Annotated in this window: 57 protein-coding genes and 1 riboswitch (1 of these 58 cut by a window edge); of the genes, 24 read left to right on the top strand and 33 right to left on the bottom strand. The window is 67.6% G+C overall.

Annotated features, from left to right (window positions below; genetic code table 11):
• Positions 1-153, top strand: partial view of an NAD(P)/FAD-dependent oxidoreductase gene (locus A5699_RS21385; RefSeq protein WP_067773523.1) — the 3' portion only. It extends 1,221 nt beyond the left edge of the window; 153 of the gene's 1,374 nt are visible here — the last part of the coding sequence; its start codon lies beyond the left edge, outside the window; it ends in the stop codon at positions 151-153.
• Here A5699_RS21385 and A5699_RS21380 read toward each other — a convergent pair.
• The 8 genes from A5699_RS21380 to A5699_RS21345 form a co-directional block, all read right to left on the bottom strand.
• Positions 150-797 carry an urease accessory protein UreD gene (locus A5699_RS21380; RefSeq protein ID WP_067773520.1) on the bottom strand — a complete coding sequence of 216 codons (648 nt, stop codon included), beginning with the start codon at positions 795-797 and terminating at the stop codon, positions 150-152. The two genes, A5699_RS21385 and A5699_RS21380, sit on opposite strands and share 4 nt — an antisense overlap.
• The gene (gene ureG, locus A5699_RS21375) at positions 797-1,483 is read right to left on the bottom strand and encodes an urease accessory protein UreG (RefSeq protein ID WP_067773517.1); all 687 of its coding nucleotides are present in this window, start codon (positions 1,481-1,483) and stop codon (positions 797-799) included. Before ureG ends, A5699_RS21380 begins: the two co-directional genes overlap by 1 nt.
• A 22-nt stretch (positions 1,484-1,505) precedes the next feature.
• Positions 1,506-2,141 carry an urease accessory protein UreF gene (locus A5699_RS21370; protein WP_067773514.1) on the bottom strand — a complete coding sequence of 212 codons (636 nt, stop codon included), beginning with the start codon at positions 2,139-2,141 and terminating at the stop codon, positions 1,506-1,508.
• Positions 2,142-3,863, bottom strand: a complete 1,722-nt coding sequence (locus tag A5699_RS21365) for an urease subunit alpha (RefSeq protein WP_067773511.1) — start codon at positions 3,861-3,863, stop codon at positions 2,142-2,144.
• Positions 3,860-4,174, bottom strand: coding sequence for an urease subunit beta (locus A5699_RS21360; protein WP_067773508.1), 315 nt, complete (start codon positions 4,172-4,174; stop codon positions 3,860-3,862). The genes A5699_RS21365 and A5699_RS21360 overlap by 4 nt, the downstream gene beginning before the upstream one ends.
• A complete protein-coding gene (locus A5699_RS21355; RefSeq protein ID WP_067773506.1) occupies positions 4,171-4,473 on the bottom strand; it encodes an urease subunit gamma in 303 nt (100 codons plus the stop codon). Before A5699_RS21355 ends, A5699_RS21360 begins: the two co-directional genes overlap by 4 nt.
• A gap of 70 nt (positions 4,474-4,543) precedes the next feature.
• Complete coding sequence (locus tag A5699_RS21350; RefSeq protein ID WP_067773503.1) at positions 4,544-4,945, bottom strand: PaaI family thioesterase; 402 nt, start codon at positions 4,943-4,945, stop codon at positions 4,544-4,546.
• A gap of 156 nt (positions 4,946-5,101) precedes the next feature.
• On the bottom strand, positions 5,102-5,872 hold the full coding sequence (locus tag A5699_RS21345; RefSeq protein WP_067773500.1) for an iron reductase: 771 nt from the start codon (positions 5,870-5,872) through the stop codon (positions 5,102-5,104).
• Between the two features lie 224 nt (positions 5,873-6,096).
• Here A5699_RS21345 and A5699_RS21340 point away from each other — a divergent pair, with 224 nt between their 5' ends.
• The 9 genes from A5699_RS21340 (at position 6,097) to A5699_RS21300 (ending at position 18,529) form a co-directional block, all read left to right on the top strand.
• A complete protein-coding gene (locus A5699_RS21340) occupies positions 6,097-6,513 on the top strand; it encodes a BlaI/MecI/CopY family transcriptional regulator (protein ID WP_067773498.1) in 417 nt (138 codons plus the stop codon).
• 14 nt (positions 6,514-6,527) lie between these two features.
• Positions 6,528-7,499 (top strand): M56 family metallopeptidase, encoded by a 972-nt coding sequence (locus A5699_RS21335; RefSeq protein WP_067773495.1) that lies wholly within the window; start codon positions 6,528-6,530, stop codon positions 7,497-7,499.
• A gap of 51 nt (positions 7,500-7,550) precedes the next feature.
• Positions 7,551-9,017 carry an NADP-dependent phosphogluconate dehydrogenase gene (gene gndA / locus A5699_RS21330; protein WP_067773492.1) on the top strand — a complete coding sequence of 489 codons (1,467 nt, stop codon included), beginning with the start codon at positions 7,551-7,553 and terminating at the stop codon, positions 9,015-9,017.
• Positions 9,018-9,040: 23 nt separating this feature from the next.
• Positions 9,041-10,477, top strand: a complete 1,437-nt coding sequence (locus tag A5699_RS21325) for a GuaB1 family IMP dehydrogenase-related protein (protein ID WP_067773489.1) — start codon at positions 9,041-9,043, stop codon at positions 10,475-10,477.
• 234 nt (positions 10,478-10,711) lie between these two features.
• Positions 10,712-12,079 carry a hemolysin family protein gene (locus A5699_RS21320; protein WP_067773486.1) on the top strand — a complete coding sequence of 456 codons (1,368 nt, stop codon included), beginning with the start codon at positions 10,712-10,714 and terminating at the stop codon, positions 12,077-12,079.
• The gene (locus tag A5699_RS21315) at positions 12,072-13,163 is read left to right on the top strand and encodes a hemolysin family protein (RefSeq protein ID WP_067773483.1); all 1,092 of its coding nucleotides are present in this window, start codon (positions 12,072-12,074) and stop codon (positions 13,161-13,163) included. Before A5699_RS21320 ends, A5699_RS21315 begins: the two co-directional genes overlap by 8 nt.
• Positions 13,156-14,049, top strand: coding sequence for a 3-methyladenine DNA glycosylase (locus tag A5699_RS21310; protein WP_231965786.1), 894 nt, complete (start codon positions 13,156-13,158; stop codon positions 14,047-14,049). The genes A5699_RS21315 and A5699_RS21310 overlap by 8 nt, the downstream gene beginning before the upstream one ends.
• Before the next feature lie 78 nt (positions 14,050-14,127).
• The gene (locus tag A5699_RS21305) at positions 14,128-16,302 is read left to right on the top strand and encodes a malate synthase G (protein WP_067773477.1); all 2,175 of its coding nucleotides are present in this window, start codon (positions 14,128-14,130) and stop codon (positions 16,300-16,302) included.
• Between the two features lie 55 nt (positions 16,303-16,357).
• On the top strand, positions 16,358-18,529 hold the full coding sequence (locus tag A5699_RS21300; RefSeq protein ID WP_067773475.1) for a substrate-binding domain-containing protein: 2,172 nt from the start codon (positions 16,358-16,360) through the stop codon (positions 18,527-18,529).
• Between the two features lie 193 nt (positions 18,530-18,722).
• Here A5699_RS21300 and gcvP read toward each other — a convergent pair whose 3' ends face one another.
• The 11 genes from gcvP to secA2 form a co-directional block, all read right to left on the bottom strand.
• Positions 18,723-21,557, bottom strand: coding sequence for an aminomethyl-transferring glycine dehydrogenase (gene gcvP, locus A5699_RS21295; protein WP_067773472.1), 2,835 nt, complete (start codon positions 21,555-21,557; stop codon positions 18,723-18,725).
• A 156-nt stretch (positions 21,558-21,713) separates the two neighbouring features.
• Positions 21,714-21,812, bottom strand: a riboswitch (glycine riboswitch).
• A 25-nt stretch (positions 21,813-21,837) separates the two neighbouring features.
• The gene (locus A5699_RS21290) at positions 21,838-22,458 is read right to left on the bottom strand and encodes a MerR family transcriptional regulator (protein ID WP_067773469.1); all 621 of its coding nucleotides are present in this window, start codon (positions 22,456-22,458) and stop codon (positions 21,838-21,840) included.
• Between the two features lie 239 nt (positions 22,459-22,697).
• On the bottom strand, positions 22,698-23,192 hold the full coding sequence (locus tag A5699_RS21285; RefSeq protein ID WP_067773467.1) for a bifunctional nuclease family protein: 495 nt from the start codon (positions 23,190-23,192) through the stop codon (positions 22,698-22,700).
• 121 nt (positions 23,193-23,313) lie between these two features.
• Positions 23,314-24,066 carry a MerR family transcriptional regulator gene (locus A5699_RS21280; RefSeq protein ID WP_067773464.1) on the bottom strand — a complete coding sequence of 251 codons (753 nt, stop codon included), beginning with the start codon at positions 24,064-24,066 and terminating at the stop codon, positions 23,314-23,316.
• Between the two features lie 3 nt (positions 24,067-24,069).
• Entirely contained in the window at positions 24,070-24,552 is a 483-nt protein-coding gene (gene garA, locus A5699_RS21275) for a glycogen accumulation regulator GarA (RefSeq protein ID WP_067773461.1), read from the bottom strand.
• 190 nt (positions 24,553-24,742) lie between these two features.
• Positions 24,743-25,138 carry a glycine cleavage system protein GcvH gene (gene gcvH, locus A5699_RS21270; RefSeq protein WP_067773458.1) on the bottom strand — a complete coding sequence of 132 codons (396 nt, stop codon included), beginning with the start codon at positions 25,136-25,138 and terminating at the stop codon, positions 24,743-24,745.
• A gap of 44 nt (positions 25,139-25,182) precedes the next feature.
• On the bottom strand, positions 25,183-25,935 hold the full coding sequence (locus tag A5699_RS21265) for a DUF881 domain-containing protein (RefSeq protein ID WP_067773559.1): 753 nt from the start codon (positions 25,933-25,935) through the stop codon (positions 25,183-25,185).
• A 145-nt stretch (positions 25,936-26,080) separates the two neighbouring features.
• Positions 26,081-26,413: a small basic family protein gene (locus tag A5699_RS21260; protein WP_067773455.1), complete on the bottom strand. Its 333-nt coding sequence runs from the start codon at positions 26,411-26,413 to the stop codon at positions 26,081-26,083.
• 28 nt (positions 26,414-26,441) lie between these two features.
• Positions 26,442-27,341 carry a DUF881 domain-containing protein gene (locus A5699_RS21255; RefSeq protein ID WP_067773452.1) on the bottom strand — a complete coding sequence of 300 codons (900 nt, stop codon included), beginning with the start codon at positions 27,339-27,341 and terminating at the stop codon, positions 26,442-26,444.
• Entirely contained in the window at positions 27,338-27,946 is a 609-nt protein-coding gene (locus A5699_RS21250; RefSeq protein ID WP_067773449.1) for a CDP-alcohol phosphatidyltransferase family protein, read from the bottom strand. Before A5699_RS21250 ends, A5699_RS21255 begins: the two co-directional genes overlap by 4 nt.
• Before the next feature lie 9 nt (positions 27,947-27,955).
• Entirely contained in the window at positions 27,956-30,301 is a 2,346-nt protein-coding gene (secA2, locus tag A5699_RS21245) for an accessory Sec system translocase SecA2 (protein ID WP_067773446.1), read from the bottom strand.
• Positions 30,302-30,422: 121 nt separating this feature from the next.
• Here secA2 and A5699_RS21240 point away from each other — a divergent pair, with 121 nt between their 5' ends.
• On the top strand, positions 30,423-32,351 hold the full coding sequence (locus A5699_RS21240) for an ABC transporter ATP-binding protein/permease (RefSeq protein ID WP_067773443.1): 1,929 nt from the start codon (positions 30,423-30,425) through the stop codon (positions 32,349-32,351).
• Positions 32,352-32,379: 28 nt separating this feature from the next.
• Positions 32,380-34,284 carry an ABC transporter ATP-binding protein/permease gene (locus A5699_RS21235; protein WP_067773440.1) on the top strand — a complete coding sequence of 635 codons (1,905 nt, stop codon included), beginning with the start codon at positions 32,380-32,382 and terminating at the stop codon, positions 34,282-34,284.
• Here the strand turns inward: A5699_RS21235 and A5699_RS21230 are convergent.
• From A5699_RS21230 to A5699_RS21205, 6 genes are all read right to left on the bottom strand, one after another.
• On the bottom strand, positions 34,281-35,765 hold the full coding sequence (locus A5699_RS21230) for an FAD-binding protein (RefSeq protein ID WP_067773553.1): 1,485 nt from the start codon (positions 35,763-35,765) through the stop codon (positions 34,281-34,283). The genes A5699_RS21235 and A5699_RS21230 overlap by 4 nt on opposite strands.
• Before the next feature lie 5 nt (positions 35,766-35,770).
• Positions 35,771-36,265: a VOC family protein gene (locus A5699_RS21225; protein WP_067773556.1), complete on the bottom strand. Its 495-nt coding sequence runs from the start codon at positions 36,263-36,265 to the stop codon at positions 35,771-35,773.
• A gap of 66 nt (positions 36,266-36,331) precedes the next feature.
• On the bottom strand, positions 36,332-37,006 hold the full coding sequence (locus A5699_RS21220) for a hypothetical protein (protein WP_067773437.1): 675 nt from the start codon (positions 37,004-37,006) through the stop codon (positions 36,332-36,334).
• Between the two features lie 194 nt (positions 37,007-37,200).
• Complete coding sequence (locus A5699_RS21215) at positions 37,201-37,815, bottom strand: LysM peptidoglycan-binding domain-containing protein (RefSeq protein ID WP_067773433.1); 615 nt, start codon at positions 37,813-37,815, stop codon at positions 37,201-37,203.
• A 269-nt stretch (positions 37,816-38,084) separates the two neighbouring features.
• Positions 38,085-38,996, bottom strand: a complete 912-nt coding sequence (locus A5699_RS21210) for a sterol desaturase family protein (RefSeq protein ID WP_067773430.1) — start codon at positions 38,994-38,996, stop codon at positions 38,085-38,087.
• Between the two features lie 38 nt (positions 38,997-39,034).
• Positions 39,035-40,606 (bottom strand): carboxylesterase/lipase family protein, encoded by a 1,572-nt coding sequence (locus A5699_RS21205; RefSeq protein WP_067773427.1) that lies wholly within the window; start codon positions 40,604-40,606, stop codon positions 39,035-39,037.
• 72 nt (positions 40,607-40,678) lie between these two features.
• On the opposite strand from A5699_RS21205, the gene A5699_RS21200 reads away from it, so the two are divergent.
• Both A5699_RS21200 and A5699_RS21195 read left to right on the top strand, forming a co-directional pair.
• Positions 40,679-41,014 carry a multidrug efflux SMR transporter gene (locus A5699_RS21200; protein WP_067773425.1) on the top strand — a complete coding sequence of 112 codons (336 nt, stop codon included), beginning with the start codon at positions 40,679-40,681 and terminating at the stop codon, positions 41,012-41,014.
• The gene (locus A5699_RS21195; RefSeq protein ID WP_067773422.1) at positions 41,014-41,337 is read left to right on the top strand and encodes a multidrug efflux SMR transporter; all 324 of its coding nucleotides are present in this window, start codon (positions 41,014-41,016) and stop codon (positions 41,335-41,337) included. Before A5699_RS21200 ends, A5699_RS21195 begins: the two co-directional genes overlap by 1 nt.
• Here the strand turns inward: A5699_RS21195 and A5699_RS21190 are convergent.
• The gene (locus A5699_RS21190) at positions 41,287-42,540 is read right to left on the bottom strand and encodes an MFS transporter (RefSeq protein WP_067773419.1); all 1,254 of its coding nucleotides are present in this window, start codon (positions 42,538-42,540) and stop codon (positions 41,287-41,289) included. The two genes, A5699_RS21195 and A5699_RS21190, sit on opposite strands and share 51 nt — an antisense overlap.
• 63 nt (positions 42,541-42,603) lie before the next feature.
• Here A5699_RS21190 and malQ point away from each other — a divergent pair, with 63 nt between their 5' ends.
• From malQ to A5699_RS21170, 4 genes are all read left to right on the top strand, one after another.
• The gene (gene malQ / locus A5699_RS21185) at positions 42,604-44,745 is read left to right on the top strand and encodes a 4-alpha-glucanotransferase (protein ID WP_067773550.1); all 2,142 of its coding nucleotides are present in this window, start codon (positions 42,604-42,606) and stop codon (positions 44,743-44,745) included.
• A 79-nt stretch (positions 44,746-44,824) separates the two neighbouring features.
• Positions 44,825-45,235: a hypothetical protein gene (locus tag A5699_RS21180; protein WP_067773416.1), complete on the top strand. Its 411-nt coding sequence runs from the start codon at positions 44,825-44,827 to the stop codon at positions 45,233-45,235.
• A gap of 97 nt (positions 45,236-45,332) precedes the next feature.
• On the top strand, positions 45,333-46,232 hold the full coding sequence (locus A5699_RS21175; RefSeq protein ID WP_067773413.1) for a metal-dependent hydrolase: 900 nt from the start codon (positions 45,333-45,335) through the stop codon (positions 46,230-46,232).
• Between the two features lie 11 nt (positions 46,233-46,243).
• A complete protein-coding gene (locus tag A5699_RS21170) occupies positions 46,244-47,350 on the top strand; it encodes a PDR/VanB family oxidoreductase (protein WP_067773547.1) in 1,107 nt (368 codons plus the stop codon).
• A 4-nt stretch (positions 47,351-47,354) separates the two neighbouring features.
• On the opposite strand, the gene A5699_RS21165 is transcribed toward A5699_RS21170, so the two are convergent.
• Positions 47,355-47,852, bottom strand: a complete 498-nt coding sequence (locus A5699_RS21165; RefSeq protein ID WP_067773545.1) for an NUDIX domain-containing protein — start codon at positions 47,850-47,852, stop codon at positions 47,355-47,357.
• A gap of 277 nt (positions 47,853-48,129) precedes the next feature.
• On the opposite strand from A5699_RS21165, the gene A5699_RS21160 reads away from it, so the two are divergent.
• Both A5699_RS21160 and A5699_RS21155 read left to right on the top strand, forming a co-directional pair.
• The gene (locus A5699_RS21160) at positions 48,130-48,429 is read left to right on the top strand and encodes a hypothetical protein (protein WP_067773410.1); all 300 of its coding nucleotides are present in this window, start codon (positions 48,130-48,132) and stop codon (positions 48,427-48,429) included.
• A gap of 101 nt (positions 48,430-48,530) precedes the next feature.
• A complete protein-coding gene (locus A5699_RS21155; protein WP_067773542.1) occupies positions 48,531-49,301 on the top strand; it encodes an SGNH/GDSL hydrolase family protein in 771 nt (256 codons plus the stop codon).
• A gap of 12 nt (positions 49,302-49,313) precedes the next feature.
• Here A5699_RS21155 and A5699_RS21150 read toward each other — a convergent pair whose 3' ends face one another.
• Positions 49,314-49,877, bottom strand: coding sequence for a hypothetical protein (locus A5699_RS21150; protein WP_067773407.1), 564 nt, complete (start codon positions 49,875-49,877; stop codon positions 49,314-49,316).
• Between the two features lie 60 nt (positions 49,878-49,937).
• Entirely contained in the window at positions 49,938-50,738 is an 801-nt protein-coding gene (locus A5699_RS21145) for a ketosteroid isomerase family protein (RefSeq protein ID WP_067773404.1), read from the bottom strand.
• Positions 50,739-50,825: 87 nt separating this feature from the next.
• On the opposite strand from A5699_RS21145, the gene A5699_RS21140 reads away from it, so the two are divergent.
• The 3 genes from A5699_RS21140 (at position 50,826) to A5699_RS21130 (ending at position 53,453) form a co-directional block, all read left to right on the top strand.
• The gene (locus A5699_RS21140) at positions 50,826-51,212 is read left to right on the top strand and encodes a hypothetical protein (protein ID WP_067773401.1); all 387 of its coding nucleotides are present in this window, start codon (positions 50,826-50,828) and stop codon (positions 51,210-51,212) included.
• A gap of 54 nt (positions 51,213-51,266) precedes the next feature.
• A complete protein-coding gene (locus A5699_RS21135) occupies positions 51,267-51,704 on the top strand; it encodes a hypothetical protein (protein ID WP_067773398.1) in 438 nt (145 codons plus the stop codon).
• 84 nt (positions 51,705-51,788) lie between these two features.
• A complete protein-coding gene (locus A5699_RS21130) occupies positions 51,789-53,453 on the top strand; it encodes an acyl-CoA synthetase (protein ID WP_067773539.1) in 1,665 nt (554 codons plus the stop codon).
• Positions 53,454-53,506: 53 nt separating this feature from the next.
• Here the strand turns inward: A5699_RS21130 and A5699_RS21125 are convergent, their stop codons facing one another.
• From A5699_RS21125 to A5699_RS21115, 3 genes are read right to left on the bottom strand one after another with little or no spacing between them, the layout of a single operon-like run.
• Positions 53,507-53,974: an SRPBCC family protein gene (locus A5699_RS21125; RefSeq protein ID WP_067773395.1), complete on the bottom strand. Its 468-nt coding sequence runs from the start codon at positions 53,972-53,974 to the stop codon at positions 53,507-53,509.
• Positions 53,975-53,979: 5 nt separating this feature from the next.
• Entirely contained in the window at positions 53,980-55,164 is a 1,185-nt protein-coding gene (locus A5699_RS21120) for a cytochrome P450 (protein WP_067773392.1), read from the bottom strand.
• Positions 55,161-55,997 (bottom strand): mycofactocin-coupled SDR family oxidoreductase, encoded by an 837-nt coding sequence (locus tag A5699_RS21115; RefSeq protein ID WP_067773389.1) that lies wholly within the window; start codon positions 55,995-55,997, stop codon positions 55,161-55,163. The genes A5699_RS21120 and A5699_RS21115 overlap by 4 nt, the downstream gene beginning before the upstream one ends.
• Positions 55,998-56,086: 89 nt before the next feature.
• Between A5699_RS21115 and A5699_RS21110 the strand changes: the two genes are divergently transcribed.
• On the top strand, positions 56,087-56,680 hold the full coding sequence (locus A5699_RS21110) for a TetR/AcrR family transcriptional regulator (protein ID WP_076241546.1): 594 nt from the start codon (positions 56,087-56,089) through the stop codon (positions 56,678-56,680).
• Here the strand turns inward: A5699_RS21110 and A5699_RS30335 are convergent.
• Positions 56,638-57,018: a hypothetical protein gene (locus tag A5699_RS30335; protein ID WP_369806745.1), complete on the bottom strand. Its 381-nt coding sequence runs from the start codon at positions 57,016-57,018 to the stop codon at positions 56,638-56,640. The two genes, A5699_RS21110 and A5699_RS30335, sit on opposite strands and share 43 nt — an antisense overlap.
• Between the last annotated feature and the right edge of the window lie 43 nt (positions 57,019-57,061).

Raw genomic sequence — 57,061 nt, 5'->3', positions numbered from 1 at the left:
ATCGTCACGCTGTTGTCGTGGACGGTGACGTTCCTGAGCACCAAGCGCGGTCAGCTCACCATCACCGAGCAGCAGGCCTACGCGCGCACCAGGATCGAGGAGCTCGAGGAGATCGCGGCCTCCGTACAGGAAACCGAGAGAGCGGCGTCCTAGCCGTTTGTGGTCTCTGGTGGCAGCCGGTCACCCTGCCAGGTGGCCAGGCTGCCCCCACGAGCCAGCTCCAATACCGTTCCGGCCGTCTCGAATGAGGTTGCGGGGTAACGCAGCTCGCTGATGCAGGCGCGCGGCGCGGCGATCGCGTCGTCCCCCACGGCGCCACAGCCCAGCTCGATGCGATGACGCAACAGCGGCACCGACTCCACGTCGGCATGCAACGCACCCGACCAGAAGCCCACGCGCTCACCGGTTCTGCCGATCTGGATGCGCTCACGAATGCGCACGTGCGCGGATTCGGTGAGCTGCAGCCGCGTCGCGCTGCGGTGCACCGAATTACCGGCCACCACCGTCGGCTCCGGATCGAGATCCAACTGCCCTGCCACGTCGAGCTCCCAACCCGCTGTCGATTCACGCGTGTGGGCACCCGGCAGTGCCATCGTGGCCGCGACCGTGCGAATCCGCAGGCGGGCACCGGCTTCCACCACCACGCGCACCGTGACGGTGTCACCGCCCAGCGGCGTGGCGGCGGTGGAGACGAGGTGGACGGTGTCGGGCCCGGTACGGCGGCCGGCCAACCCGCCGGTGGCCTCGATTCGCGGTATCCGCCCCGGTGTGGCCACGATGACGACGGTGGAGTCCATCATGTCGAGGAGGCCTGGACAACCTTCAGCTGTTCGCGCACCCAGTCCAGCACGGGCCCCGACGACGGGTCCTCGGTGAGAGAGATGAGCGCCGTCGGCCGGTCCGCGCGCACCTTGGCCGCGTCGCGACGCATGACGTCCAGATTCGCACCGACGAGTGGGGCCAGATCAGTCTTGTTGACCACCAACAGATCCGAGAACGTCACCCCCGGGCCGCCCTTGCGCGGCACCTTGTCGCCGCCGGCGACGTCGATGACGAAGATCTGCACGTCGATCAGACCCGATGAGAATGTCGCGGTGAGGTTGTCGCCACCGGATTCGACGAGGATCAGATCAAGTCTCGGGTTCACCTCGATAAGGTCTTCGATCGCATCGAGGTTGGCGGTGATGTCGTCGCGGATCGCGGTGTGCGGGCAGCCTCCGGTCTGCACCGCGGCGATCCGCTCGTCCGGAAGCACCGCGTGCCTGCGCAGGAAGTCGGCGTCCTCGGTGGTGTAGATGTCGTTGGTCAACACCGCCAGCGACAGTTCGTCGCGCAACTGCCGGCACAACGCCGCCACCAGTGCCGTCTTGCCGGAACCGACCGGACCGCCGACACCGATGCGCAGCGGTTCGCCGGGCCGGCGGACCCGCTTGGGCCGGTCGGTGTGGGCGTGAGGTTGACCATCGAGGAAATGTGGTGGCATGGCAGTCCTTTCAGCTCATGGATCAGGAAAAGAAGAGCGGTCGCTCGCGACGCGCATGCTGCTGGGCCAGCACGTCGAGCAGCGGATCCGAGAGATCGGCCAGTCCGGTCATGGCCTCGGTGGCCACCGCGTCACACCAGCCCGACAGCTCGAAGGTGAGTGCCGCGACATCGGCCGGGTCGAGCGCGAGCAATCGCTGTGCGGCCGTGGCCGACCCCGTCATCGTGGTGTAGACCACCGACAGCGCGGTCTGCTGCGGATCCAGTTGTGCCGCCGCCCCGACCGCGCCGGCCGCGACCGCCAGATGGGGCCGCCGGCCCAGGGCGTCCCACCGGGGCCCCGGCCAGACCCGACGCGCCAGCCGGGCCAAGCCCCGACCCTGTGCCCGGGACGCGTCGCGAGCAGCCGGAGCCGGTGTGCGGGCATCGGTTTCGGCGTTCGCGGCGACGGGATCCAGCACACCGGTGTGAACCGCGACGGCCACCGACGCGGTCACCAAGCCGCTGGTGCGGACGCGCCGGAGCAGGAAGGCACGCAATGTCGGGAGGTCGACAAGCAGACCGCCGGTCACCGCCTCCTCGACGCCGCCGGAGTGGACGTGGCCGCCGGTGGGCAACCGCGAGTCGGCGAGGGTCAGCAGGGTCGTCAGGCTGCTCATCTAGAACAGGAAATATCGTTGGGCCATGGGCAGTTCGGCGGCCGGTTGTTCCTGCCACACCTGGCCGTCGATGCGCACGGTGAAGGTGTCCGGCTCGACCTCGATGTCGGGAAGTGCGTCGTTGAGCGGCATGTCCGCCTTACCGATCCGCCGGACGTTCTTGACGCCCACCAACTTTCGGCGGATGTCGAGCCGATCGGCCAAGCCGTCCTCGAGTGCCTGCGGTGCGACGAAGTGCACCGACGTGGCCGCGGCTGCAGCGGGCGTGGCGCCGAACATGGGCCGCGGGAGCACCGGCTGCGGGGTGGGGATCGAGGCGTTGGCGTCGCCCATCGCGGCCCAGGCGATCATCCCGCCCTTGAGCACCGCGTGCGGTCGCACTCCGAAAAACGCCGGCTCCCAGAGCACCAGGTCGGCGAGCTTGCCCACCTCGACCGAACCGATCTCGCTGTCGAGGCCGTGCACCACGGCTGGGCAGATGGTGTATTTCGCGATGTACCGGCGGATTCGGTTGTTGTCTGCCGGGCCGTCCCCTTCGAGCGCGCCACGCCTGCGCTTCATCACATGCGCGGTCTGCCAGGTCCGCAACACCACTTCACCGATCCGGCCCATGGCCTGAGAGTCGCTGCCGATCATCGAGATGGCTCCGATGTCGTGCAGCAGATCCTCGGCGGCGATCGTCGACGGCCGGATCCGGCTCTCGGCGAAGGCGAGATCCTCGGGCACACTCGGGTTGAGGTGGTGGCACACCATGAGCATGTCGAGGTGCTCGTCGAGGGTGTTGACCGTGTGGGGGCGAGTCGGATTGGTCGAGCTGGGCAACACGTTCGGATGCGAGGCGACGGTGATGATGTCGGGCGCGTGCCCGCCGCCGGCGCCCTCGGTGTGATACGCGTGGATACCGCGACCCTTGATCGCGGCCAGGGTGTCTTCGACGAATCCCGCCTCGTTGAGCGTGTCGGTGTGGACGTTGACCTGCACCCCGGCGGCTTCGGCCACCGTGAGGCAGGCATCGATCGCCGCGGGCGTGGTGCCCCAGTCCTCGTGGAGCTTGAATCCTGCTGCGCCACCACGCAACTGCTCCCACAAGGCGGCGGGGTTCACCGTATTTCCTTTGCCCAGCAGCGCGACGTTGAGTGGCCAGGAGTCCAGCGCCTCCAGCATCCGGGCCAGGTGCCAGGCGCCCGGGGTGACCGTGGTGGCCTTACTCCCCTCCGCCGGGCCGGTCCCCCCGGCGACGATCGTGGTGACGCCGCCGCCGAGCGCCTCTTCCATGATCTGCGGACAGATCAGGTGCACGTGACAGTCGATCGCACCTGCGGTCAGGATGCGGCCGTTGCCGCCGATGACCTCGGTCGACGGACCGACGACCAGCGCAGGGTGCACGCCGGTCATGATGTCGGGGTTACCGGCCTTCCCGATTCCCACGATGCGGCCGTCACGGATCCCGATGTCGGCCTTGATGATTCCCCAGTGGTCGATGATGACGGCACCGGTGATGACGGTGTCCGGTGCGCCGTCGGCCCGAGTGGCACGAGCCTGCCCCATCGACTCGCGCAGCACCTTGCCTCCACCGAACACCGCCTCGTTGCCGGCCAGATCCGGTCCGCCGCTGCGGTCCTCGGTGATCTCGACGAACAAGTCGGTGTCGGCCAGCCGGATCCGGTCGCCGGCGGTCGGTCCGAACAGCGCGGCGTATCGCGCTCTGGTCAGTTCGGTCACAGGTCCTCCAACCGGCCCGGCGGGTTCAGGCTGATGCCGTGCACCTCGCGGCTCCCGCCGAGTGGTACCAACGAAACCCGCTGGGCGACACCGGGTTCGAAGCGGACGGCGGTACCGGCGGGGATGTCGAGGCGGTGTCCACGGGCGGCGGTCCGGTCGAAGTCCAGCGCGGTGTTGGCCTGCGGGAGGTGTACGTGGCTGCCCACCTGCACCGGCCGGTCGCCGGTGTTGACGATGTCCAGGATCAACCGGCGCGCACCGGCATTGAGCGCGATGACGCCCTCGCCGAAAACGATCTCACCGGGGATCATGCGATCGGGTGGTGGACGGTGACCAGCTTCGTGCCGTCGGGAAAGGTCGCCTCGACCTGCACGTCGTCGAGCATCTCGGGGACCCCCTCCATCACCTGCTCGCGGGTCAGCACGTCACGACCGCTGACCATCAGCTCGGCCACGGTGCGACCGTCACGAGCTCCCTCCAGCAGGTGATCGGTGATCACCGCGACGGCCTCGGGATGGTTGAGCCGCAGACCGCGAGCCTGCCGGCGCCGCGCCAGTTCGGCGGCATAGGAAATGAGTAGGCGCTCCTGCTCATGCGGGGTCAAACGCATAGTGGGCGATACTGCCATGGCGCGCACGGTCCGGCAGCGCTCAACTATTCGGCTCGATCGTTCGGCGCGATCATTCAGCGACGTTCTGCAACCGCACCTGACCGCGAGCCACCGTCTTGCCGTTCTCGTCGGTGATCGTGATGAGCCACAGCTGTTGACGCCGCCCCCGGTGGATGGGCTCGGACACCGCCGTCACCGTCCCCGAACCGATCGCCCGCAGGAAATCGGTGTTGTTGTTGACCCCGACCACGGTGCCGCCGCCGTTCTCCGACAACCAGATGTGGCCGGAGACGCTCGCCAGGCTTTCCACGATCGCGCAGTAGACCCCGCCGTGCACGATGCCCCAGGGCTGGAGCAACTTTTCAGTGATGGTCAGCTGCGCGCGACCGCCGTCCGGGGTGAGTTCGAGGTAGGTCAGGCCCAGTTCGGTGTCGAATCCCTTTTCCAGCCCCTCGGGCGTATCAGTGGTCACAGTCCTCGTGTCTACACGGCGGGGTGGAGAAAAGATGCGGGCGGGTCCCGCGTGTGAAACGCGGGACCCGCCCTCGAGCGGACCGGGGGTCTCTGCAGCCCTCAGGACTCCGGCGCGGTCCGTTGGTCTCGTGCCTCCATACTAGGCAAGGCTATCCTAATTAAGCAAGACCTTCCCGGCACGGACGCAGCCGCGGACCGGAAGGCCGAAGCCGACCAGGGCGTCGAGCACCGCCTGGCTGCGCCGCATGCTCACCACTTCGCTGGATCCCGCCAGCATCGGGACCTGGGTGGCCGCACCGACCACTGCTGCGCCCACCATGTGCCACATCGCAGCGATCGAGACCGCGCCGCCACTGATCTCCACCAGCCGAGTGAACAACGGCTCCAGCGCACGATGGCTGCGGTGCGCGACCCAGGTGGTCAACGCCGCCTCACTGGGCAACGCGACGATCCCGTCATGTGTGGCACTCGCGTAGCGGACAGCCCGGCCGGACAAGTCCGGATCCTCCGGCAGCCCGCGCAGGGTCGGGTCGACGACGCCGACCCAGTCGATCGCGCCTTCGGAGTCGACGTGGACCCAGAGGTTCTCCAGGCCGGTGTCCCAGGCCCGGCCCTCCAGCGCCAGCAGCGGTATCACTCGCCCGATCACCACGTGGGTCAACGTGGCGGCCAACTGCTGGGCGACGGCAGCCCGATTGGCGGTCTCGGCCATCGCCGCATCGAACATCGCCTGCAAGCGATTCGCCGTCAACGCCTCGGTCAGCGGCCACCACCGGCGGCGCGACAGATCGCCCACGACAGCCACGCCGTAGACCCGCGGACATTCCGGATACAGCTCACGCAGACGCCGGCTCGATTCATGCAGCGGCAGCGTCCGCTCGATGGCCATACCCGCGATCAGCGGATCTTCGATCAAGACCGTCATGCCACCTCCGAAGGCTCCAGTTTCACTTAGGTTAGCCTTACTATAGTCACGGGCAGCACGAGGGCTACCCCGTGTGATTGGTTTCACAAGCGGTCCGGCAACGGCCGCTGACCTTGATCTAAACCGTCGGCGGCGACGCTTACCGGCTTGCTGCCAAAGACATACGACGCGCGGTAGTAAACCCGTAGTACGCTGGCTTTACTGCTCAGGAGAGTGAACGGAACATGGCCAAATTGACGCGTCTAGGGGAGCTTGAGCGCGAGGTGATGGATCACCTGTGGTCCGCCCCCGAACCCCAAACAGTGCGCCAAGTCCACGAGGCGCTGGCCGCCCGCCGCGACTTGGCCTACACGACGATCATGACCGTGCTGCAACGACTGGCGAAGAAGAATCTGGTCGTGCAGCACCGCGATGATCGTGCGCACCGTTACGCGCCGACACACGGTCGCGACGAGCTCGTCGCCGGCCTGATGGTCGATGCCCTCGACCAGGCCGCGGATTCCGGCAGCCGCCAGGCCGCGCTGGTCCATTTCGTGGAGAGAGTCGGCGCCGACGAAGCCCGGGCTCTGCGGCGAGCGCTGGCCGAGCTGGAGAGCAAGCACCAACTGTCTCCACCGGCTGGCAATTCGGGCACCGCCTGAGAGACACTTACGGCGTGTCCGCGCTGGCCTTCACCCTCCTGGCGCTGGCGCTGGTAGGACCAGTGCCGGCGGTGCTGGCGCGCGCAACTTGGCCACTGCGCGCCCCACGCGCGGCGATCGTGCTGTGGCAATCGGTTGCGCTGGCCGCGGTCCTCTCGGCCTTCTCGGCCGGCATCGCCATCGCCAGCCGGCTGTTCGTGCCCGGTCCCGACGGCCGGCCCACCGCCACGATCACCAGTGAGATCGAGGCGCTCGGTTGGCCACTGTGGCTCGTCTACGTCGTCGTGTTCACCCTCACCCTGCTCATCGGCGCCCGGTTGTGTGTAGCGGTGGTCCAGGTGGCCGTGGCCACGCGGCGACGACGCGCCCATCACCGCATGATGGTCGATCTGCTCAGCAAGTCACGCCAGGCGGTGCAGTCACACCTCTGCACGGCACACCGCCCGTTGGCCGGTGGCGGACTGCGCATCCTCGACGTCGCACAGCCCCTGGCGTACTGCCTGCCCGGGGTGCGCAGCCGGGTCGTGCTCAGCGAAGGCACGCTCACCGCGTTGTCCGACAACGAGCTCGCGGCCATCCTGACCCACGAGCGGGCCCACCTGCGTGCCCGCCACGACCTGGTCCTGGAGATGTTCACCGCGGTCCACGCCGCGTTCCCGCGCTTTGTCCGCAGCGCCAACGCCCTGGATGCGGTCCGGCTGTTGATCGAGTTGCTGGCCGACGACGCCGCGGTCCGGACTGCCGGCCCCACTCCCCTGGCCCGGGCACTGGTCGCCTGCGCCGGCGGGCGCACCCCCTCGGGCGCGCTGGCCGCGAGCGGGCCGACCACCGTGATCCGGGTGCGACGCCTCGGCGGCAAGCCCAATAGCGTGGCATTGGCGGCCACCGCCTATCTGGCCGCCGCCGCTGTTCTGGTGGTCCCCACGGTCGCCGTCGCGGTTCCCTGGCTCACCGAGCTTCACCGCCTGTTCTCCGGGCTGGGATAACACCCGGTCCGACAGGCGTTCTGACACAACAAAACAACGAAAGGCTGCTGCATGACTTCGTCGAGGACCCCGTCGAGCACCACCGGCACTGCACAGATCGGGGTTACCGGCCTGGCGGTGATGGGTTCCAACATCGCCCGCAACTTCGCCCGGCACGGCTACACCGTCGCCCTGCACAACCGATCGATCGCCAAGACCGACGCCCTGCTGGCGGAGCACGGTTCGGAAGGCAAGTTCGTCCGCAGCGAGACCATCGCGGAATTCCTTGACGCGCTGGAGAAACCGCGTCGGGTCCTGATCATGGTCAAGGCCGGCGATCCGACGGACGCGGTGATCAACGAGCTCGCCGACGCCATGGAGCCCGGCGACATCATCATCGACGGCGGCAACTCCCTCTACACCGACACCATCCGGCGCGAGAAGGCCATTCGCGAGCGCGGGCTGCATTTCGTCGGCGCCGGCATCTCCGGTGGTGAAGAGGGTGCCCTCAACGGCCCGTCGATCATGCCCGGCGGGCCGGCCGAGTCGTACAAGAGCCTCGGCCCGCTGCTCGAGGAGATCTCGGCGCACGTCGACGGCGTGCCGTGCTGCACCCACATCGGCCCGGACGGTTCCGGCCATTTCGTGAAGATGGTGCACAACGGCATCGAGTACTCCGACATGCAGCTGATCGGTGAGGCCTACCAGTTGCTGCGCGACGGGCTGGGCAAGTCCGCCCCCGAGATCGCCGACGTGTTCGCCGAGTGGAACTCCGGCGAGCTGGACAGCTACCTCGTGGAGATCACCGCCGAGGTGCTGCGCCAGGTCGACACCAAGACCGGCAAGCCCCTGGTCGACGTGATCGTGGACGAGGCCGAGCAGAAGGGCACCGGGCGCTGGACGGTGAAGTCCGCCCTGGATCTGGGGGTGCCCGTCACCGGCATCGCCGAGGCGGTGTTCGCCCGGGCGCTGTCGGGCTCGGTGCCGCAGCGCAAGGCCACCGTCGGGCTGGCCTCGGGCCAGCTCGGCGAGAAGCCTTCCGACAGCTCGCAATTCATCGAGGACGTGCGCCAGGCCTTGTACGCCTCCAAGATCGTCGCCTACGCCCAGGGCTTCAACCAGATCCAGGCGGGCAGCGCGGAGTACGGCTGGAACATCACCCCGGGTGATCTGGCCACGATCTGGCGCGGCGGGTGCATCATCCGGGCCAAGTTCCTCAACCGGATCAAGGACGCCTTCGACGCGGAGCCGGATCTGGCCACCCTGCTCGCCGCACCGTATTTCCGTAGTGCGGTCGAATCGGCGATCGACAGCTGGCGTCGTGTGGTGAGCACCGCCACCGCACTCGGCATCCCGATCCCCGGCTTCTCCTCGGCACTGTCGTACTACGACGCGTTGCGCACCGAACGGCTGCCCGCGGCGCTGACCCAGGGCCTGCGTGATTTCTTCGGTGCCCACACCTACGAGCGCACCGACGCCGAGCGGGGTCAGAAGTTCCACACCCTCTGGAGCGGGGACCGCAGCGAAGTCACTGCCTGAGTAGTTCTGGGTAGATTCGGGGCGTGAGGTTTTTGAACGGGCACACCCCGCCGTACGACCTGACCTACAACGACGTCTTCGTCGTTCCCGGGCGCTCCGACGTGGCCTCGCGGTTCGACGTCGACCTGTCCACCGTCGACGGATCCGGCACCACCATTCCGGTGGTGGTGGCGAACATGACGGCGGTGGCGGGCCGGCGCATGGCCGAGACGGTCGCCCGGCGCGGCGGCATCGTGGTGCTGCCCCAGGACCTGCCGAGTTCCGTGGTGGCCGACACCGTGCAGTTCGTCAAGAGCCGCGATCTGGTCGCCGACACCCCGGTGACGCTGAGCCCCGACGATTCGGTGTCCGACGCGGCGGCGTTGCTGCACAAACGGGCGCATGGGGCCGCGGTGGTGGTGTTCGAAGGACGCCCGATCGGGCTGGTCACCGAGGCCGCCTGCGCCGGGGTGGACCGGTTCGCCCGGATTCGCGACGTCGCCGTGTCCGACTTCGTCACCGCGCCGGTCGGCACCGATCCGCGCGAGGTGTTCGACCTGCTCGAGCACGCACCGATCGACCTCGCGGTGCTGACCACCCCGGACGGGACGCTGGCCGGGGTGTTGACCCGGACCGCAGCGGTGCGCACCGGGATCTACCGTCCCGCCGTCGACGCGAACGGACGGCTGCGCATCGCCGCGGCCGTCGGTATCAACGGCGACGTCGGCGCGAAGGCCCGGGCCCTGGCCGAGGCCGGAGTCGATCTGCTGGTCATCGACACCGCCCACGGCCACCAGGCCAAGATGCTCGACGCCATCAAATCGGTGACCGCGTTGGACCTCGGTCTGCCGCTGGCGGCCGGAAACGTGGTGTCGGCCGAAGGCACGCGTGACCTGATCGAGGCCGGCGCCTCGATCGTCAAGGTCGGGGTGGGACCGGGCGCGATGTGTACGACCAGGATGATGACCGGCGTGGGCCGGCCACAGTTCTCCGCCGTCGTCGAATGTGCCGCTGCAGCAAGGGAACTCGGTGCGCACGTGTGGGCAGACGGAGGGGTGCGGCATCCGCGTGACGTGGCGCTGGCCCTGGCCGCCGGCGCCGCCAACGTGATGATCGGTTCCTGGTTTGCCGGCACCTACGAGTCCCCCGGCGACCTGCTGTACGACCGCCAGGAGCGGCCGTACAAGGAGAGCTACGGCATGGCCTCCAAGCGTGCGGTGGCCGCCCGCACGGCCGGCGACAGCCCATTCGACCGGGCTCGTAAGGCCCTGTTCGAGGAGGGCATCTCCTCCTCCCGGATGGCTCTCGACCCGGCCCGTGGCGGGGTCGAGGACCTGCTCGACCACATCACCTCGGGCGTCCGCAGCACGTGCACCTACGTCGGCGCGGTCAACCTCGCCGAACTCCACGAGAACGTGGTGCTCGGGGTGCAGTCGGCCGCCGGCTTCGCCGAGGGCCACCCCCTGCCGACGGGCTGGTAATCCAGCGAGTCGCGATACTATTGGGGTCCTGTATATCGAGTGGACGATCGCATACTGCCCGGTCGTCCGCTGTGTCAGATCGAACGAAAGGGTTCACGTGCCGCAGGCACCCACCGAGGCCTCCGGTTCTGAACCGGCCTTCGGGGCGGAACACCAGTCACTTCTGAGCGCCGACGACGACCCTTCTCCTAGTCGGCCGGGCCATCGGCCCGGCGTCTGCTTGGTGAGGATCTGATGGGCGGCTCGACGGACCTGGTGCTGTCCTTGTTGTCGATCCTCGCGATCGTGGTGTTGACCCTGGGCACCGCGGTGTTCGTGGCGGCCGAGTTCTCCCTGACCGCACTGGAGCGCAGCACGGTCGAGGCCAACGCCCGCACCGGCGACCGTCGCGACCAGCTGGTCCGTCGGGCGCACCGCACACTGTCGTTCCAGCTGTCGGGCGCCCAGGTGGGTATCTCGATCACCACGCTGGCCACCGGTTATCTGGCCGAACCCGTCGTCGGAGAGTTGATCCGGCCCGGTCTGGACGCCATCGGCGTGCCATCCAGGTTCGCCGGCGGCCTGTCGCTGTTCCTGGCGGTCCTCATCGCGACGTCGCTGTCGATGGTGTTCGGCGAGCTCGTGCCCAAGAACCTGGCCGTGGCCCGGCCGGTCCCGACGGCCCGGGCGGCAGCACCGTTGCAGGTGCTCTTCTCGATGCTGTTCACCCCGGTGATCCGGATGACCAACGGCACCGCCAACTGGATCCTGCGCCGACTCGGCATCGAGCCCGCCGAGGAACTGCGCTCGGCGCGCTCGGCTCAGGAGCTGGCCTCGCTGGTGCGCAACTCGGCCCGTAGCGGATCCCTCGACCCCTCCACGGCGTTGCTGGTGCACCGCTCGCTGCAGTTCGGCGAGCGCACCGCCGAGGAGCTGATGACGCCGCGATCCAAGATCGAGGTCCTCGACGCCGGTGATTCGGTCGCCGATCTGATGGAGGCCGCGATCCGGACCGGCTATTCGCGCTTTCCGATCGTCGAGGGCGACCTCGACGAGACCATCGGCGTGGTGCACGTCAAGCAGGTGTTCGCGATCCCGCGCGACGAACGCAGCCGCACGCGGCTGGCCGGACTGGCCCTGCCGGTGGCCACCGTGCCCTCCACCCTCGACGGTGACGCCGTGATGACCCAGATCCGGGCCAACGGCCTGCAGACCGCACTCGTGGTCGACGAATACGGCGGCACGGCGGGCATGGTGACGGTCGAGGACCTGATCGAGGAGATCGTCGGCGATGTGCGCGACGAGCACGACGACGCCACCCCCGACGTGGTCCCCGCCGGCGCCGGCTGGCAGGTGTCCGGCTTGCTGCGCATCGACGAGGTCGCGGCCGGCACCGGATTCCGTGCGCCCGAGGGCGAATACGAGACGATCGGCGGGTTGGTCCTCCAGGAGCTGGGCCACATACCGGAGAACTGCGAGGCCGTGGAGCTCACCGCGTTCGATCCCGATGGCGATCCCGACCGGCCGGTGCGATGGCTGGCCACCGTGGTGCGCATGGACGGTCGTCGCATCGATCTGCTCGAGCTCACGCGCCTCGACGGCCGGGAGGACAGCCATGGGTGACATTCTGGGCGTGCTGTTGACCGTGCTGCTCCTGGCGGCGAACGCGTTCTTCGTGGCGGCGGAGTTCGCGCTGATCTCGGCTCGCCGGGACCGGTTGCAGGCCCTGGCCGAACAGGGGAAGCGCAGCGCCGTCACCGTGATCCGGGCCGGCGAGCACCTGTCGCTGATGCTGGCCGGCTCCCAACTTGGCATCACGATCTGCTCGATCCTGCTGGGCCGGGTGGGCGAGCCGGCTGTCGCCCACCTGCTGGAGATGCCGTTCGGGTTGCTCGGGGTCGCCGACGCCGTCCTGCACACCGTCTCGTTCATCGTGGCGCTGGCCGTCGTGGTGATCCTGCATGTGTTGCTCGGCGAGATGGTGCCGAAGAACATCGCGATCGCCGGGCCCGAGACCGCCGCGATGCTGCTGGTTCCGCCGTACCTGGTGTACATCCGCGCCGCCCGGCCGTTCATCGCGTTCTACAACTGGTGCGCCAACGCCACGCTGCGGGCCTTCCGCGTCGAACCGAAGGATGAACTGGAATCGGCCGTGTCGACGGTCGAACTCTCGGAGATGATCGCCGAGTCGGTGTCCGAAGGGCTGCTCGACACCGAGGAGCACGGCCGGTTGACCCGGGCCCTGCAGATTCGCAGCCGCACGGTCAGTGACGTGGCGATGCCGTTGGACGACATCCACGCCATCCCGGTCGCGGCCGAGGGCAGCGGTCCGACGGTCGGCGCGGTGGAGCAGGCCCTGACCGAGACCGGTTACTCCCGCTTCCCGGTGACCGACACGTCCGGGACCGCCATCGGTTATCTGCACATCAAGGACGTGTTGCCGCAGCTCAACGATCCCGATGCGGTGGTGGACGTGGCGATGGTGCGTCCGCTGCCGCGGGTGCCCGCCTCGTTGCCGCTGCCCGACGCGCTGTCCCGGATGCGGCGCAGCAACAGTCACCTGGCCCTGGTGATCGCCGACGGCACCGCCGCCGAGAACCCGGACGGCGCCGATCCGGTCGGCGGCACCGTCACCGCCATGGTGGCGCTGGAGGATCTGGTCGAAGACCTGGTCGGCACGGTGCGTGACGGTACGCACCGTGTCTGAGCTGACGCTCTCGGCGATCGAACGGGTTCTCGACGAACCTGACTGGACCGCTGCCGAGGAGCGTCACCGCGACCGCGTCGAGCGCTTCGTGGCGCCGCACCGGCGCCGGCAGGAGCGCGGCGAGGCGCACCCGGTGTGGGACTTCCTGTTCACCTACTACAGCCTGCGGCCGCGCCAGTTGCGACGCTGGCATCCCGGCTTCGGCGCGGTGTTGGGCGGACCGGCCGCGCGGCGCTATCTCAGCGTCGGCGGTTACACCGAACACGCCCGCGGGGTCACCGTCGGGCATGACTATTTGGTCACACGCGCGGCGACCGTACGGTTCGTGGCACGCCTGATGCGCGCCACCGCTTCGCGGACACCGCGGATGAACTGTTTCGGCCTCCACGAATGGGCCATGGTGTACCGCTCGCCCGAGATCCGCCACGGCCAGGTGCCGTTGCGCCTCGGTGCCGCCGGAACTGATGCGGTGGTCGAGTCGATGCCGTTGCGGTGCAGCCATTTCGACGCCTACCGCTTTTTCACCGAAGCCGCCGCGGGCCGCAACGACCGAGCGCTGAGCCGGGAGCAGCAGATCGACACCGAGCAGCCGGGCTGCATCCATGCCGCCATGGACTGCTACAAGTGGGCCTACAAATTGGGCCCGCTGGTGTCCTCGGATCTGGTGATGGACGCGCTCGAACTGGCCGCCGACGCGCGGGCGTTGGATATGTGTGCCAGCCCATACGACTTGAGGCGCTATGGTTTCGAGCCGATCGCCATCGAAACACCGGCCGGGCGTGCCGAATACGTCAGGGCGCAACAACGCATCACCGAACGTGCGGCTCCCTTGCGGATCACGCTGGCTAACCAGTGTGAGCTGTTGCTCACCGGGCTGGACGGCTGAAAGGCCGACGTTACCAATGGGTAAGCTGGATAAACGGCAGGCGCCGCACGGCGCCTGGAGCCGAGGGAGGAAACGCGCATGACCAATCGCGTGACTGTCGGAAACCTGCGCGTGGCACAGGTGCTGCACGACTTCATCACCAACGAGGCACTGCCGGGCACCGGCGTCGACCCGGACAGTTTCTGGTCCGGCGTGGACAAGGTCGTCGCTGACCTCACCCCCAAGAACCAGGACTTGCTGGCCCGTCGCGACGAGCTGCAGGCCCAGATCGACAAGTGGCACCGCTCGCACGTGCTCGAGCCGGTGGACCCCGAGGCCTACAAGCAGTTCCTCACCGACATCGGTTACCTGCTGCCCGAGCCGGCCGACTTCACCGTCACCACCTCCGGCGTGGACGACGAGATCACCTCGACCGCGGGCCCGCAGCTGGTGGTGCCGATCCTCAACGCCCGCTTCGCGCTGAACGCCGCCAACGCCCGGTGGGGCTCGCTGTACGACGCGCTGTACGGCACCGACGTCATCAGCGAAGAGGACGGTGCTGAGAAGGGCACGGGTTACAACAAGACCCGCGGCGACAAGGTGATCGCGTACGCCCGCAAGTTCCTCGACGAGGCCGTGCCGCTGGCCGAGGGTTCGTGGGCCGACATCACCGAGGTCAAGATCGAAGACGGCGTGTTGTCCCCGGCCCTGGCCAACCCCGAACAGTTCGTCGGCTACACCGGCACGCTCGGTGAGCCGCAGTGGTCGGTGCTCCTGGTGAACCACGGTCTGCACATCGAGATCCTCATCGACCCCGACTCCCCCATCGGCTCCACCGACGCCGCGGGCATCAAGGACGTGGTGCTGGAATCCGCGATCACCACGATCATGGACTTCGAGGACTCCGTGGCCGCCGTCGACGCCGACGACAAGGTGCTGGGCTACCGCAACTGGCTGGGCCTGAACCGCGGGGATCTCGCCGAGGAGGTCAGCAAGGGCGGTAAGACCTTCACCCGCGTGCTCAACCCGGACCGCACCTTCACTCGGCCGGACGGCGAGGGCGAGCTCACCCTGCCCGGCCGTAGCCTGCTGTTCGTCCGCAACGTGGGCCACCTGATGACCAACGACGCGATCGTGGACGCCGAAGGTAACGAGATCCCCGAGGGCATCCAAGACGCGCTGTTCACCGGTCTGATCGCCATGCACGGCCTCAAGACCGGTGACGACAACGGCCCCCTGCAGAACAGCCGGACCGGCTCGGTCTACATCGTCAAGCCCAAGATGCACGGGCCCGAAGAGGTCGCGTTCACCTGCGAGCTGTTCAGCCGCGTCGAGGATGTCCTGGGCCTGCCGCAGGCGACGCTCAAGGTCGGCATCATGGACGAGGAGCGCCGCACCACGGTCAACCTCAAGGCCGCCATCCTGGCCGCGTCCGACCGCGTGGTGTTCATCAACACCGGCTTCCTGGACCGCACCGGCGACGAGATCCACACCTCGATGGAGGCCGGCCCGATGATCCGCAAGGGCGCCATGAAGGCCCAGCCGTGGATCAAGGCCTACGAGGACAACAACGTCGACGTCGGCCTGGCCACCGGTCTGGCCGGCAAGGCGCAGATCGGCAAGGGCATGTGGGCCATGACCGATCTGATGGCCGACATGGTCGAGCAGAAGATCGGCCAGCCCAAGGCCGGTGCCACCACCGCGTGGGTGCCGTCGCCGACCGCAGCCACCCTGCACGCCATGCACTACCACCAGGTGGACGTCGAGGCCGTGCAGAAGGAGCTGGCCGGCAAGACCCGCAGCACGATCGAGGAATTGCTGACGATCCCGCTCGCCGACTCGTCGCTGACCTGGTCGCCTGAGGAGATCCACGAAGAGGTCGACAACAACTGCCAGTCGATCCTGGGCTACGTGGTCCGCTGGATCGACGCCGGTGTCGGTTGTTCGAAGGTGCCCGACATCCACGACGTCGCGCTGATGGAAGACCGTGCCACGCTTCGGATCTCCAGCCAGCTGCTGGCGAACTGGCTGCGCCACGGCGTCATCACCGAAGAAGACGTCAAGGCCAGCCTGCGCCGGATGGCCGCGGTCGTCGACGAGCAGAACGCCGGCGACCCCGCGTACCTGCCGATGGCTCCGGATCCGGAGGCCAGTATCGCCTTCGGTGCGGCGCAGGAGTTGATCCTGTCGGGCGCTGCGCAGCCCAACGGCTACACCGAGCCGATCCTGCACCGGCGTCGCCGCGAGTTCAAAGCGAGCACCGCCGGGAAGTGATTAGACTTCGGCGGGTCCGGATGACTAGACGGCGCGAGACGTACAGGGGTTAGGAATGGGCAGGCACAGCATTCCCGACCCCGAGGATGCGGCCGAAGAGCCCGACCACGGGCGCATCGGCGACTTCCGGTACTCCGGCGACTACCAACAACCGGGCCACGAGCCGTCTCGACACGCCGATCACGGTTACCGAGACGAGCCCGAGTACCGTCCACCCCGTTACGCAGACGGTGACGACGACTACGAATCCGATTACCACGACTCGGAGTACGCCGACTACGACGAAGCGGACTACGCCGAAGACGACGAGTACGCCGCCGGTTATCGCGACGAGTATGCGTCCGGCTATCACGACGAGTACGCCGAAGATCTTGACGCGGACTACGCCGACGACGAGCCGACCACGCAGTTCGGTGCGGTCTCCGATGCCCCGCCCCCGCCCGCTCCGCCGCCGTCCGGTCGGCAGCACGGCGGGGACTGGGATGGCGGCGAATGGACCGGCAGCCACCGGGCGGTACAGACCGGCCGGCGCGGCGTCAGCGTCGGCGTGATCGTCGCGCTGGTCACCGTGGTGGCCGTGGTCGGTGCGATGATCCTGTGGAAGTTCTTCGGGGATGTCCTGGCCGACCGCAGTGACGCCGCCGCCGCCCGTTGCGTCGACGGGGAGCTCGGGATCGCGGTGATCGCCGACCCCACCATCTCGACGTACGTCGAAAGCCTGGCCAACAGCTACAACGAATCGGTCAGCCCCGTCGGCGACCGGTGCGTCAAGGTCCGCGTGCAGTCCGCCGAATCCGACCGGGTGGTCAGCGGTTTCGCCAACGCCTGGCCGAGCGAACTCGGTGACCGGCCGGCCCTGTGGATCCCGGCCAGCAGTATCGCCGAGGCGCGGCTGGAGGCCACCGCGGGCGCCAAGACCGTCAGTGACAGCCGGTCCCTGGTCACCTCCCCGGTGCTTCTCGCGGTCCGACCGCAGCTCAAGGATGCGTTGGCACAACAGAGTTGGGCCACCCTGCCGCAGCTGCAGAGCTCCCCGGCCGCGATGAACGCGCTCAAACTGCCCGGCTGGGGCACCCTCAAACTCGCGCTGCCGACACGCAGCAACGGCGATGCCGCCTATCTGGCCGCCGAGGCCGTGGCCGCGGCCACCGCACCCTCAGGCGCGCCCCCCACCTCTGGCATGAGCGGTGTCAACAGCTTGTTGGGCGGACAACCCAAGCTCGACAACACCGAGTTGGGCACGGCGCTGGACGCGTTGATCGATGCGTCCGACCCGGCCACCGCACCGGTACACGCGGTCGCCACCACCGAACAGCAACTGTTCCAGCGGGGTAGCACGCTCGACGACGCCAAGTCCACGTTGGCCGGCTGGGTGCCGCCCGGCCCCACCGCCACCGCCGACTATCCCGCGGTGCTGCTGGCCGGTGACTGGCTGGAGAACGAGCAGGTGACCGCGGCCAGCGAGTTCGCCCGTTTCCTGCGCAAGCCGGAACAGCTCGCCGAGCTGGCCAAGGCCGGGTTCCGGGCCGAGGGGACGACGCCGCCGTCCAGCGACGTCACCGACTTCTCGGAACTGGCCGCGCCGCTGTCGGTCGGTGACAACACCATGCGGGTGACGCTGGCCAACGCCACGGCCACGCCGTCGGAGAGCCGCGCGGTCACCATCATGCTCGACCAGTCGATGCCGACCGAAGAGGGCGGCAAGTCACGGTTGGCCAACGTCGTGGCCGTGCTCGACAGCCGACTCAAGGCCCTGCCGGACACCTCGGCAGTGGGATTGTGGACCTTCGACGGCACCGAGGGCCGGTCCGAAGTCTCGATGGGGCCGCTGGCCGAGCCGGTGAGTGGGCAACGTCGTTCCGATGCACTGATTTCTACGCTGGATGAGCAGTCGGCGTCCGGTGGTGGGGCGGTGTCGTTCACCACGCTGCGGCTGGTCTACAACGAGGCACTGGCCAAATACCGTGAGGGCCAGGCCAACTCCATCCTGGTGATCACCACCGGACCACACACCGACCAGAGCCTTGACGGCGCGGGCCTGCAGGAGTTCATCCGCGGCGCGTTCGACCCGGCAAAGCCGGTGGCGGTCAACGTGATCGACTTCGGCGGGGGTTCGGACCGGGCCACCTGGGAAGCTGTGGCACAGGCCAGCAGCGGCACCTATCAACACGTAACCAGCTCGGCCTCACCCGAATTGGCCACCGCCGTCAACACCCTGCTCGGCTGAGCCGGTCGCTTGGGCTGAGCCGGTCGCTTGGGCTGAGCCGGTCGCTTGGGCTGAGCCCGCCGCGCCGTTTTCTACCTCAGGGTCGTTCGGAACGACTTAGCACGACCCTGAGGTAGAAATCGACGAGCGAACGCGCTACGCGAACGCTCCAGCTGTTGGGCGCGCTATGCGAACGCTCCAGCCCTTGGGCGCGCTACGCGAACGCCTCGACCGGCGGGCACGAGCACACCAGGTTCCGATCACCGTAAGCCCCGTCGATACGGCGCACCGGCGGCCAGACCTTGGGCCGGAAGCCCTTACCCAACGGGTAGGCCGCCTGCTCACGGGTGTACGGGTGATCCCAGTCGGCGACCAACAGACACTCGGCGGTGTGCGGGGCACCGCGCAGCGGGTTGTCATCCACAGACCACAGTCCGGCCGCGACTTTTTCGATCTCGCCACGGATCGCGATCATCGCGTCGCAGAAGGCGTCGACCTCGGCCAGACTCTCGCTCTCGGTGGGCTCCACCATCAACGTGCCGGCCACCGGGAAACTCATGGTGGGTGCGTGGAAGCCATAGTCCGCCAAGCGTTTTGCCACGTCGTCGACGGTGACACCGGTGCTCTTGGTGATCGCGCGCAGGTCGAGGATGCACTCGTGGGCCACCATGCCGTTCTCGCCGGTGTAGAGCACCGGGTAGTACTCATCGAGCCGGCGGGCCACATAGTTTGCCGAGGCAATCGCGGTCAGAGTGGCTGCACGCAGCCCCTTGGCCCCCATCATGCGGATGTAGGCCCAGGTGATCGGCAGGATCGACGCGGACCCATACGGTGCGGCCGAGACGGTGTGCTCGTCGGGCAGCTCGTCGGCGAGCGGATGGCCCGGCAGGAACGGGGCCAAGTGGGCGCGCACCGCGACCGGCCCGACGCCGGGACCACCGCCACCGTGGGGGATGCAGAACGTCTTGTGCAGGTTGAGATGGCTGACATCGCCACCGAACCGGCCGGGCCGGGCCAGACCGACCAGCGCGTTGAGGTTCGCCCCGTCGACGTAAACCTGGCCACCGACGTCGTGCACGGCCGCGCAGATGTCGGCGACGTCGTGCTCGTACACCCCGTGCGTCGACGGGTAGGTGATCATCAGCGCCGCAACCCGATCGGCATGTTCGGCGATCTTGGCGCGCAGGTCGTCGAGGTCGACGTCGCCGTTCTCGCGGCAGGCGACCACCACGACGCGCATCCCGGCCAGCGCGGCCGAGGCCGCATTGGTGCCGTGTGCACTCGACGGGATCAGGCACAGGTCGCGGTCGGTGTCGCCGCGGGACTCGTGGTAGGCCTTGATCGCCAGCAACCCGGCGTACTCGCCCTGAGATCCGGCGTTGGGCTGCAACGAGATCTGGTCATACCCGGTGATGCCGGTGAGCCAGTCCTGGAGGTCGGCGATGAGCTTGCGCAGTCCCGGATTGTCCGAGGCCGGCGCGAACGGATGCTGACGGCCGAACTCCGGCCAGGTGATCGGCTCCATCTCGGCGGCCGCGTTGAGCTTCATCGTGCACGAGCCCAGCGGAATCATGCTGCGGTCCAAGGCAATGTCCTTGTCCGCCAACGACCGCAGGTAGCGCATCATCGCGGTCTCGGTACGGTAGGAGTTGAACGCCGGATGGGTCAGGAATTCCGATGTGCGCGTGGCGATTCCGGTGTTCACCGGATCAGCCGCGGGTGCGACTCCGAACGCCTCCAGCACGGCGGCCACATGCTCGCCGGTGGTGACCTCATCGCACGACACGGACACGTGATCGGCGTCGACCCGCCACAGGTTGATGCCCTTGGTCTTGGCAGCCGCGATCACCTCATCGGCCCGGCCGGGGACTCGGGCCAACACGGTGTCGAAGAAGGTGTCGTGCACCAGGGCGTCGCCCAGACCCGCCGCGATCGCCGCGGCATGATCGTGCACCCGGCGGGCGATCGCAGTCAGCCCGTCGGCGCCGTGGTAACTGGCGTACGTCGCAGCCATCACCGCCAACAGCACCTGCGCGGTACAGATGTTGCTGGTCGCCTTGTCCCGGCGGATGTGCTGCTCGCGGGTCTGCAGAGCCAGGCGGTAGGCCGGCGCACCGTCGGCGTCCACCGACACGCCCACCAATCGGCCCGGCAACTGCCGCGCATGTTTGGCGTGCACTGCCAGATAACCGGCGTGCGGCCCGCCGAATCCCATTGGCACACCGAACCGTTGGGTGGTGCCGAACGCGACATCGGCGCCGATCTCCCCGGGCGGGGTGATCAAGGTCATCGCCAGCAGGTCGGCCCCGACGGCCACCAGGGCGCCCCGATCGTGGGCATCATCGACCAGGCTCGTCCAATCCACGACACGTCCGCTCGCACCCGGCAGCTGCACGATGACCCCGAAGAAGTCGCCCTCGGGAAGCCCCTCGCGAAGGTCGACGGTGACGATCTCGATCCCGAGCGGACGGGCCCGGGTGGCCAGCACCGCGGCGGTCTGCGCGTACACATCGGTGTCGACCACCAGACGGTTGGACTTGGACTTCGTCGCCCGGTGCATCAGCGTCATCGCCTCGGCCGCCGCGGTGCCCTCGTCGAGCATCGAGGCATTCGACACTTCAAGGCCGGTGAGGTCGGACACCATGGTCTGGAAGTTCAGCAGCACCTCGAGGCGGCCCTGGCTGATCTCGGGCTGGTACGGGGTGTAGGCGGTGTACCAGGCCGGGTTCTCCAGGATGTTGCGACGCAACACGGCCGGGGTGAAGGTGTCGAAGTAGCCCTGACCGATCATCGAGATCGCGGTGGTGTTCGAGTCGGCCAGCGCACGCAACTCGGCAAGCGCCTGCTCCTCGGTGGCCGGATCGGGCAGGACCTCCAGCCCCGGGGCCACGCCATCGGAGGCCAGTGCGTCGAGAATGCCGGCGGGCAGCGCCTTGGCGGCGAGCTCGTCGAGAGACGACACACCGATCACGTCGAGCATGGTGGTGACGGCTGCGGCGTCCGGGCCGATGTGGCGATCGGCGAACCGCGGTTGATGCTGGTCGGACACTAGACTCCCTGAGGCGCAGACGTGCGCAGACGCGCAGACGTCGTAGGCGTCCCTCCCCCTCTGTCGTCGACCCGGTCCGGGCGCCTGAGAGATTCAGCCCCTGCGGGCCTTTCCCCATGGGCGGGTGCTCGACGGCACCACTTTCCAGAGGCATCGGGGCCTGGCGCGGTCCTGGGTGCCTGAGAGGTTGACGGAGAGGTATTGCTCCTTCGGCGTCCGTGACTGGCTGTCACGAAGCTCTCCCGCACGAGGGCGATGCGTCGCCTATCTTACCGGGCGGCTAGCCGATCTTGCGGTCGCGACTCTTGCGCCGCGAGGCCAGCTCGTCTTCGGGCGCGGCGATGGACTCGCCACCGTCGGCGCGCTCGCCCGGGAAGTCGGCGATCGCACCGGTCAGCTCGCGCATCGCACCCGACACCGCGATGCCGAACACGCCCTGGCCGCCCTGCAACAGGTCCACGACCTCCTCGGCCGACGTGCATTCGTAGACCGTGGTGCCGTCGGAGAACAGCGTGATGTTGGCCAGGTCCTGCACGCCGCGCTGACGCAGGTGATCGACCGCGACCCGGATGTTGTGCAACGAGATGCCCGTGTCCAGGAGCCGTTTGACGATCTTGAGAACCAGGATGTCCTTGAACGAGTACAGCCGCTGACTGCCCGATCCGGCGGCACCGCGGATGGACGGGACCACCAGGGAGGTGCGGGCCCAGTAGTCCAGCTGCCGATAGGTGATCCCGGCGATCTGGCAGGCGCTCGGACCGCGGTAGCCGACCAGTTCGTCAGGTACCGAGTCATCGGGGAACAACCCACCCTGGACGGCTTCGCCGGACGGCCTGACAGGCGGCTCCGCGCCGCTTCCGGTGGTCAGATCCAGCTCTTCCTGCCGTGGCGTGTCACCCACTGTGAATCCTCTCGCCGTTCGAACTCGCCCGCGCCATACTCAATGTCCTGCACCACAGCAACCTCTGCCACGGCGGTTTTCGGCAAGCTCGAATGTGTCGAGCATACGCTTCCCGCCGGGCCCGGAATGCCCGCTGCCAAGAAAGTATGGCGCCCGAATCCGCGCCCCGATGACTGCCGCGCCGCGTGTTGACACCGATATGCCCAGTTGAGACGTATCCGTGACCTCGCGGGCGCCGGTCATGTCGCCTTGAAGTCGTCCGGGGAGACGCTGTCCAGGAACTCCTTGAACTTCTCCACCTCGTCTTCGCGGACGGTGCCGGTGGCCTCTTCGTCGTTCTCGTCGGGAATCAGCAACCCGGCCTCGGCCAGCACCGCCTCCTCGACGTAGATCGGCACGCCGACACGCAGGGCGATCGCCACCGAATCCGACGGGCGGGCCGACACCTTGACGTCACGGTCGAAGATCAGGTCGGCATAGAAGGTGCCTTCCTGGAGGTCGACGATGCGCACCTCTTTGAGCGAATGCCCCAGGGCCGTGATGACATCGCGGATCAGATCATGGGTGAGCGGCCGGGCGGGCTCGACACCCTGCTGCTCCAGCGCGATCGCCGCGGCTTCGGACTGGCCGATCCAGATCGGCAGATAGCGATCACCGTTGGATTCCCGCAAGAGCAACACGGGCTGGTTCTGCGGCTGCTCAACCCGAATGCCGACCACACGAACCTCAGCCATCTGTGCCTGCCCTCCGCACCGCCGTGCCGTTTCGTCGATTTTTCGTCCGTCGTGCCATTCGCCTGCGCATCCGCTCAAGGACCCGGCGTTGACGAATTAGCCGTCGAAATGAGTCTAGTCCTCAGCGATCCAGAACGTCGCGTACGGCGGACTTGATCAGGGACGTGTGAAGAGTGATCGCCAGGGCGGCCACTTCACGGGCCAGGTCGTCGGCTCGGTCCCGGGCTCCGGCCTTGCCCGCCTTGCCCACCGGGCCGGCGATCTGGGCGATCAGGTCGGACTGCCGGTCGGCTGCGGAGCGGAACGCCCGCAGATGCCGTGGCTCGACACCGTAGTCGCCCAGGGCGCGGGCACATTGGGCGATGACGACGGAGTGTTCGTCGAAAAGCCCGGCCGGCCCGGCGGTGATGATGCCGTTTCGAAGCAGCGCCCCGAGCGTGTCCTCGTCGACGCCCGAACGGGCCAACAGATCTTCCCGGGACAGCCGCACCTGGGTGGGTGCCACCCCGGCAACACCGGAACGGGCCCCGTCGCCCCCGTCGTCCTCGCCCTCGGCGACCGGCACCAGACGGGGAACCCCGTAGGCCGAACCGGTCTGCGGGATTTCCCCGTCGGGCTGGGCGTCCAGCTGCGCCTTGATCACCTTCAACGGGAGGTACTGGTCGCGCTGGGCGGTCAGGATGAACCGCAACCGCGCACAGTCGTACGCGGTGAAGCGCCGGTACCCCGATGCCGTGCGCTGCGGCGTGACCAGTCCCTCGGCCTCCAGGAACCGAATCTTGGAGATCGTGACATCGGGAAAGTCGCCCCGCAGCAGGTCCAGCACGGCGCCGATCGACATCCCGGCCAGTGCAGGTCTGTCGGGGGCAGTCATCGGCTAGCTGCTGGAGCTGCTGTCGTCGTCAGAGCGGGGGCCGGTGAGAAACACCAGGCGGAACTTCCCGATCTGTACCTCGTCGCCGTTGGCCAGCACGGCCGAGTCGACCGGCTCCCGGTTGACGTACGTTCCGTTCAGGCTGCCGACATCGACAACCTGGAACTCGCCGCTCTCCAACCGGAACTCGGCGTGACGACGGCTCACCGTGACGTCATCGAGGAAGATGTCGCTGTCCGGGTGACGTCCTGCCGAGGTGGTCGGCTGATCGAGCAGGAACCGGGACCCCGCGTTGGGTCCACGCTTGACGACGAGCAATGCCGAACCCGCGGGCAGGCCCTCGACGCCGGAAACGGCGCCTTCGGTACCGGCCGTTGCGGGCGCATCCAGCTCGTTCAGGAAGTCGGCACGGAAAACCGATGTGGTTTCCACCGTCACGTCTTCCGACGACTGGTCGGCCCCCAAATTGCTGTCTTTGTCCGTCACCCGCTGCTCCTCACTGGCTGCTGTGGCGTTGCCCGGCGTGGCCCCAGCCCATCGTCGGTCTCACCGTCGACCGTACCGCGCCTCAGGCACCATTGTGTCCACCAACGCCGGATCCGATGGGGAAGATCTCTGCGCGCCGGGCACGGTCGAACCGGTCTCGGCGACCGGCCCTCGAAACCCTAACAATCCCTCACTCGGTCACCGCGGCGCGGTAGCCGTCCGCGTCGAGCAAACCGGACAGCGCCTCCTCGAGGGTGCCCTCCTCGAGCCGCAGATCGACCAGCCAGCCTTCGCCGTAGGGGTCGGAATTGACCAGCTGCGGGCTGTCTTCCAGATCCCCGTTGACGGCAACGACTTTCGCGGCGACGGGGGCATACAGATCCGACACCGACTTGGTGGATTCGACCTCACCGAACGCATCGCCCGAGCCCAGTTGGGCCCCGACGTCGGGCAGTTGGACGAATACCACGTCACCGAGCGCGGACTGGGCGTAGTCGGTGATGCCGACGCGCACCGTGTCGTCACCGGTGCGCAACACCCACTCGTGCTCCGAGGTGTAGTACAGGTCGGCTGGGATCTCGCTCACGGCGCTCCTTAGTTCGTGGAGTTGATTGCTCTGGTCAGGTGAACTCACTTGACCGGCTGAGCGTATTGGCGAGGTTTCGGTTGCCGCAAGGCGGTGACGTCGACCCGCTCGGCCTGTTGTACCACCATCGTGCCGCCGACCCGCTTGACACTGTCCATTGCCCCGCCGGGAATGTTCATCGCCGCCGCCAGGGTCGGTGGATCCCCAATGGCCAGAACCGAATACGGCGGTCGCAGGGTGACGTCGTCGACCGCCAGCGCCCCGGGCGCGCCGACGATCCAGGTGTCGATCCCCACCCGCACCGCCGACGGCTGCTCCCCACCGCGGATCTCGATGGCCTCGGCTCCGGCCGCGCGCAATTCGTTGATCACGTCGAGCATGGTCTCGGCCGGCACCCCGGGCGCGTTGTCCTCTATGGTCAACGTCACTCCCGGCCCAGTGGCGGCCACAGTGCCGATCTGGATGGACAGCGCCTCCAACCGGGCCTGGGCATTTTCGATCGCCGCCTGGTCGCTGCTGCCGGACGCCTGGAGCTGCTGCAGGGTCCGCTGCAGATCCGACACCTCGGTGTTGAGTGAGGCCTCACGTTGCTGCAGAGAATCCAGCAGGATGAGCAGATCCGCCGGACGTGCGGTCTCCAGCGAATCTCCGGACTCGTTCTGGCGCACCTGCGTGACGATCGCCATACCCAGCAACAGGCACAGCAGCACCCCGAGACCGCCGAACACGAGCCGCGAGCGACCGCCACGCACGATCCGCAGATTGCGGAACCGGCGTGGCGAGACATCCGGGGGCATCTCATGACGGCCGTGGTGCTCGGCCGGATGCGCGGCCGGTTCGGTCTTGTCCGGTTCCGTCGTGTCCGGTTCGGTGTTGTCCGGTTCCGTCGTGTCCGGGTCGGTGTCCTTGCCGGTGTCTTTCGGGGACTCGGGGTCGCTCATGTCACGCGCCGAACAACCGTCGCCGCAGCGCGGCGGCATTGCCGAAGATCCGGATGCCCAGGACCACGATGATCGCCGTGGACAACTGGGTGCCGACACCGAGTTGATCGCCGACGTAGACGATCAACGCCGCCACCAAGACGTTGAACACGAATGACACCACGAACACCTTGGCGTCGAAAATCCGCTCCAGATAGGCCCGCAGGCCCCCGAACACGGCATCCAGCGCTGCCACCACCGCGATCGGCAGGTACGGCTCGACGAACTCCGGAACGCTGGGGTGGAACACCAATCCCAGCACGATCCCGATGACGAGCGCGACGATCCCGATCATCTAACGGTCAATCCTGTGCACGTCAGGTCTATCCAATCCGTTTGGCGAAGTTGACATCTCGTACCGACACCGGGGGAACGGTCAGACCGTCACCCACGCTCACGTTCACCCCGGCTCCATAGGAAATCTCCAACAGCCGCAGCCGGTGCAGGCCCGGAGAGCGTTCGAAGGCATCGGCCATTCCCTTCGGTGGTCCGATGGCCACAATGACATATGGGCTCGTGATCGGCTGATTGTCGACCAGAATTCCGCCGCCGGCCTGCCGGATCGTGACCCCGGCGCCCACCCGCACGCCGCCCACCGAAACCGCCTCTGCGCCACTGGCCCACAGCGAATTGACCACGAGTTGCAGATCGCGGTCGAGGATGACCTGCTGGCCGCCGGCAACCCGCTGTTTCGACACATCGCTGAGATCCTTGGACATGCCCGGATCGGTGACCGTGACGGTCAGCCCCGGACCGATCATCCCGACGGCCGCCGCCTCGATGTTCGCGGTGTCGAGGTCACCGAGCAACTGCTGGCCGTTCTCGTCCATACCGAGGCGGGTGCGACGTTCGGAGTCCACCTGATCGACCAAGGCGTCGCGCGCGGCGGCGGCCTGGTCGGCACTGAGCGCAGCCGCGCGCACCCGCCCGGCCATGGTGTGCTGGGCCTCGCGGGCGGCCGGGGCCGCGGTCTGCGCCTGCCCGGCCGCCACCGCGAACACCGTGGCGATGGCCGCTGCGCCCACCACCAGCCACCCGAGGTCGACCAGCCGCCGACGGGGCCGGTCATCGGCTTCGCGAGCCGCGGCGGCCGCGGCATAGCCGGGATCGAGGTGCTCGGACAGCAGCGACCGCAACAGTGAGGGCACCGGAATCCGTTTGGGCGCGTCGGCTTCATGATGATTGAGCCCGGCACCGGACTCGTAGCCGCCCAGCGTGCTCATGACCGGACCGTGGGAAGTTGTCGCACCACCATCGTCACCTGGATCAGGTAGAGCACGGCCGACCACAGATACAACGCCAGCCCCCAGAGCAGGAACGCCCAACCGCAGGCCAGCACCACCCGGCTCCACAGTGCTGGATCTTGGGCCTCCGCCGTCCCGAGCAGCACCAGCGGAAAACCGGACATCAACGCGAACGTGGCGGCCTTGCCCAGGTAGGTCACCGGCAGTGCGGTCAGCCCGCGACGGCGCAGCACCGGCAGCGTCGCGGCCAGCACTGCATCCCGTCCGAGCAGGGTCAGCACCAACCACCACGGCACCGTGCCGTACAGGGCCAGCGCCAGCGGGACGATGACCATGTAGATGCGGTCGACGAGCGGATCGAGCAGCTCACCCAGCCGCGATGACTGGTTGGCCACCAGCCGGGCGATCTTGCCGTCGGCCCAGTCGGAGAAGCCGCTGAACATCAGGATGGCCACGGCCCACACGTTGGCGTGCGCGCCGAACAACAGCCACAGGAACACCGGCACCAGCACCAGGCGCAGCACACTGAGCACATTCGGCACCGTCAGCACCCGGTCGCGCGCGGCAATCGGCGCGTGTTCCATGCCTAGAACTTAGCGGAACACCCCTGGCAGGCTCAGCGCCGACATGGTGTCGTCGTTGAGTGGGTTGTCGTGCACCATGTAGGTCCACGTCGAGGTCGGGCGCGCGAGTTTGGACAGATCGATGCCCGGCTCGTCCTCGATGGAGTCGGCCGTCTCGAACGTCTGTTGGGCGGCCTCGATGGCGTCGGCGGCCAGCGAGGCGAACGCATCCACGGCCATCCGGTGGAACTCGTCGAGCGGGTTCTGCCGGCCCAGCGCCCGCAGGTGGATGCTCTCGCGGATGTCGGCCAGGAACGCCAGGTGGTCACACCAACCACGGTCGAGGTGGTACAGCATGATCAGCCGGCAGATCTTCGTCAGCTTCTCCTCTGCGTCCTCCCCCAGCTCCTCAGCGAGCTTGGCATACCGCTCCGGCGAGCGCTCCTCGAGCTCGCGGCGCGCGGTGTCGGTGCGCAACAACGTCTCGCGGCGGTCGACGATGATCGCGCGCTGTTGGGCGATCAGCTGGTTGTAGCGCCAGGTGTTGGCGTGCACGTCGAGCAGCCGGCCCTCGGCGACGCGCTGGGCGTGGTCGAGCAGACCCGCGGCCTTGGGCGCGATGATGCGGCCGTCCTCGTCGGTCTCGGTGGGCAGCTTGGAGTCATCGAGATGGGCGGCGACCACCTCGTCCTCCCAGCTGGAGAAGAACACCGAGGAACCCGGGTCGCCCTGGCGTCCGGCACGGCCCCGCAACTGGTTGTCCAGGCGTTCGGTCTGATGCCGACCCGTGCCCACCACGTGCAGGCCGCCGAGCTCGGCGACCTTGTCCTTGTCCTCCGAGTCGTCACCCACATCGGAGCCGCCCAGCCGGATATCGGTACCGCGACCGGCCATCTGGGTGGACACCGTGACCGAACCCAGCTTGCCCGCCTCGGCGATCACGGCGGCCTCTTCGGCGTCGTTCTTGGCGTTGAGCACCACCGCCGGCACGCCGGCCTTGACCAGCCTGCGGTGCAGGTCTTCGGACTCGGCCACGTCGTGGGTGCCGACGAGCACCGGCTGGCCGGTGGCGTGCACCTCGGCGATGTGCTCGACGATGGCGTGGTTCTTGGCCGCCTCGGTGAGGTACACCCGGTCGGTCTCGTCCTCGCGGATGTTGGGCTTGTTCGGCGGGATCGGCGACACCCCGAGTTTGTAGAACTGGCGCAGCTGCTCACCGGCGGCCAGGGCGGTGCCGGTCATGCCGCACACCGTCGGGTAGCGGTTGACCAACGCCTGCACCGTGATGGTGTCGAGCACCTCACCGGTTTCGGTCGTCTCGATGCCCTCCTTGGCCTCGACCGCGGCCTGCAGACCGTCGGGCCAGCGCTGCAGCGAGGCGATGCGCCCGCGTGAGGAATTGATGAGGTGGACGGCGCCGTCCCGGACGATGTAGTGCACGTCGCGTTGCAGCAGCACCTGCGCGTGCAGGGCGACGTTGATCTCGGTGAGCGTGGTGGCGACATGCTCTTCTGAGTACAGGTCGATGTTCCCCAGCCGGGCTTCCAGCTTGCGCGCCCCCGCCTCGGTGAGGTGCACGTTGCGGTTGTCGTCGTCGGTGTCATAGTCCGCACCCGCGGTCAGCTCACCGACCATCCGGATCACCTCGACCCGTGGCTGTTCGCGGTGGCTGGTGCCGGCCAGCACCAGCGGCACCAGCGCCTCGTCCACGAGCACCGAATCGGCCTCGTCGATGAGTGCCACGTCGGGGTTGGGCGACACCAGATCGGCGACATCGGTGACCAGCTGATCGCGCAGCACATCGAAGCCGATCTCGTTGACCGAGGCGTAGGTGACATCACACTCGTAGGCCTCGCGACGTTCGGCGGCCGTGGAATCGGCGGTGATCCACCCGACCGTCAGCCCCAGCGCCTCCAGCAGCGGGCTCATCCATTCGGCGTCGCGGCGGGCCAGATAGTCGTTGATGGTGATCACGTGCACATGCCGGCCGCCGATCGCGTAGCCGGCCGCGGCGATCGCCCCGGCCAGGGTCTTGCCCTCACCGGTGGCCATCTCCACGACGTCACCGGCCAGCATGCGCAGCGCCGCGAGCAGCTGTACATCAAAGGGCCGCAGAGACGTCGTTCTTTCGGCGGCCTCACGCGCCAGCGCCAGGAACTGCGGCATGTCCGCCGAAGCCGCCAGATCCTGCAGTTCGAGCAGCTTGGCAGCCTTGGTGAGCTGCTCGTCATCGAGCTTGGCAGCCTTGTCTTCGAATGCGGCTGCACCCTTGACCTCGGAGAGGGACCGAGCCTGATTGCGCTCGGTGCTGGCCCCCAGCATCTTCCAGAACTTGCTGCTCAAGCGGCCCGGTTTGGCGGTGGACGTCTTCGGCACATGTTCACGGTACGCGGACGCGCCGACTGGCCCCGAGCGTGACCCCGAACCGGATCGGCGCAGCGCGCCGGGGAGGACGTCCCACCCCGCTGCGGCCGGTTGTGGAGGGTACTTTTCCCGCATGGAGATGTTCAGCCCGACACTCGACTGGAGCACCGAGCTGCAGACGTCGCTGGTCTGGATCGCCAAAGGGTGGTTGATCGCGGCGGTGTCCACCATGGTGATCCTGTTCCTGCTCGCCCGGTTCACCACGTGGGGCAGCCAATTCTGGCGCGTCACGGGCGGATACTTCACCGGAGCCGGGAGCATCAAGGTGTGGCTGTGGCTGGCGGCGTTGCTGCTGTCGGTGATCACCAGCGTCCGCCTGTCCGTGCTGTTCAGTTTCTACGGCAACGATCTGATGACCAGCTTTCAGGTCATCGCGGCCGGCCTGGGCAACGGTAACGAGGCCGTGCGGCAATCGGGCAAGGACGGCTTCTGGTTGGCGATGACGGTGTTCGTCATCCTGGCGATCCTCAATGTTGCGCAGATCATGATCGACCTGTTCATGACTCAGCGGTTCATGCTGGCCTGGAGGAAGTGGCTGACCGACGATCTCACCGGGGACTGGCTCGACGGCAAGGCCTACTACCGGTCCAGGTTCATCGACGACACGATCGACAACCCCGACCAACGTATCCAGGCGGACATCGACATCTTCACCGCCGGTGTCGGTCCGCTGCCCAACACGCCGAACAACACCTCCACCGCCACGTTGCTGTTCGGCGCCATCAGCGCCATCGCCTCGATGATTTCGTTCACCGCGATTCTGTGGAATCTCTCGGGCGAGATCACCCTGCCCCTGGTGGGAATCGACCTGCCCCGGGCGATCTTCTGGATCGGAATCGTCTACGTTCTGTTCGCCAGCGTCATCGCGTTCTGGATCGGCCGGCCGATCATCACGCTGTCGTTCAACAACGAGAAGTACAACGCGGCGTTCCGCTACGCACTGGTGCGGCTGCGTGACGCATCCGAGGCGGTCGCCTTCTACCGGGGCGAGATCGCCGAACGCACCGGGCTGCGCCGATTGTTCACACCGGTCGTGGAGAACTACAAGAAATACGTCAATCGGATGACGGGCTTCCTGGGATGGAACCTGTCGGTGAGCCAGGCCCAGGAGCCCCTCCCCTACCTTGTGCAGTTTCCGCGGTTCTTCAGCGGAGAGATCACGCTGGGCGCGCTCACCCAAACGGCGACCGCCTTCCGCGAGATTCTGACCGGCTTGTCGTTCTTCCGAAACGCCTACGACAACTTCGCCGGGTATCGGGCCGCGATCATGCGTCTGCACGGCTTGGTCGTCGCCAACGAAGAGGGCCGGGCGCTGCCCGAGGTCACCACCACACCGTGTGAGGACGGCACGGTACAGCTCACCGACGTCGAGGTCCGCACCCCTGACGGCAGGCAGCTCATCAACCCGCTCGACCTGCACCTGCAGGTCGGCGACACCCTGGTGATCACCGGCCCGTCCGGCAGCGGCAAGACCACGCTGCTGCGCAGCCTCGCCGAACTGTGGCCGTTCACGTCGGGAACACTCACCCGCCCGTGCGGCGCCAACGAAACGATGTTCTTGTCGCAGTTGCCCTATGTCCCGCTCGGTGACCTGCGCGCCGTGGTGACCTACCCCAGCGAAGAGGGCTCGGTCGACGACGAGACGCTCAAGCGGACTCTCGACGAGGTCGCCCTGGCGCACCTGGTCGGCCGGCTCGACGAAGTCCAGGACTGGGCCAAGGTGCTCTCTCCCGGTGAGCAGCAACGGATTGCGTTCGCCCGGATCCTGCTCGTCAAACCCAAGGTGGTGTTCCTCGACGAGTCCACATCGGCGCTCGACGAGGGTCTCGAGTTCATGCTCTATCAGCGGGTGCGCACGGATCTGCCCGACACCATCCTGGTCAGTGTCAGCCACCGCACGACCGTCGAGCAGCACCACACCCACGAACTCGAGTTGCTCGGTGACGGCGAATGGCGGCTGGGTCGTGTCGAAGACGAAGACGATCTGATCAAGCAACCGTGAGCGCCCGTTCCCGGTAACTTCGGCGGCTATGGAGATGTTCACCCAGTCACTGGACTGGGGCAACGAGATCCTGGCCTCGCTGTTCTGGGTCGCCAAGGCCTGGGTGATCGGGGCGTTCATCCTGGTCGCGACGCTCGCCGTGCTGGCTCTGGCCACCACGTGGGGCCGCCAGTTCTGGCGGGTCTCCGGAGGATATTTCTTTGGGCGCCAGAGCATTCCGGTGTGGGGACTGCTCGCGGTGTTGCTGTTGTCGGTGATGGTCTCGGTGCGCATGGACGTGCTGTTCAGCTATTACCTCAACGACCAGACCACGGCGCTGCAGGTGGCGTTCTCGGGTGCCGGCTCGGGCAATGAGGCGGTGCGCCGCTCCGGAATCGACGGCTTCTGGCGCTCGATCCTGATCTTCGGGCTGTTGATAACGGCGGATATCACCCGCACCCTGCTCGACCTGTATCTCATGCAGTACTTCATCGTTCGGTGGCGGGTGTGGCTCACCCACCGGCTCACCGGCGACTGGTTGGACGAACGGGCCTATTACCGCGGACGGTTCATCGGCGGCTTCGGCGGCACCCCGATCGACAACCCGGATCAGCGCATCCAACAGGACATCGACGTGTTCACCACCGGCACCGGGCCCGAGACCAATACGCCCACCGTCGCAACGGCGCAGACGCTGCTGTTCGGGTCGGTGTACGCGATCGTGTCGGTGGTCGCCTTCACGCCGATCCTGTGGAATCTGGCCGGCCCGTTGACGATCCTGGGCGTGACGGTGCCCAAGGCGTTGTTCTGGATCGCGCTGCTGTGGGTGGCGGTCACGACGGTGGTGGCGTTCTGGATCGGCCGGCCGATCATCGGCTTGACGTTCCGGAACTCGTTGACCAACGCGGCTTTCCGGTATGCGCTCGTGCGCGTTCGTGACGGTGCCGAGGCGGTCGGTTTCTATCACGGCGAACGTAGTGAACGGGGCACCCTGGCCACCCGGTTCGCCGCGGTGATCGCGAACTACCGCAGGCTGGTGTTGCGGGGCGTCGCGTTCCTCGGCTGGAACAGGTCCATCAACCAGATCATCGACCCGCTGCCGCTGATCATCCAGGCGCCCCGGCTGTTCGCCGGTCAGCTCACCTACGGCGACGTGCTGCAGTCGGCGAGCGCCTTCAACCGGGTGCAGAGTTCCCTGAGTTTCTTTCGTGCGGTGTACGACGCGTTCGCCGGCTACCGGGCGGCCGTCATCCGGCTCGACGGTCTGGTCACCGCCAACGAACAGGCAAGGGCGCTACCGTGTTTGGACACCGGGACGAGCGACAACGGCGGGGTGGAGCTCCAGGGCGTCGAGGTGCGATCACCGTCGGGCGAGCTGCTTCTCGACGGACTCGACATGCAACTGGCCCCCGGGGAGTCGTTGGTGATCACCGGCCCGTCCGGTACCGGGAAGACGACGCTGCTGCGCAGCCTGGCCAGACTGTGGCCATACGGCTCAGGTACGGTGCGCTATCCGGAACAGGGCGAGGTGATGTTCCTGTCCCAGCTCCCCTACGCCCCGCTCGGCGACTTGCGAACGGTGGTCTGCTATCCCGCACCGGCAGGCACCTACAGCGACGACGAGATCCGCGCGGCACTGGAGGCGGTGGCCCTCGGGAACCTGACCTGCCGGCTGGACGAGGACGCCGACTGGGCGAAAGTGCTCTCTCCCGGCGAGCAACAGCGCATCGCGTTCGCCCGCGTCCTGCTGGCCGCGCCGGCCGCGGTGTTCCTCGACGAGGCCACCTCGGCGCTCGACGCCGGCCAGCAGTACGCCCTCTACACCACGCTGCGGACTCGGCTACCGGACTGCATCGTGGTCAGTATCAGTCACCGCGACAGCGTGAACCGGCTGCACGACCGTCGCCTCGAGCTCCTCGGCGACGGCCGCTGGCGGCTCACCCAACCGGTTTAGCGCGCCGCGGCGTGGGTGCCGGCGCGACGGCCGAAGAACGAGCCCTCGCCCAGCTGCACGCCGCTGGCGTATCCCTGGCCGTCCTGGGCGATGTTCGATGCGCAGGCACCCGCCGCATACAAGCCGGGAACCACGCTGCCGTCCTCACGCAGCACCTCGCCGTCGATCGACACGGTCAACCCGCCCATGGTGAAACCGGAGTACATCGCGATGCCGAGAGACAGGTCGAACGCCGCCCACGGCCCCTTGTCCTGCACCGCAACGTAATCGGACTGCTTGTGAAAGTCCGGGTCGACGCCGTCGGCGGCATTCTTGTTGTAGCGGTCCAGGGTTGCGGCCAGGTTTCCGGCCGGAATTCCCAGTGCCTCTTCGGCTTCGGCGATCGTCTCGTAACCGTCGATGAACTTGATCAGCGGCATGGCCGGCATCTCCATGTGTTCCTCGTCGACGATGAGGTACGCCTGCTGGTCGGGCTGCTGCAGGACGAACGCCGAGGTGCGCGAGTGGTAGGAATCCTCGGCCACGAAGCGTTGACCCTGATTGTTGACGATGACCCCGGTCAACAGGATCTCCGGCGGATACGCCGCGGCGGTGATGAACAGCTGGTCCATGCCGTTGGCCGCGCCGCCGGCCGAGACACCCATTCGGATGCCCAACCCGTCGTCGTTCGGGTTGCCCAGGATGTAGGGCTCGACCTCGCCATGGTGCTTGGTGCGACGCTTCTTGCCCAGCGCCGGCGTGTATTCGGCGACCATCTCGGGGTTCATCGCGAAGCCGCCGGCCGTGATGATGACGGATTTTGCCCTGACACAACCGGTTTCACCGAAGTGCTTCCACTTCACCCCGACCACGGCTTTGTCCGGGCCATCGTCGACGATCAGGTTGGTGGCACCCATCTCGTAGCGGATCTCCACACCCAGCGTCTCGGCCCGCTTCAGCAGGAGATCGATCACCATGGCCGCCCCGCCCAACTCGCCGGGCACCGGCACCGAGTGTCCGCGGGGAGCCGGCTTGGCCTGCTCGATGAACGGCCACACCTTCTCATTGCCGGTGTAGGACAGTCCCTCGGTACCCGGCGGGACAACCACCTTGCCCGGGTAGTAGCTGCGTTCGAACTGAAAGCCCAGCGCCTCAAGCCAATTGAAATGCTCGACACTTCCGTCGCAGTAAGCCCGGATCTTGTCCAGGTCGGGTTCGCGCGATACCGCGACCAGGTACTTGTACATCTCCTCAGCGGTGTCAGGGTGACCGGTGGCCTCCTGCACCGCGGTTCCCCCGCCGAGATAGAAGTGCCCGCCGGCCATCGCGGTAGTGCCGCCGGCCGCCGCAGCCTTCTCCAACACCAGAACCCTGGCCCCGGCCGCAGCGGCGCTCACTGCCGCGCAGCCTCCGGCGATGCCGAAGCCGATCACCACGACGTCGAATTCGTCGGACCACGATGCGACATCCGCAGCCGCTAATACCTCGGGGACCTCGGGGATTTCCTTCACTGCTGCTCCTGTTTCACATAGTCGAAGAACGCCCGGATCTCGGGCGGGATATAAGCGATTTCCAGATACGGCACCCCGGCCGCGGCCGCCGACACGTAGGCGAAGGTCATCCCGCCGGGCATCTCCCCTCGGCACACCACCGGTGACCCGTCGGTTTCGGCGTCGCGCAGCTTCGCCTCGAAGGCGCCGGAATCCTCGGCCTCGATGCAGATGTGGTGCAGCCCCGGTCCGTGCTGCTCGAGGAACTCGGTATACACGCCTTGTCCGCGTACCGGCGAGATGAGTTCCAATTGGGTGTCGCCGGCGTAGCTCAGCGAGATGTCGGCGACGAAGTCGGCGGGGCGGCCACGGTAACTACAGGTTTCGGGGGCAAAGTGCACCTCGGGCATCCGCACCCACCGCCGGGCCCCCAGCAGGGTGCTCAACGCACGTTCGGTGGCGTCGAGGTCCGCGGTCACCCAGGCAATCTGGACAGGTGTCTGGTCAGGCATCGCGATCAGAATATCGCCCGCCGGACGCAATGGCTAGAACGTGTTCTAGTTCGGTGTTTCGCCCGGTCAGGGCGGCCCGCCGAACAGGTTGGAGACCTGACCGGCGGCGGGGGCACCCGCGCCGCGGGCCTGCCCGCTGGCGTTCTGCCACGACACTGCCGCCGGATAGTTGCCCCACGTGCTGTTGAACATCCCGACGATGGCGGCGCGCCCGTCGGGCGTGATGACGTAGACCGGGCCGCCGGAGTCGCCCTTCTGGCTGACGATGCCGTTGGCCATGGTGAACCACCCGTTGTTGACCGCCTGAATGGTGCCGCAGGTCTCGCCGGTGACCACCCCGAAGTGACACACCGGAGCGCCCGGCGACGGCTGGAAGGCCGGGTCTTCGACCAGCATGCGCCCGCCCGGCAGGACGTTGTTGACCGCGACGTCACCGGCCAACTGGATGGTCTCCCAATCGGAGATCATGTGGTTCGTGTCGACGGTGGCGCCATCGGGCGTGTTGTCCTGATAGGCGCCCATGTGGCCGATGAAGTTTCCGTCCCGGTCACCGACCCGACCATCGGCTCGGCAGTGCCCGGCGGTGAACCCGACGCGGCTCAACGGATCCACGAAGCCGAGCGTGCAAACGTTGGTGCCCTGGCGGATTTCCATCCCGGGGTACACCAGCGATCCCGCGGCGGCCGCCGGGGTCGGCACCGTCAAAACTGCGGCGATCGGGGCCGCAGCCAGCACCCGCATCGCATTACCAATCCTCCAGTACACGGCCGGCCCTCCCGATCGGCGGATGTGGGTGAAGTCACCCTACCGATATCAATATCGGCGGGCGGGCAACTTCGTTACCGGGAGTACCCAGTTCCGCAACCCGAAACGACGCGCAAACCGAAACGACGATGGCCCGGACCAAAGGGGCCGGGCCATCGAGGTACAACAGGTCAGGGAATCGTCAAGACCTGGCCAGGGTGAATCAGGTCAGGGTTGGCGATGCCGCTGGCATCGGCGATCTGCTGGTACTTGCTGCCGTCACCGTAGAACCGCTCGGCGATCGCCCACAGGGTGTCGCCGGAAACCACCGTGTAGGTACGGGGCTCGGGCGCCGGCGGGGGTGGCGGCGGCGCGGCCGGCTCGGGTGCGGCGGCCGGTGCGGGCTCTTCGACAGCGGCCGGGGCCACCTCGGGCTCGGGCGCGGCGGCCTCGGGGGCCGGTGGCGGCGGCTCGGTGGTGTCGGTCTTGGACGACCAGGCCGGCCCGTCCGCGGCGTACAGCACCAGATTCCGGTCGTCCTGGAGAACCAGTTTGACGTCCTTCTTGCCCTTGGTGTCGGTGTGCCACACCGGCTTCTCGGGGGTGTACAGCACGAAGTTGCCGTCGGTCTGCACCTCGGCGCGCACCACGTCCTGGCCGTTGGTGGAAGTTGACCAGACCGCTTTGTCACGTGCGTACAACACGAGGTTGCCGTCATCCTGCAACGTCAACGTGTACGCGCCGTTGTTCGAGGTGATCGATCCCCCCTTCTCCAGCTTCTGCCCTTCGGTCAGTGTGTCTCCCACGCAATAACCCCTTTCGTGACCAAGTTCCGGATTGTGCACCCGGTTCGGTCGAGCTTACTGATGTGCGGTTTGCTTTGGTGCCATTCGGCTCGGCTCGAATTCAAACGTCTGGCCAACATCACCCGAACCAGGCGGCGGCGATCACGAATCGAAGCCCCGCCCCAGGCGATTCCCATGGCGGCCAACGGCTCTGGCGGAAACGGCAGGGACCGCTCGCGCACTCTCTGCAGGGTGCACCGATCGAAGCGGTGTCGCGACGGGGGGACGCGCTATCGAACCGGCTGAGCGTCGGCGACCTGTGCGGGCTGCCAACCTGGTGGACCGAAGACGTAGCCCAGCCGGTCGCGCAGCCGACGCGCCCGCCGCACGTCCCGGGCGATCGCCACATATTCGTGAGTCTGCAGCGTCCAAAGGTTGAACGTGTCCACCGGCTTCGTCAGCCCATAGCGCGGTCGGAACACCTCGGGCTGGAACGTGCCGAACATCCGGTCCCAGATGATCAGGATCCCGCCGTAGTTGCGGTCCAGGTACAACTCGTCACAGCCATGGTGCACACGGTGATGCGACGGGGTGTTGAAGATGAACTCGATTGGCCGCCAGAGCTTTCCGACCCGCTCGGTATGCACCCAGAACTGATAGACCAGGCTCACCGAGAAGCTGAAGAACACCAGCCAGGGCGGGACGCCCAACAGCGGCAAGGGAATCCAGGCCAGGATCTCGCCGCTGTTGTTCCACTTCTGGCGTAGCGCGGTGGCGAAGTTGTAGTACTCGCTGGAGTGGTGGGCCTGGTGCGTGGCCCAGATCAACCGCACCCGGTGGGCAATCCGGTGGTAGGTGTAGTACAGCAGATCCACCCCGACGAGGGCGATCAACCAGGTGTACCAGCGGTCGGCGGGCAGATGCCATGGCGCCACATACGCGTAGATGGCGGCATAGCCCAACAATCCCAGCAGTTTCCAGGCCGACATGGTCGCCATCGACACCAAGCCCATCGAAATGCTGGTCCATGCGTCGCGCGCGTGGAACGACCCAGCGGGGGCTCGTTGCGCCTCGACGTGTTCGAGACGACGCGCCGCGGTCCATTCCACCGCCAGCAGCAGGAGGAAGAACGGGATGGCGAAGACCACCGGATCCCGCATCGGTTCGGGCAGAAAGTCCAGGATGGACCGGATCATTTCCATGGCAGTTTCTTTTGTCTCGGCGGATCAGCGGATTCGTGCTATCGGAAGTTGAGGATGCGGCTTCCCCAGGCCGTGTGTAGATGACGGTCCAGGTCGGCGACGGTTTTGTCCTGTTTGTCTATCACCAGCGTGGCGCGGTCCTCGCGGCGGTACGGCCGCCACACCGGTTCCCCGGCGGCGCCGACGGGCTCGCCCGTGCCGGCGAAGTTGACCCACCGCCGACGCACCCGGCGGGACACGCCTCGCCCATGCTTGAGCCCGCCCAGTTTGAACGTCGGGTCCTTGGGCCCGGCGACCAGATTGCCCCACACGTACGGCAGCTCGGTGGCGTGGGCAGCGCCGAGCCGCAGCAGCCGCAGCATCGGGGTCGTGAAATCGAAGCGGTACAGGTAAACCGGTGCCACCGCGCTGTGCCCATCGGCGAACCACAGGGTCGGCATCCGAAAACCGATGTCGCGCGCCACGCCCAGGCCGATCGCCTTGGGCCGCAGGCCGGCGTACGCCGCGGCGACCTGTGCTTCGGTCGGCAACTGCAGCCCCGGCTGCTCGTCGGCGATCGCGGCGAACATGGTTCGCAGCGACTCGGGCGTGATCGGCATCAGGGGTGACTTCATCCAACGGAACACGGTGGCCTCGTGCTCGTTGGTGCCGATGATCAGCGGCACCGGGTGGCTGCGACCGTCCCGGGCGGCTGCCACCGGATAGTCCGGGACCAGATCGCCGTCGACGATGGGCGCGAAGGCCAGCAGGCCCGGCGACTGGTTGGGAACCGCGTCGTACACCTCTTTGGCCACGGCCAGCAGCCTGGGCACCGGCACTTCCGAGAGCTGCGCGACCTCGTCGCGCCCGATGCCCAGCCGATCCAGGACCTGGGCGGTGACCGCCCTGGCGCGCTCGGTGTCGTAGACCGATGTCGCCGGGGAACTCTGCGCGATGGCGGCGCTGAACAGCCCCTCGGCGGCCGGGCTGGTGAGCAGCGTGGTGATGATGCCGCCGCCGGCCGACTCGCCGAACAGGGTCACCCGGTTCGGGTCACCGCCGAACGCCGCGATGTTGTCACGTACCCACTGCAGCGCAAACAGCACGTCGCGCAATCCCGGGTTGGTGTCGAACCGCAGCCCCTTGGCACCCGGGTGCCCGTTGAACTCCGAGAGGTCGAGGAAACCGAAGGGACCCAGCCGATAGTTGACGGTGACCACCACGATGTCGCCCTCGCCCGCCAGCACCGCACCGTCGTAGAGCGGCTGGCTTCCCGAGCCGAGTACGTAGGCGCCACCGTGGATCCAGACCATCACCGGCTTGGCGTCGCCGGCCTCGGTCCCACTGGGTGCCCAGACGTTCAGGACGAGGCTGTCCTCGCCCTGCCGGCCGCCCAGGTCGATTGGCAGACGCGGGTCGGTGATCTGCGGGCAGACCGGCCCGGCGCCGGTCGCGTCGACGACCTCCTGCCGGCGTGGCGGCGGTTGCGGTGCGCGCCACCGCAACTCGGCGACCGGGGCCGCGGCGTAGCGAATGCCTATCCACCGCTTGGTCGTTCCGTCGTCGGTCCCGCGAACCGGGCCGTACCCGGTCTCGATGACCGGCGCACCGGCGTTGGTCGGATCGGGCATCGGGACTCCTGGGCAAAGCTGGACGGGCTCCCCCACCGTACCCACCGGCGTGACGGGAGATAAGTTTGTCCGGTGCGGACATGGGCGTTGTTGATCACGGCCGTCGTCACCGAAGTCACCGCCACCCTGTCGCTGCGCGCATCCCAGGACCATGCGGCCTGGCTGGTTCTGGTGGTGTCCGGTTACGCGGCGGCGTTCGTGTTGCTGACGCTGGTCCTGCGGGCGGGCATGCCCGTCGGCGTCGCGTACGGAATCTGGGGCGCGCTGGGCACCGCGGCAACCGCGGCGCTGGCCGCGGTGTTGTTCGGCGATCCGTTCACCTGGCCGATCATCGCCGGGATCGGGTTGATCGTCGCCGGCGTCCTGCTCGTCGAGCTGGGATCACACCCGCGTGGAGCCGAATCGTGATGTGGCTGGCCCTGTCTGGGGCGATCGTGGTGGAGGTGCTCGCAACGCTCGCGCTGCGCGCCTCGGACGGGTTCCGCCGTAAGGCCTGGATCGCACCGGTGGTGACCGGTTACGTCACGTCGTTCTATCTGCTGTGGCTGTCGCTGTCGCTGGGTGTGCCGGTGGGCATCGCCTACGGCATCTGGACCGCGTGCGGCGTCGCGCTGGTCGCCGTCATCGCCCGCTTCCTGTTCGCCGAACCGTTGACCCCACTGATGATGCTCGGCGTCGCATTAATCGTGTCGGGCGTCTTCACGATCGAGTTGGCCGGCGTCGGGACGTAGACCAGGTGCCGAGACCCGTCGGCCCGGTAACACCCCGGCCAGCAGGATGGCCACGATCCCGGCCAGCGGCACGACCAGCAGGCCGGCCCGCAATCCGGCGGCGTCGGCGACGAATCCGACGAGCAGTGGCGCACCGAAGAAACCGACCCGCATCAGCCAGGTGACCACGGTCAAGCCGGTGCCTGGCCGCAGACCGGGCAGCTGGTCGGCCGCATGCATGGCGGCCGGGACCAGGGTGGCCACCCCGAGACCGGCCAGCGCGAAGCCGGCGATCGTGAGGCCGATGCTCGGGAACGCGAGCGCGGTTCCCATCCCGACCGCGGTGATCACGCCGCCCGCCCGCACCACGGCGGCTTCGCCGAAGCGGTCGACCAGCCGGTCCCCGGTGAGCCGGCCCACGAACATGAACCCGACGAGCGCGATGTACCCGAAAACCGCCAGTGCCGGCGGTGCGTGCAGAAAGTCGCGCAAATACAAGGTGGCCCAGCTACTTCCGGAATCTTCGACCGTGGCACCGGCGATCGCGATCGACACCAGGGCCAGCAGCACCAGGTACACCCGCGGGCCGGCGCTGGTTCCGAGCGGCGCGTGCGCCGCCGGGTGGTCATCATGGTCGGGGCCGGGCAGCAGATAGCGGTAGGCGACCAGGGCCACCGCACTCAGCAGGGCGGCGATCACCGCAAGATGGAGGCTGCGCGGCACGCCGAGGGCGATGGCGCCGGCACCGGTGAGTCCGCCCAGGATCGCCCCGGCGGCCCACACCGCGTGCAGCGAATTGATGATCGAGCGGCCGTGTTCACGCTGCAGGCGCAGGCCGTGGGCATTCTGCGCCACATCGACCACCGAGTCGCAGGCCCCGGCCAGAAACAGGGCCGCGGCCAGCATCAGCGGTGTGCTCGACAATCCTGCTGCCACGATGAAGGACCCGAGGGCCACCGTGCCGATGACGGCGACCCGGGCACTGCGGAACCGCCGGATCAATGCTGCCGCAGTCAGTCCGGCAACCAGCGCCCCGCCGGAGAACGAGGCGACGGCGGCACCGTACACCGCATTGCTGAGGTGCAGGTCGGTCTTGATCTCCGGATAGCGCGGCAGCAGGTTGGCGAAGATCGCCCCGTTGGTGAGAAACAGCGCGCCGACGGCGATCCGCGCCCGGCGCAGGTCGACAGCGCCACGCTGATGCGGAGCCGAACTTCGTGCCATCGAGTCGACCCTACCGACGCCGTCGCCTGACACGATCGGCCCTTGGGCCGCAAGATTGAGACCATGACCGCACTCTCCCCAGCCCTGCTGGAGTTGGCCGGCCGCTACGGCGTGGCCGCGGAGTTCGAAGACTGGACCGGCCGGCGCACCGCTGTCAGCGAGTCGACACTGGTGGCCGTGCTCGACGCGCTGGGCGTGCCGGCCGGCACCGAACAGCAGCGTGCCGATGCGCTGGCCGCCCATGACCGGCAGTACTGGCAGCGCGCCCTGCCGCCGATCGTGCTCGGCCGGTCCGGGGTGGCGTCGAGGTTCTGGGTCCACGTCACCCACGGAGATCCGGCCGACGTCGCACTGTTGCTCGAGGACGGCACCGAACGAACCGGGCTGCGGCAACTGGAGAACAACCGTTCCCCGTACGACGCCGGGGACCGGCTGATCGGTGAGGCCACCTTCGAACTGCCCGCAGACCTACCGCTGGGCTATCACCGGCTCCGGTTGGGTCCGCCCGGCTCCCGCACCGAGACCCCGGTGGTGATCTCGCCGGGCACCCTGGCCCTGCCCGCCCGGCTGGGCCGACGGCGCGCGTGGGGGCTGGCCGTGCAGCTGTACAGCGTGCGCTCACGAAATTCCTGGGGCACAGGCGATCTCACCGACCTGACCGATCTCGCCGTGTGGTCTGCCAGCCGGCACGGCGCAAGCTTTCTCCTGGTCAACCCGCTGCACGCGGCCGCGCCGGCCGCGCCGATGGAGCCCTCCCCGTACCTGCCCACCTCACGACGCTTCGGCAATCCGCTGTACCTGCGGGTGGAGGCCATCGCAGAGTTCGCCGCGGTTCGCCATCGCCGGCGTCTCCGAGGGTTGCGGACCGCGCTCAACACACACGCCGACGGACATCCGACCATCGACCGGGACGCCGCCTGGCGGGCCAAGCGCGCAGCGCTGGAGCAGGTGTACCGGGTGCAGCGCTCGGCGGGCCGGGAGTTGGCCTACGCCGCGTTTCGCCACCGGCAGGGGCCGAGTCTGGACGATTTCGCGATCTGGTGTGCGCTGGCCGAGGAGTACGGCAACGACTGGCATGCCTGGCCGCACGCACTGCAACATCCGGGTAGCCCGGAGGTGGCCGAGTTCGCCGCGGCCAACCCGCAGGCCGTGGATTTCCATCGCTGGCTGCAGTGGGTGCTCGACGACCAGCTCACGGCGGCCCAGGCGACCGCACTGCAGGCCGGGATGGAGTTGGGCGTCATGAGTGATCTCGCGGTCGGCGTCGACCCCGACGGCGCCGACGCCTGGGCCCTCCAGGACGTGCTGGCCCTCGGCGTCACGGCGGGCGCGCCGCCGGACGAGTTCAACCAGCTCGGCCAGGATTGGTCGCAGCCGCCGTGGCGGCCGGACCGCCTCGCCGAGCAGGCCTACGAACCGTTCCGGGCGGTGGTCAACATGGCGTTGCGGCACTCCGGCGGCGTGCGTATCGACCACATCATCGGGATGTTCCGGTTGTGGTGGATTCCCAAAGGCGCCGCGCCCACCGAGGGCACCTATGTGCGCTATGACCACGAGGCGATGATCGGCATCATCGCGCTGGAGGCGCATCGGGCCGGCGCTGTCGTGGTCGGCGAGGATCTGGGCACGGTGGAACCGTGGGTGCGCGATTACCTGCACGACCGGGGCCTGTTCGGGACCTCGATCCTGTGGTTCGAGTCCCACACTTCGGGCGGGCCGCTACCCGCCGAACGGTGGCGGGAGTACTGCTTGTCCTCGGTGACCACCCATGACCTGCCGCCGACGCCGGGTTACCTGGCCGGCGCGCACGTGCGGTTGCGGGATGAACTCGGACTGCTGACCCGCCCGGCCGACGAGGAGCTGGCCGCCGACCGCGCCGCGCAGGGCGCCTGGTTCGAGGAGTTGCGCCGGGTGGGTCTGCTCGGGCCCGAAGCCGACACCGATCAGACCGTCACCGCGCTGTACCGGTACCTGGGCCGCACGCCGTCGAGACTGCTGGCACTGTCGCTGCCCGACGCGGTGGGCGACGTGCAGACCCAGAACCAACCAGGGACCACCGACGAGTACCCCAACTGGCGGATCCCGCTGACCGGCCCGGACGGGCAGCGTCTCCTGCTCGAGGACGTATTCGTCGATCCGCGGGCCGCGGCGTTGAGCGACGTCATGGCCGAGATCACCGCCCACGCCCGAGAGGCCGGTATGTAACGCGGGCGGCGTCTGCTCCGGTTTCACATTCATCAGTGCTGCGATATGTTCGCAACCGCACCCGACTGACGGAGTACACGTGAACAAGCTTGTTGCGCTCGGCGGCGGTCTGCTTGCCGCCGGTTCGATCGCCCTGGTGGCTGCCGGAACCGCCACCTCACAGCCGACCTCGACCTCGGTCAACGTCGTGGGCGAGCCGTACATGAAGGCGCTGGCGATCCTCAAGAGCCAGGGCGTCAAGGCCACCTTCGGCGGCTCGTTCGGCAGCGCTCTTCCGCAGGCCGAGTGCCTCGTCGACTCCCAGAAGGTCAACTCCAGCGGCAAGATGATCCTGATGCTGGATTGCAGTGAGGCCGCGGCCGAGCAGTCGGCCGATTCCGCCGTCCCGGGCGGTCCGCGCGTGGGCAGCAACGGCGTGACCACCGTGACGCCGACCCCGGTGGTTCCGATCGCGGGCGCGCCGGGGGCGGGCACACCACCGCCGGCCTGATCCTGCGGCGGGAATGACCGATCGAGTAACCCGGTACCGTCGTTCCCACCTAAATCCGTACACTGCTGAGAGACCACTCATTTCAGGGAGGCTCTCGATGCTGCGTCCGTTGCGGTTCGACCACGAGATCGATCCGGGCCCGGTACAGATCCAGGCCCGCAAGGTGCACTTCGATCTCGACGACATCCCGTTGCACTGGATTCCGGGGCATCCGGTGGCCTCGACCATGGTGAATTTGTTCAACGTGGTGCTGCCGATGGCCGAACACTGGTTCGTGGCGACGTTCAACGAAGCGCTGCCGTATGTGCGCGATCCCCAACTCGCCGACGACATGCGGGGTTTCATCGGGCAGGAAGCCACCCACGCCGAAACCCACGACAAGGTGCTCGACGAGTTCCTCACCGCGCACGGTGTCGATTACCAGCCGATCCTGTCGGTGGTCGAGCACATGTTCACCAAGATGCTGGCCCCGACCACCTCGACCGATCCGCGTCGCAAGCTGTCGAACCTCTGCGACCGGCTGTGGCTCATCGCGGCCATCGAGCACTACACGGCCGTGCTGGGCGACTTCGTGCTGAACTGCACGTGGCAGGACTACGACGCCGATCCGACGATGACCGATCTGTTCCGCTGGCACGGCAGCGAGGAAGTCGAGCACCGCAGCGTCGCTCACGACGTCGCGGTGTACTTCCAGGACAGCTATTACAGCCGGGTGCGGGCGATGTCGGTCGCGGCCACGGCGGTCTATCTGTTCTTCCAGCGCGGCTGTTGGGCAATGGTCAAGCGCGACCCGTCGCTCGACATCGGCTGGTGGCAGATGAACCGGATGCGCATCCGCGATTCCAAACTCGGCCTGCTGCCCAAATTCTCCCGGATGTTCGGCACCCACACCCTGACGTACTGCCGGCCCGGCTTCTCTCCGGAGGAGATGGGCTCGACCGCGCAGGCGGTCGCCTATCTGGCCAGTTCCCCCGCGGCGCGGGCCGCCCATCTGTGACGGGCCGCGGTATGCCGCTGTTGTCGCGCTATCGTCAACTGCCGCCGAGTATGTCGGGGCGGTTCCGGCACGATCCGATGCTCGGTCTGGCCGAGGTGACGATCTCCACCATGTGGGCGGTCAGCCGCTATCTGCGCCGGCCCACCCCACCTCCGGAACTCGACCGCACGATCACGTTGACCGTGACCGAGCGGCAGGTGGTCGCCCACGATCAGGACGTCATCGCCCTGACACTCGCCGCTGCCGACGGTCGCCCGCTGCCGCAGTGGCACCCCGGTGCGCACATCGATTTGCACCTGGCCAGCGGGCGGATCCGCCAGTATTCGCTGTGCGGCGATCCCGCGGTGACCGACAGCTATCGAATTGCGGTGCGGCGCATACCTACTGGCGGCGGCGGTTCCGTCGAGGTGCACGACACCCTTACGGTCGGCACCCGGGTCAGCACACACGGCCCGCGTAATGCGTTCGCCCTCACGGTGCCCGGTTACGGCTCCCCCGCGCAACGGTTCCGCTTCATCGCCGGTGGGATCGGCATCACCCCGATCTTGCCGATGCTGAGCCTGGCCACCCGGCTGGGGGTTGACTGGTCGATGGTCTACGCCGGGCGCAGCCGCGACAGCCTGCCGTTCCTCGACGAGTTGGCCCGATTCGGTGACCGGATCGAGGTACGCACCGACGATGTCCACGGCCTGCCCAGTCCCGCAGACCTGCTGGGCGCTTGCCCGGACGGCACCACGGTGTACGCCTGTGGCCCGGCACCGATGTTGACCGGCGTCCGCAGTGCCCTGGTCGGCCGGGACGACGTCGAGCTGCATTTCGAAAGGTTCGCTGCGCCACCGGTTGTCGACGGCGCCGAGTTCTCGGTCACGATCGCCTCAACCGGTGCGAACGTGACGGTCGCGGCCGACGAAACACTGTTGGCCGCATTGGGACGGTCCGGGGTGAATGCCCCGTACTCCTGTCGCCAGGGGTTCTGCGGCACGTGCCGGATCCGGGCCACCGACGGGACGGTACAACACCGCGACACGTTGTTGACCGACCCGGAGCGCGACGCCGGTTATCTGTTGACGTGTGTGTCGCGGGCCGAGGCCGGGCAACGGTTGACCCTCGATCTGTGAGTCGTCAACAGGTGGGCGGGTCTCCCTCGCCATACCCGGCCAGCTGCGGCGCGGCCATCAACTGATCGAGCAGCGGGCGCTGCCCGGCGAGCAGCTTCTCCCGGGCGACTGCCACCGAAACCCAAGCGACCCGGTCGATTTCAGGAAACTCGACGAAGCGTCCGGACCCTTTCGGCAACTCCACGGTGAAGGTGTTGCTGACCGCCGCGGCCGGCTCGAAGTCCCCCTGGACCGCGAACGCCGTGACCACCTTGCCGCCGGCCTGCTTCACCGGAACCAGATCGATGCGCGGACCGGCAGGCGGCGGCGAGCCGAGTTCCTCGGCGAACTCTCGTTGCGCAGCCAGCCACGGATCCTCGCCCTCGGTGTACTCCCCCTTGGGCACCGACCAGGCCCCGGCGTCTTTGCGGGCCCAGAATGGTCCACCCGGATGGGCGATCAAGACCTCCACCCCGGTTCCGACGAAGCGGTACAGCAACACCCCGGCGCTCAGCTTGGCCACCGGATGCACGCTACGCGATGAGCCGATCACCGCGATTCGCCTCGGCCCGCCGGTGACGTACGCCACGTTGCTACAGCGCGGTGGCTCGTCTCACTTCAGACGCGGTGCCCACGTGTGACGCAGCCCTCGTCAAGGGTTTTCGGCCCGCCGGAATTTAAATTGTGAACTGCCGGTTAACCAGTAGGTAACACCTAAAAAGACCGGCGACGGCGCGTGGGCGGGGCGTCGTCGACGACCTTGACGCGACACAACAGAAGAGTGAAAGAAGGCACGAAAGATGATGAGGATCGGGTTTGCCGCGGCGTTCGCAGGCGCCGCTGCCGCGGCGGTGATCGGCTTGGCCGCACCCGCTCAGGCAGCACCGAGCGGTCCGGGCAACGCCGAGCAGACGATCAGCCAACTGCAGTCGCAGGGCTACAAGGTGATCGTCAACCACGTCGGTTCCACCCCGCTGAACAAGGCAACCGTCGTGGCTGTGCGCCCGGGTCAGACCTACAGCCGGACGGATTCGGGAAGCCCTGGCGGCGACTTGCAGACCACCGTATTGAACAAGACAGTTTACGTAGATGTGAAGTAAGCCCAAACATCGCGAAACACCAAGGAGGGGCGCCCATTTCGGGTGCCCCTCCTCGGCGTCCGGGGGAAGTGGCCGAGACGGTGCGCGCTAAAGTCGCCGACGTGCGACGTTTTTCCCGCTATGTCGCCCTGGGCGACAGCCAGACCGAAGGACTCTGGGACGGCGACGACACCGTCGGCCTGACCGGTTTCGCCGACCGGCTCGCGGCCCGCCTCGACGCGCTCTATCCGGGGCTGGGTTATGCCAATCTGGCCATCCGGGGTCACCGGATCGGCGATCTGCTGCACACCCAATTGCCGACCGCACTGTCGATGTGTCCCGACCTGGTCACCGTCTGCATCGGGATGAACGACGTGACCCGGCCGGGGCGCTCGTTCCAGCGCGCGTTGGATGACCTGGACTACCTCTACCGCACGCTGGCGGATTCCGGTGCCACGGTGGTCACCACGACGTTCCCGGACATCACCCAGATCCTGCCGGTGGGCCGACTGCTCGGGAAGCGGGTGGTCCAGATCAACGGCGTCATCAACGATGCCGCCGATCGATACGGGTTCCGCCTCGTGGATCTCTACGCGGCTCCCTCGATGCGTGAGCCGCAGACGTGGAGCGCCGACCGGGTGCACGGTTCGGCCCGGGGGCACGCATTGTTCGCCGCGGCGGCGGCCGAAGCGCTCGAATTGCCCGGCAGCGACCATGATTGGGCACTGGCCAACGAGCCGGCCCAGTTCCAGACCTTCCGGTCCCGCGCCTACTCACAGGTGTTGTGGACGCAGAACATGCTGATGCCGTGGCTATGGCGCCATCTTCGCGGCCGGTCGGGCGGTGCGGGCCACTCGCCGCGTCGGCCTGAGCTGATGTTCCTCGGCGGTTGAGCGGGCTTGAGGTCAGATGCCGGTCCAGGCGGAGTCGAGTTCCTTGGCCACGTCGATCACCTTGGCCTGCTCGGATTCCGGGCTGTCGATCTCGCCGGCCACGTGCGCGGCGATGAACCGTTTGATCTCGGCGTCCACCCCGGCCAGGATGCGCAGCACCTCCGCGCGCAGCGACGTGGAGGTGACATGGATCGAGATGTCGGACGGGCGCGGCTTCTTGACATCGAGGATCAGCAGCAGCGGCTCGGCCGCCAAAGCCGAGGCGCGCAACGCTATTTCGCCGAACACCATGAACTTGGGCCGGTCGATGCGTAGGTCGATCGTCATGTCGATCTCCAGCGGTATCCGGATGGAGAACGTGATGGTGTCACCGACGATGCGGCTGACCCGGGGCTTTTGGATCTTGACCCGCGCGGTGACCTTGGCGATCTTTCCGGGCCCCTGGGCGATGGGCCCCATTTCGAACTCGTCGCCGGCGATCGCCCCGATGGCGTCGCCGACCCGGTCCTCGGAGACGGCCACCTCGAAGAACCGACGGCCGAATTCCTCGTAGGTGATGTATGCGTGGTCAGCCATGATCCTTCTACGGTCTCATGACGGCGCCGCGGCGGGGTGCAGCCGGGCCGGAAGTTCCGCTCACATCGCCTCCGCGTAGTACCGCACCCGCGAGATCGCACGTGGCTTGCCGCCGAGTTCGGCGATCAGCACCGCGCGCCCTCCGCCGTTGTCCAGCCCGGCCACCACGCTGGATCCCGAGGCGATCAGCTTGCACCAGACGCCGCCCGCGATGCGGTCCACCAAACCCGACGTGGTCGTCGGTACGTCGTCGCCGAAGCAGATGGAGGTGCCGGTCCCGAGCCGTCGCTGTACGGCGACCGCGTCGCCCGCGCACAGGTCGTCGAGCAGTCCGGCGATCAGGCGCTTACCCGCCCGGCCCGGGCCGCCGACGCCCTTCGCGAAGCCCAGCGCTCCCGCCGGCCCCTGATTGCGCAGCAGCGCCCCGGCCAGCTTCAGGCCGACCGGCAGCGCCCCGACGCCGGCGCGAGCGAACTGTTCGATCATCGACGGCAGCTCCCAGTACGCCTGCAGTTCCGCGATGGCCGGTCCATCCGGGCCGGGGCTGACGGCGTAACGCAGGTAAGCCGGAATCCGCATGGTGACCGATGCACTCATGGCCACCTCGAGTTCCAGGTCACGGATCACCGTCGAGCCGGCGACGATGTCGGCATCGCGGTGGAACGTGATGTCGCGCGGGGCGATGAAGGTGTCGTAGAAGCGTCCGATCTCGACGCGTCCGCGGTGCGCTCGCGAACCCACCGGATCTTCGACCCGTCCGCCCGCAGCGAACAATCCCACCCACCGAAGGCGGTCGTGTGCGCCCGCTGCCTGCGGCGACAGCTCGACGGTGGCTAACAGGTCGTCCCGCGTGAAGGCCATCTGCTTCGTTTACCATCCCGCCCGTCGGCCAGTGCGCGCACACTGGTGTTTGACACGTGGCAAGCCCACCACATCGAGGAGAGCGCAATGAGTGGCAGTGGACCGTTCGGGTTCGATCCCGAGGATTTCGACCGCGTCGCCCGCGAGGCCGGTGAGGGGTTGCGCGAGGCTCTCGACGGGTTGGGCCGGTTTCTCAACAACCCCGGTCAAGGCGTCGGGTGGGCAGGCCTGCTCGATGAGGTGACCAGGTTTTCCCGGCCGAGGACCGAGCCGGAGACCACCGGCGAGGCGGGCGACGGTGTATGGGCGATCTACACCGTCGACGAAGCCGGCGGCGCCCACATCGAGCAGGTCTATCCCAGTGAGCTCGAAGCGCTGCGCGCCAATGCCGGCAACACCGATCCCGGCCGTCGGGTGCGGTTCCTGCCGTATGGCATCGCGGTCAGCGTGCTCGACACCGATACCGGTGAGTAACAACGGCTCCGAATGCCGACTGCTCGGCTCGGTGACCGGCTAGGCTCTTGCCCCATGATTCGCGAGTTCTTCGGTGCCACGGCAGTCGCGGCGGCGGCACTGGCAACAGCGCTGTCGGTGGCGCCGGGTGCGGCCGCTGACGACAACAGCAACATGTACCCGGACAACCCGGGCCGCTACCCCACCGATGTGCCGGGGATGAGCTACGAGGCGTCCAACGGTGCGCCGTGCTACAGCTGGGAACGCAACGTGTTCGGGCGCGGCCCGGGCGGAACAGCGATGCAGTGCCGCTGGATCCCCAACCAGTGGCCGCCGGTCTACACCGGATTCTGGACTTATGCCTATCCGTTGCACGGTGTGCAGGAGATCGGCTCACCGTGCCCGGGGCCGCAGGCCGCGGCGCAGTCCCCCGACGGACGGCCGATGTTGTGCCTCGGGGCGCAGGGCTGGCAGCCCGGCGTGTTCACCGGTGACGGGTTCTTCCCGGGCTGAGGCCCGCGTCACAGGCCACCGGCCATACACGTAAGCGATCAGTGTATGGTCGGGTGGCCCGAATCCGTGCACACCAGGAGTGCCATGAGCGCTGACGTGAAATTCGATCTGTCCACAGTGTTCTCGACCGTGGCGCGAGCCATCGGCGATCAGACCTTCCTGGTGTGGCGGGACCGGCGGTTGACCTACCGCGAGTTCGACGCCCGCGTCGACGGTTTTGCCCACTACCTGGTTTCTGCCGGCCTCGGTGCGCACACCGAACGCGACGCGCTGGCCGGGCACGAGTCCGGTCAGGATCACCTCGGCATCTACCTGCGCAACGGCAACGAGTACCTGGAATCGATGATCGGCAGCTATCGCGCGCGGGTGGCCCCGTTCAACGTCAGCTACCGCTACGTCGAAGAGGAACTGCTCTACCTGCTGACCGACTCCAACGCCCGGGCGGTGATCTACAACGCCGAGTTCGCCCCGAGGGTGGCCGCGATCCGCGACCGGTTGCCGAATCTGCAGGTGCTGATTCAGGTGGCCGACGAATCCGGCAACGACCTGCTGCCCGGCGCGGTCGATTACGAGACGATCCTGAAAACCCCGGCGCCGCAAACCGGTATGCCCACACCCTCGGGTGACGACCTGTACATCCTCTACACCGGCGGCACCACCGGCATGCCCAAGGGCGTGCTGTGGCGCCAGCACGACATCTTCCTGTCCTCGATGGGCGGACGCCCGTTCGGCAGCGACACGTGCCTCAGCTCGTACGAGGAACTCGCCGAACGGGCCGCCAACGCCGGCGGCGGATTGTCACTGTTGATGATCCCGCCGTTCATGCACGGCGCCGCCCAGTGGGCCTCCTACAACGTGGTCACCATGGGCGGCAAGTTGGTGATCCCCGACGATGTGGTGCGGATGCAGCCGGACAACGTGCTTCAGTTGGCCGAACGCGAACGGGTGCTGAGCATCCCGGTGGTGGGCGACGCGATCGCCCGGCCGCTGGTCGACGAGATCGAGAAGGGCGGCTACGACCTGTCCGGCCTGTTCACCATCACCAACGGCGGTGCGCCGCTGTCCCCGACCGTGCGCAAACGCATCCTGACCGCGCTGCCGCACCTGACCCTGCTCGACGCCGTCGGCGCATCGGAATCCGGGGCACAGATGAGCACCTTCTCGACCGCCGGCGGTGAGAGCGAGGCCGCGACGTTCACCCCGCAGTCCGACACCGGCGTGGTGGCCGAGGATCTGTCCCGGGTGCTCGGGCCCGGTGAGGGCGGCGGCTGGCTGGCGCGCCGGGACCTGATCCCCCTGGGCTACCTCGGCGACGAGGCCAAGACCGCGCGCACGTTCCCGACCATCGACGGGGTGCGCTGGTCGGTTCCGGGCGACCGGGCAAATGTCTTGGAAAACGGGCGTATTCAGCTGCTGGGCCGCGACTCGGTCACCATCAACTCAGGTGGGGAGAAGATCTTCGTCGAGGAGGTCGAGCGGGCCGTCTCCGCGCATCCGGCGGTGTACGACGTGGTGGTGGTCGGCCGGCCGTCGGAACGTTGGGGCAGCGAGGTCGTGGCGGTGGTGCAGTTCGCCGAGGGCGCGTCGGCCACCGACGAGGAGCTCATCGAGGTGTGTCAGCAGTCGATTGCCCGCTACAAGATCCCCAAGGCGTTCATCCGCTCGGCGCAGATCGTACGTTCGCCCGCAGGCAAGGCCGATTACCGCTGGGCCAAATCGGTGGCGACCGAGCCCGCGGAGGCGGTCTAGTTCCCCGCGCGAGCCGACACTAAAACCCCTGAAATCAACGGGTTTTAGGGGTTTCACGTCTGCTCGCGGGAGAAGTGGGTGCCGATCGCGGCGAGCATCGTGGAGTGCGCGGCAACCGCCTGCGCCACGGTGACCGGCAGCAACGGCCGGGGCGCGGCCATCGTCAGCTCCTCGGTGATCCTGGTTCCGGTTTCGGTGGCGGCGAAATCCACTCGGCTGTCCAACGTCACCCGCGGGAACTGGCGGGCCTGGGCGGTGACGACGCCGGAGGTCGGCACCACGAGGCGGGCCCGGTAGGTGATCGGTATCGTGAAGGGCCCCAAGGGGATCCGGTCGCGGACCCGGTAATCCTGCCGATACCCGTCGGCCAGGTCCAATCGGGCCCCGCGACGCACCCACTGCACCAGCGGATGGACCTGGGCGATGTTGTCCAAGTCGACGTAGAACGCCCGGACCCGCGCCGGCGGTGCGGGCACCTGCGCGCTGACACTGCGGCGGGCCTGCCCGATCCAGAGGTTCACCTGAGTCAGTTCACCACGATGCGTAGCTGCTCCCAGCCGCGCACGGTCGAGGTTGGCGCCAGTTGCGCACCGTCATAGTCGATCTCCCATTCGGGGAACCGATTGAGCAGTTCGTCGAGGGCCACCCGGCCTTCGAGGCGGGCCAGGTTGGCACCCAGGCAGTAGTGCAGACCCTTGCCGAAGGTCAGGTGGCTGATGTTGTCGCGGTGGATGTCGAAGGTGTCGGGGTTGCGGTACCGGCGTGGGTCCCGGTTGGCCGCCCCGAACAACAGCAGCATGGCGCTGCCGGCCGGAACCGTGATGCCGTCATATGCGAAATCCCTTGCCACCCAACGGGCAACGTGCGGTCCGGTGGGTTCGAAGCGTAACGTCTCGTCGACCGCGCGGGTCAGCAGCGAACGATCCTGCGCCACTTCGCGACGCTGGTCGGGATGTTCGGCCAGCACCTTGGCCAGCCAGCCGATGAGCCGGCCGGTGGTCTCGTTGCCCGCCCCGGCGACCACCTGGGTGTAATGCAACACCTCTTTACGGTTGAGCTTGCGGTTGACCCCGAATTCATCGGTGAACTCGACATTGAGCAGCGCTGTCATCAGGTCGTCGGACGGGTTCTTCGACCGCCATTCGACGTAGTCGGCGTAGATCCGGCCATCGGCGATCCGGTCGGCCTGCGCCACCTTCATCGGGGCACCCGGTTTGGTGCGCAGGTTGGCGTCGTTGGCGTCGCGAACCCCGATCTGCTCGGATTCCGGTATGCCGAGCAGCATTCCGATGACCCGCATGGGCATCATCGAGGCCAGTTCGGCGATGATGTCGAAGCCGCCGGACCCGACCAGCGGATCGAGGCACCGCACGCAGAACTGCCGGATCTGGTCCTCGATCTCGGCCATCCGCCGCGGCGTGAACACCCGTGACATCAAGCCGCGTAGCAACGTGTGCATCGGCGGATCCTCGAACATCATCACGCCCGGCGGCATGTCGAAGTCCGACTTCACCAGTTCGAGGATGTCACTTCGGCTGTTGGAGAACGTTTCCCAGTCCGACAGCGCCTTTTCCACGTCGGCGTGCCGGGACAGTGCCCAGAAGTCGTAACGCTCGTTGTGGTAGAGCGGGGCCTCATCGCGCAGGCGGGCGTAGACCGGGTACGGGTCGGCGACGATACCGATGTCGTAGGGGTCGTAGTACACGGTCATTTCAGGCAACTGCCGGCGTCGACGGGCAGGGTGACCCCGGTGATGTACCGAGCCTCGTCCGAGGCCAGGAACAGCACCGCATTGCTGATGTCCTCGGGAGACACCCATGGGATCGGCAGCATGTGAAACGTCTGGCAGATCGGCGCCAGATCGTCGGGCCCCGGGTTCTCCAGGTCCGGCCGGAACATCCGGTACGTCGTGTCGTTCATCAGCATGGGGCTGTCGACGTGGGTGGGATGCACCGAGTTCACCCGGATCGAATGCTGTCCCAACTCGACGGCGAAGCTGCGCATCAGCCCCACCACACCGTGTTTGGCCGCCACATAGTGACCGGTGAAGGGATAGGCCTTGGAACCGGCCACCGAACTGGTCAGGATGATCGAACCGCCTCGGCCACCGGCAAGCATGTGCGGCACACCGGCTTTCACCGTTTTCCACACCCCACTGAGGTTGACGTCGATCATCTCCTGCCAGAGGTCCTCGTCCATCCGGTCCAGCCTCACGCCGGTGGTACCGATACCCGCGTTGGCCGCGATGATGTCCAGCCGGCCGAGTTGTTCGACGCCGCCGCCGACCGCGCCCGCCAGGGCGTCGAAATCGCGCACATCGACCTCGGCGGTGACGATCCTCCTCCCGAGGTTCTTGACCAGATCAGCGGTTTCGGCCAGATCCGCGGCAGTGGACCCGAGCGCCGGTGACCGCTCGAAAGTGGCGCAGATGTCGACGGCGATGATGTCGGCACCTTCTTGGGCCAGCCGCACCGCATGGCTGCGTCCCTGTCCGCGGGCCGCCCCGGTGATCAATGCGACCTTGCCGTCCACCCGACCTGTCATCCCCCACCCTCCGCCAACTTTGGGCGATCGCCCAATAACTACACTCAGGCCATGTCTAGCAGTCGCCGCCGCGCGTGGTCAAGGGTGCGATGAGCACCCCGAAAACAACCGCCGGACGCGACTCCACCACCCGGCGGGCACTGATTCGGGCCACCGCGGCAGTCATGCTCGAGGAGGGCTACGCCGCGGCCACATCGCGACGGGTGGCCGCACACGCCGGCGTCAAACCCGCACTCGTGCACTACTACTTCCCCAGCATGGACGACTTGTTCATCGCCGTCCTGCAGGCCGGTGCCGAGTCCAACCTGAGCACCCAGCAGCAGGCATTCGCCGAAGATCGCCCACTGCAAGCACTGTGGGAGCTCAACAACACCCAGGGTGCCGCGCTGTGGATGGAGTTCATGGCATTGGCCAACCACCGCAAGGCAATCCGTAGTGAGATCGCCGGCTACGCCGACCGTTTCCGCGAGCTCGAAGAGGCGGCGATGGCCTCGGCGCTGGAGTCCCACGGCGTCGACACCGACGAGTTCCCGCCGGTGGTGATGTCGATGATCGTGGCCAGCCTGGCCCGCATCCTCGTGCTCGAGGACGGGCTGGGCATCAACCGCGGCCATGCCCAGGCACAGCAATTCGTACGACGCTATCTGGACCGGTTCGAGCTCAACCCGGGTGAGCGAGCATGAGCCTTCTGCACGAGTTGATCTCGACTGCGGCACTCACCGCACCACGGCGCGCGGCCGTCATCGCCGACGACGGAACCACCGCGACGTTCGCCGAGTTCGATCGTCAGATCCGCGGTGTCGCAGGCTGGGTCGCCGATCGGACCGCCCCGGGCGACCGGGTTGCCGTGATCGCCGACAACAGCGCGGCCTACGCCCAGCACCAGGCGCGGCGCCGCAGTGGCCAGCTGAACCGCTTGCTCGGCGGGGCTGAGCCGCTGGTTGATCAAGGTCAGCACGCACCCGCTGTGGGGCACCGCGTAATACAGCTGGGCGTAGGCCGCGCTGTTGTCGGCGATCACGGCAACCCGGTCGCCCGGGGCGGTCCGATCGGCGACCCAGCCT

Origin of the sequence: Mycobacterium sp. E802, from assembly GCF_001666875.1 — a bacterium.
Classification (GTDB): Bacteria; Actinomycetota; Actinomycetes; order Mycobacteriales; family Mycobacteriaceae; genus Mycobacterium.
Note: the sequence above shows the minus strand (reverse complement) of the source record. Positions and strands in the feature narration are given on the sequence as shown.

Bases quoted from the DNA above. Each gene is read 5' to 3' on its own strand.
- A5699_RS21205 (WP_067773427.1), bottom strand. From the start codon at position 40,606: ATGCCCGATCCGACCAACGCCGGTGCGCCGGTCATCGAGACCGGGTAC.
- A5699_RS21195 (WP_067773422.1), top strand. From the start codon at position 41,014: ATGTGGCTGGCCCTGTCTGGGGCGATCGTGGTGGAGGTGCTCGCAACG.
- A5699_RS21150 (WP_067773407.1), bottom strand. From the start codon at position 49,877: ATGGCTGACCACGCATACATCACCTACGAGGAATTCGGCCGTCGGTTC.
- A5699_RS21305 (WP_067773477.1), top strand. From the start codon at position 14,128: ATGACCAATCGCGTGACTGTCGGAAACCTGCGCGTGGCACAGGTGCTG.
- A5699_RS21250 (WP_067773449.1), bottom strand. From the start codon at position 27,946: ATGGAACACGCGCCGATTGCCGCGCGCGACCGGGTGCTGACGGTGCCG.
- A5699_RS21160 (WP_067773410.1), top strand. From the start codon at position 48,130: ATGATGAGGATCGGGTTTGCCGCGGCGTTCGCAGGCGCCGCTGCCGCG.
- A5699_RS21175 (WP_067773413.1), top strand. From the start codon at position 45,333: ATGCTGCGTCCGTTGCGGTTCGACCACGAGATCGATCCGGGCCCGGTA.
- A5699_RS21315 (WP_067773483.1), top strand. From the start codon at position 12,072: ATGGGTGACATTCTGGGCGTGCTGTTGACCGTGCTGCTCCTGGCGGCG.
- A5699_RS21300 (WP_067773475.1), top strand. From the start codon at position 16,358: ATGGGCAGGCACAGCATTCCCGACCCCGAGGATGCGGCCGAAGAGCCC.
- A5699_RS21340 (WP_067773498.1), top strand. From the start codon at position 6,097: ATGGCCAAATTGACGCGTCTAGGGGAGCTTGAGCGCGAGGTGATGGAT.
- A5699_RS21260 (WP_067773455.1), bottom strand. From the start codon at position 26,413: ATGATCGGGATCGTCGCGCTCGTCATCGGGATCGTGCTGGGATTGGTG.
- A5699_RS21280 (WP_067773464.1), bottom strand. From the start codon at position 24,066: ATGACTGCCCCCGACAGACCTGCACTGGCCGGGATGTCGATCGGCGCC.
- A5699_RS21235 (WP_067773440.1), top strand. From the start codon at position 32,380: ATGGAGATGTTCACCCAGTCACTGGACTGGGGCAACGAGATCCTGGCC.
- A5699_RS21110 (WP_076241546.1), top strand. From the start codon at position 56,087: ATGAGCACCCCGAAAACAACCGCCGGACGCGACTCCACCACCCGGCGG.
- A5699_RS21130 (WP_067773539.1), top strand. From the start codon at position 51,789: ATGAGCGCTGACGTGAAATTCGATCTGTCCACAGTGTTCTCGACCGTG.
- A5699_RS21225 (WP_067773556.1), bottom strand. From the start codon at position 36,265: ATGCCTGACCAGACACCTGTCCAGATTGCCTGGGTGACCGCGGACCTC.
- A5699_RS21320 (WP_067773486.1), top strand. From the start codon at position 10,712: ATGGGCGGCTCGACGGACCTGGTGCTGTCCTTGTTGTCGATCCTCGCG.
- malQ (WP_067773550.1), top strand. From the start codon at position 42,604: ATGACCGCACTCTCCCCAGCCCTGCTGGAGTTGGCCGGCCGCTACGGC.
- A5699_RS21380 (WP_067773520.1), bottom strand. From the start codon at position 797: ATGGACTCCACCGTCGTCATCGTGGCCACACCGGGGCGGATACCGCGA.
- A5699_RS21360 (WP_067773508.1), bottom strand. From the start codon at position 4,174: ATGATCCCCGGTGAGATCGTTTTCGGCGAGGGCGTCATCGCGCTCAAT.
- A5699_RS21265 (WP_067773559.1), bottom strand. From the start codon at position 25,935: ATGCCCCCGGATGTCTCGCCACGCCGGTTCCGCAATCTGCGGATCGTG.
- A5699_RS21115 (WP_067773389.1), bottom strand. From the start codon at position 55,997: ATGACAGGTCGGGTGGACGGCAAGGTCGCATTGATCACCGGGGCGGCC.
- A5699_RS21370 (WP_067773514.1), bottom strand. From the start codon at position 2,141: ATGAGCAGCCTGACGACCCTGCTGACCCTCGCCGACTCGCGGTTGCCC.
- A5699_RS21255 (WP_067773452.1), bottom strand. From the start codon at position 27,341: ATGAGCACGCTGGGCGGCTACGAGTCCGGTGCCGGGCTCAATCATCAT.
- A5699_RS21190 (WP_067773419.1), bottom strand. From the start codon at position 42,540: ATGGCACGAAGTTCGGCTCCGCATCAGCGTGGCGCTGTCGACCTGCGC.
- A5699_RS21170 (WP_067773547.1), top strand. From the start codon at position 46,244: ATGCCGCTGTTGTCGCGCTATCGTCAACTGCCGCCGAGTATGTCGGGG.
- A5699_RS21285 (WP_067773467.1), bottom strand. From the start codon at position 23,192: ATGGCTGAGGTTCGTGTGGTCGGCATTCGGGTTGAGCAGCCGCAGAAC.
- A5699_RS21355 (WP_067773506.1), bottom strand. From the start codon at position 4,473: ATGCGTTTGACCCCGCATGAGCAGGAGCGCCTACTCATTTCCTATGCC.
- A5699_RS21135 (WP_067773398.1), top strand. From the start codon at position 51,267: ATGATTCGCGAGTTCTTCGGTGCCACGGCAGTCGCGGCGGCGGCACTG.
- A5699_RS21210 (WP_067773430.1), bottom strand. From the start codon at position 38,996: ATGGAAATGATCCGGTCCATCCTGGACTTTCTGCCCGAACCGATGCGG.
- A5699_RS21220 (WP_067773437.1), bottom strand. From the start codon at position 37,006: ATGCGGGTGCTGGCTGCGGCCCCGATCGCCGCAGTTTTGACGGTGCCG.
- ureG (WP_067773517.1), bottom strand. From the start codon at position 1,483: ATGCCACCACATTTCCTCGATGGTCAACCTCACGCCCACACCGACCGG.
- A5699_RS21140 (WP_067773401.1), top strand. From the start codon at position 50,826: ATGAGTGGCAGTGGACCGTTCGGGTTCGATCCCGAGGATTTCGACCGC.
- A5699_RS21145 (WP_067773404.1), bottom strand. From the start codon at position 50,738: ATGGCCTTCACGCGGGACGACCTGTTAGCCACCGTCGAGCTGTCGCCG.
- gndA (WP_067773492.1), top strand. From the start codon at position 7,551: ATGACTTCGTCGAGGACCCCGTCGAGCACCACCGGCACTGCACAGATC.
- A5699_RS21345 (WP_067773500.1), bottom strand. From the start codon at position 5,872: ATGACGGTCTTGATCGAAGATCCGCTGATCGCGGGTATGGCCATCGAG.
- A5699_RS21120 (WP_067773392.1), bottom strand. From the start codon at position 55,164: ATGACCGTGTACTACGACCCCTACGACATCGGTATCGTCGCCGACCCG.
- A5699_RS21240 (WP_067773443.1), top strand. From the start codon at position 30,423: ATGGAGATGTTCAGCCCGACACTCGACTGGAGCACCGAGCTGCAGACG.